The sequence below is a fragment of the Kangiella spongicola genome (genome assembly GCF_003194565.2).
Lineage (GTDB): Bacteria > Pseudomonadota > Gammaproteobacteria > Enterobacterales > Kangiellaceae > Kangiella > Kangiella spongicola.
The window spans coordinates 633,219-675,233 of sequence record NZ_QICH01000002.1 but is presented as its reverse complement, the minus strand read 5'-3'; the positions used below and the strand labels follow the sequence as shown (position 1 = coordinate 675,233).

At 44.6% G+C, this 42,015-nt stretch carries 45 protein-coding genes, 5 tRNA genes and 2 rRNA genes (1 of these 52 cut by a window edge); 50 read left to right on the top strand and 2 right to left on the bottom strand.

Annotation, left to right across the window (positions count from 1 at the left end):
• Both DL796_RS08895 and rrf read left to right on the top strand, forming a co-directional pair.
• Window positions 1–110: ribosomal RNA gene (locus DL796_RS08895) — 23S ribosomal RNA — on the top strand; the annotation flags it as partial.
• Between the two features lie 156 nt (window positions 111–266).
• Window positions 267–382: ribosomal RNA gene (gene rrf, locus DL796_RS08890) — 5S ribosomal RNA — on the top strand.
• A 748-nt stretch (window positions 383–1,130) separates the two neighbouring features.
• Here rrf and DL796_RS08885 read toward each other — a convergent pair.
• A complete protein-coding gene (locus DL796_RS08885; protein WP_110201331.1) occupies window positions 1,131–2,945 on the bottom strand; it encodes a DEAD/DEAH box helicase in 1,815 nt (604 codons plus the stop codon).
• A 252-nt stretch (window positions 2,946–3,197) separates the two neighbouring features.
• Here DL796_RS08885 and DL796_RS08880 point away from each other — a divergent pair, with 252 nt between their 5' ends.
• Window positions 3,198–3,638, top strand: a complete 441-nt coding sequence (locus tag DL796_RS08880) for a hypothetical protein (protein WP_110201330.1) — start codon at window positions 3,198–3,200, stop codon at window positions 3,636–3,638.
• A 96-nt stretch (window positions 3,639–3,734) separates the two neighbouring features.
• On the opposite strand, the gene DL796_RS08875 is transcribed toward DL796_RS08880, so the two are convergent.
• Complete coding sequence (locus DL796_RS08875; RefSeq protein ID WP_110201329.1) at window positions 3,735–5,039, bottom strand: metal-dependent hydrolase family protein; 1,305 nt, start codon at window positions 5,037–5,039, stop codon at window positions 3,735–3,737.
• A gap of 183 nt (window positions 5,040–5,222) precedes the next feature.
• On the opposite strand from DL796_RS08875, the gene murB reads away from it, so the two are divergent.
• From murB to secY, 47 genes are all read left to right on the top strand, one after another.
• Window positions 5,223–6,236 carry a UDP-N-acetylmuramate dehydrogenase gene (gene murB / locus DL796_RS08870; protein ID WP_110201328.1) on the top strand — a complete coding sequence of 338 codons (1,014 nt, stop codon included), beginning with the start codon at window positions 5,223–5,225 and terminating at the stop codon, window positions 6,234–6,236.
• A gap of 23 nt (window positions 6,237–6,259) precedes the next feature.
• The gene (gene birA, locus DL796_RS08865) at window positions 6,260–7,243 is read left to right on the top strand and encodes a bifunctional biotin--[acetyl-CoA-carboxylase] ligase/biotin operon repressor BirA (RefSeq protein WP_110201327.1); all 984 of its coding nucleotides are present in this window, start codon (window positions 6,260–6,262) and stop codon (window positions 7,241–7,243) included.
• 2 nt (window positions 7,244–7,245) lie between these two features.
• Window positions 7,246–8,100 carry a type III pantothenate kinase gene (locus DL796_RS08860; protein WP_110201326.1) on the top strand — a complete coding sequence of 285 codons (855 nt, stop codon included), beginning with the start codon at window positions 7,246–7,248 and terminating at the stop codon, window positions 8,098–8,100.
• A gap of 145 nt (window positions 8,101–8,245) precedes the next feature.
• Window positions 8,246–8,321 (top strand) — tRNA-Thr (locus DL796_RS08855).
• Window positions 8,322–8,469: 148 nt separating this feature from the next.
• Window positions 8,470–8,553: transfer RNA gene (locus DL796_RS08850), tRNA-Tyr, on the top strand.
• A 170-nt stretch (window positions 8,554–8,723) separates the two neighbouring features.
• Window positions 8,724–8,797, top strand: a tRNA-Gly gene (locus DL796_RS08845).
• Between the two features lie 5 nt (window positions 8,798–8,802).
• A tRNA-Thr gene (locus DL796_RS08840) sits at window positions 8,803–8,878 on the top strand.
• A gap of 155 nt (window positions 8,879–9,033) precedes the next feature.
• Window positions 9,034–10,224, top strand: coding sequence for an elongation factor Tu (tuf, locus tag DL796_RS08835; RefSeq protein ID WP_110201314.1), 1,191 nt, complete (start codon window positions 9,034–9,036; stop codon window positions 10,222–10,224).
• Between the two features lie 271 nt (window positions 10,225–10,495).
• Window positions 10,496–10,571, top strand: a tRNA-Trp gene (locus DL796_RS08830).
• Between the two features lie 72 nt (window positions 10,572–10,643).
• Window positions 10,644–11,015: a preprotein translocase subunit SecE gene (gene secE, locus DL796_RS08825; protein WP_110201325.1), complete on the top strand. Its 372-nt coding sequence runs from the start codon at window positions 10,644–10,646 to the stop codon at window positions 11,013–11,015.
• 10 nt (window positions 11,016–11,025) lie between these two features.
• Window positions 11,026–11,559, top strand: coding sequence for a transcription termination/antitermination protein NusG (gene nusG, locus DL796_RS08820; RefSeq protein ID WP_110201324.1), 534 nt, complete (start codon window positions 11,026–11,028; stop codon window positions 11,557–11,559).
• 131 nt (window positions 11,560–11,690) lie between these two features.
• Window positions 11,691–12,119, top strand: a complete 429-nt coding sequence (rplK, locus tag DL796_RS08815) for a 50S ribosomal protein L11 (RefSeq protein ID WP_110201323.1) — start codon at window positions 11,691–11,693, stop codon at window positions 12,117–12,119.
• 4 nt (window positions 12,120–12,123) lie between these two features.
• Window positions 12,124–12,819 (top strand): 50S ribosomal protein L1, encoded by a 696-nt coding sequence (gene rplA, locus DL796_RS08810; protein ID WP_110201322.1) that lies wholly within the window; start codon window positions 12,124–12,126, stop codon window positions 12,817–12,819.
• 393 nt (window positions 12,820–13,212) lie between these two features.
• Entirely contained in the window at window positions 13,213–13,743 is a 531-nt protein-coding gene (gene rplJ, locus DL796_RS08805; RefSeq protein WP_110201321.1) for a 50S ribosomal protein L10, read from the top strand.
• 78 nt (window positions 13,744–13,821) lie between these two features.
• Window positions 13,822–14,196 carry a 50S ribosomal protein L7/L12 gene (gene rplL / locus DL796_RS08800; RefSeq protein ID WP_110201320.1) on the top strand — a complete coding sequence of 125 codons (375 nt, stop codon included), beginning with the start codon at window positions 13,822–13,824 and terminating at the stop codon, window positions 14,194–14,196.
• Between the two features lie 179 nt (window positions 14,197–14,375).
• Window positions 14,376–18,443, top strand: a complete 4,068-nt coding sequence (gene rpoB / locus DL796_RS08795; RefSeq protein ID WP_110201319.1) for a DNA-directed RNA polymerase subunit beta — start codon at window positions 14,376–14,378, stop codon at window positions 18,441–18,443.
• Between the two features lie 95 nt (window positions 18,444–18,538).
• Entirely contained in the window at window positions 18,539–22,765 is a 4,227-nt protein-coding gene (gene rpoC, locus DL796_RS08790) for a DNA-directed RNA polymerase subunit beta' (RefSeq protein ID WP_110201318.1), read from the top strand.
• Window positions 22,766–22,920: 155 nt separating this feature from the next.
• A complete protein-coding gene (gene rpsL / locus DL796_RS08785) occupies window positions 22,921–23,295 on the top strand; it encodes a 30S ribosomal protein S12 (RefSeq protein ID WP_110201317.1) in 375 nt (124 codons plus the stop codon).
• A 237-nt stretch (window positions 23,296–23,532) separates the two neighbouring features.
• On the top strand, window positions 23,533–24,006 hold the full coding sequence (gene rpsG / locus DL796_RS08780; protein ID WP_110201316.1) for a 30S ribosomal protein S7: 474 nt from the start codon (window positions 23,533–23,535) through the stop codon (window positions 24,004–24,006).
• Between the two features lie 16 nt (window positions 24,007–24,022).
• Entirely contained in the window at window positions 24,023–26,122 is a 2,100-nt protein-coding gene (gene fusA, locus DL796_RS08775; protein WP_110201315.1) for an elongation factor G, read from the top strand.
• Window positions 26,123–26,163: 41 nt separating this feature from the next.
• A complete protein-coding gene (gene tuf / locus DL796_RS08770) occupies window positions 26,164–27,354 on the top strand; it encodes an elongation factor Tu (protein WP_110201314.1) in 1,191 nt (396 codons plus the stop codon).
• Window positions 27,355–27,757: 403 nt separating this feature from the next.
• On the top strand, window positions 27,758–29,440 hold the full coding sequence (locus tag DL796_RS08765; RefSeq protein ID WP_170114240.1) for a DUF1800 domain-containing protein: 1,683 nt from the start codon (window positions 27,758–27,760) through the stop codon (window positions 29,438–29,440).
• Window positions 29,441–29,450: 10 nt separating this feature from the next.
• Window positions 29,451–30,788 (top strand): DUF1501 domain-containing protein, encoded by a 1,338-nt coding sequence (locus tag DL796_RS08760; protein ID WP_170114239.1) that lies wholly within the window; start codon window positions 29,451–29,453, stop codon window positions 30,786–30,788.
• A 162-nt stretch (window positions 30,789–30,950) separates the two neighbouring features.
• Window positions 30,951–31,481 (top strand): peptide-methionine (S)-S-oxide reductase MsrA, encoded by a 531-nt coding sequence (msrA, locus tag DL796_RS08755; protein ID WP_110201311.1) that lies wholly within the window; start codon window positions 30,951–30,953, stop codon window positions 31,479–31,481.
• A gap of 117 nt (window positions 31,482–31,598) precedes the next feature.
• On the top strand, window positions 31,599–31,886 hold the full coding sequence (locus DL796_RS08750) for a GNAT family N-acetyltransferase (RefSeq protein WP_110201310.1): 288 nt from the start codon (window positions 31,599–31,601) through the stop codon (window positions 31,884–31,886).
• Window positions 31,887–32,175: 289 nt separating this feature from the next.
• Window positions 32,176–32,487 carry a 30S ribosomal protein S10 gene (gene rpsJ, locus DL796_RS08745; RefSeq protein WP_046561884.1) on the top strand — a complete coding sequence of 104 codons (312 nt, stop codon included), beginning with the start codon at window positions 32,176–32,178 and terminating at the stop codon, window positions 32,485–32,487.
• A 49-nt stretch (window positions 32,488–32,536) separates the two neighbouring features.
• Complete coding sequence (rplC, locus tag DL796_RS08740) at window positions 32,537–33,169, top strand: 50S ribosomal protein L3 (protein ID WP_110201309.1); 633 nt, start codon at window positions 32,537–32,539, stop codon at window positions 33,167–33,169.
• Between the two features lie 17 nt (window positions 33,170–33,186).
• Window positions 33,187–33,789: a 50S ribosomal protein L4 gene (rplD, locus tag DL796_RS08735; protein WP_110201308.1), complete on the top strand. Its 603-nt coding sequence runs from the start codon at window positions 33,187–33,189 to the stop codon at window positions 33,787–33,789.
• A complete protein-coding gene (gene rplW, locus DL796_RS08730) occupies window positions 33,786–34,082 on the top strand; it encodes a 50S ribosomal protein L23 (protein ID WP_110201307.1) in 297 nt (98 codons plus the stop codon). Before rplD ends, rplW begins: the two co-directional genes overlap by 4 nt.
• A 15-nt stretch (window positions 34,083–34,097) precedes the next feature.
• Window positions 34,098–34,925, top strand: a complete 828-nt coding sequence (gene rplB / locus DL796_RS08725) for a 50S ribosomal protein L2 (protein ID WP_110201306.1) — start codon at window positions 34,098–34,100, stop codon at window positions 34,923–34,925.
• An 11-nt stretch (window positions 34,926–34,936) separates the two neighbouring features.
• Window positions 34,937–35,215, top strand: a complete 279-nt coding sequence (rpsS, locus tag DL796_RS08720; RefSeq protein WP_046561879.1) for a 30S ribosomal protein S19 — start codon at window positions 34,937–34,939, stop codon at window positions 35,213–35,215.
• Window positions 35,216–35,230: 15 nt separating this feature from the next.
• Window positions 35,231–35,563 (top strand): 50S ribosomal protein L22, encoded by a 333-nt coding sequence (gene rplV, locus DL796_RS08715; protein WP_110201305.1) that lies wholly within the window; start codon window positions 35,231–35,233, stop codon window positions 35,561–35,563.
• Window positions 35,564–35,572: 9 nt separating this feature from the next.
• Window positions 35,573–36,274: a 30S ribosomal protein S3 gene (gene rpsC / locus DL796_RS08710; protein ID WP_110201304.1), complete on the top strand. Its 702-nt coding sequence runs from the start codon at window positions 35,573–35,575 to the stop codon at window positions 36,272–36,274.
• 11 nt (window positions 36,275–36,285) lie between these two features.
• On the top strand, window positions 36,286–36,693 hold the full coding sequence (gene rplP, locus DL796_RS08705; RefSeq protein ID WP_110201303.1) for a 50S ribosomal protein L16: 408 nt from the start codon (window positions 36,286–36,288) through the stop codon (window positions 36,691–36,693).
• On the top strand, window positions 36,693–36,884 hold the full coding sequence (gene rpmC, locus DL796_RS08700) for a 50S ribosomal protein L29 (protein ID WP_110201302.1): 192 nt from the start codon (window positions 36,693–36,695) through the stop codon (window positions 36,882–36,884). The genes rplP and rpmC overlap by 1 nt, the downstream gene beginning before the upstream one ends.
• Window positions 36,884–37,141: a 30S ribosomal protein S17 gene (gene rpsQ / locus DL796_RS08695; protein WP_110201301.1), complete on the top strand. Its 258-nt coding sequence runs from the start codon at window positions 36,884–36,886 to the stop codon at window positions 37,139–37,141. The genes rpmC and rpsQ overlap by 1 nt, the downstream gene beginning before the upstream one ends.
• Before the next feature lie 110 nt (window positions 37,142–37,251).
• The gene (gene rplN / locus DL796_RS08690; protein ID WP_110201300.1) at window positions 37,252–37,620 is read left to right on the top strand and encodes a 50S ribosomal protein L14; all 369 of its coding nucleotides are present in this window, start codon (window positions 37,252–37,254) and stop codon (window positions 37,618–37,620) included.
• Window positions 37,621–37,634: 14 nt separating this feature from the next.
• The gene (gene rplX / locus DL796_RS08685) at window positions 37,635–37,952 is read left to right on the top strand and encodes a 50S ribosomal protein L24 (RefSeq protein WP_110201299.1); all 318 of its coding nucleotides are present in this window, start codon (window positions 37,635–37,637) and stop codon (window positions 37,950–37,952) included.
• A 24-nt stretch (window positions 37,953–37,976) separates the two neighbouring features.
• On the top strand, window positions 37,977–38,516 hold the full coding sequence (rplE, locus tag DL796_RS08680; protein ID WP_110201298.1) for a 50S ribosomal protein L5: 540 nt from the start codon (window positions 37,977–37,979) through the stop codon (window positions 38,514–38,516).
• 10 nt (window positions 38,517–38,526) lie between these two features.
• On the top strand, window positions 38,527–38,832 hold the full coding sequence (gene rpsN, locus DL796_RS08675; protein ID WP_110201297.1) for a 30S ribosomal protein S14: 306 nt from the start codon (window positions 38,527–38,529) through the stop codon (window positions 38,830–38,832).
• A gap of 18 nt (window positions 38,833–38,850) precedes the next feature.
• Complete coding sequence (gene rpsH / locus DL796_RS08670; RefSeq protein WP_110201296.1) at window positions 38,851–39,243, top strand: 30S ribosomal protein S8; 393 nt, start codon at window positions 38,851–38,853, stop codon at window positions 39,241–39,243.
• Between the two features lie 13 nt (window positions 39,244–39,256).
• The gene (gene rplF, locus DL796_RS08665) at window positions 39,257–39,787 is read left to right on the top strand and encodes a 50S ribosomal protein L6 (protein WP_110201295.1); all 531 of its coding nucleotides are present in this window, start codon (window positions 39,257–39,259) and stop codon (window positions 39,785–39,787) included.
• 12 nt (window positions 39,788–39,799) lie between these two features.
• Complete coding sequence (gene rplR, locus DL796_RS08660; protein ID WP_110201294.1) at window positions 39,800–40,153, top strand: 50S ribosomal protein L18; 354 nt, start codon at window positions 39,800–39,802, stop codon at window positions 40,151–40,153.
• A gap of 10 nt (window positions 40,154–40,163) precedes the next feature.
• Complete coding sequence (rpsE, locus tag DL796_RS08655; protein WP_110201293.1) at window positions 40,164–40,667, top strand: 30S ribosomal protein S5; 504 nt, start codon at window positions 40,164–40,166, stop codon at window positions 40,665–40,667.
• A 4-nt stretch (window positions 40,668–40,671) separates the two neighbouring features.
• A complete protein-coding gene (gene rpmD / locus DL796_RS08650) occupies window positions 40,672–40,854 on the top strand; it encodes a 50S ribosomal protein L30 (protein ID WP_110201292.1) in 183 nt (60 codons plus the stop codon).
• A gap of 4 nt (window positions 40,855–40,858) precedes the next feature.
• Window positions 40,859–41,296 carry a 50S ribosomal protein L15 gene (rplO, locus tag DL796_RS08645; protein ID WP_110201291.1) on the top strand — a complete coding sequence of 146 codons (438 nt, stop codon included), beginning with the start codon at window positions 40,859–40,861 and terminating at the stop codon, window positions 41,294–41,296.
• Window positions 41,296–42,015, top strand: the 5' portion of a protein-coding gene (gene secY / locus DL796_RS08640; protein ID WP_110201290.1) for a preprotein translocase subunit SecY. 612 nt of this gene lie beyond the right edge of the window; 720 of the gene's 1,332 nt are visible here — the first part of the coding sequence; the start codon lies at window positions 41,296–41,298; the stop codon falls past the right edge of the window. The genes rplO and secY overlap by 1 nt, the downstream gene beginning before the upstream one ends.

Genomic DNA, 42,015 nt, shown 5'->3' with positions numbered 1-42,015 from the left:
CTTTAAGTTTCCTGTAGAGCCGTTGTAGACTACGACGTTGATAGGCAAGGTGTGGAAGCGTTGAGAGGCGTTAAGCTAACTTGTACTAATTGCTCGTGAGGCTTGACTATATAACCCCAAGAAATTGTGGTGTCGAAAGACTTAAATATAGAGTCAGCAAACAAACATAGAAAGAAAAGCGTGCTGAATACTGCAAACATCTTACTTACAGATTTATACTTCTTCTGCCAAATTATTAAGACTTAGGTCATATCCAAACGTTTTTGCTTGGCGACCATAGAGAGTTGGAACCACCTGATCCCATGCCGAACTCAGAAGTGAAACGACTCATCGCCGATGGTAGTGTGGGGCTTCCCCATGTGAGAGTAGGTCATCGCCAAGCGCTTATACCAAAAACCCCAGCCGATGGTTGGGGTTTTTTATTACATGTTCGAAAAGTTAATATCATATTACCTGGGCTCTCGCTGAATTTATTCCGACCAATTTATAGCACTTCCTCCTTCCTTGTAGGTCGTGTGACAAAATTGTCGGGAAAGATTTTGAATGCTGAGTAAAGCGACGACAGCCCTTTAGGCTGAGGGCAGGATTGCCCGAATAGTGTAGGTCATACCTTTTGGGCCAGGCCCTCGCCATACCGTAAAGGGCGCGTGAGCATTTATACCAAAAAAACACCCGATGGTTTTTTTATACCTGCGATGTATGAATCAAGTCCTTTGTCTAGGACGGCAGATGACATGCTGAAGCCTTACAAACTGCTAATGCTCTAAAGTTTACTCAACTTAGATGACTGAAGGCCATGTTTACTGGGGCTGAAGAAAAATCTTTAGGTACCATCGCCAAAGGGCCAGAAATTCTACATACCCAAAAGAGCAAGTGAGCTTATACTAAATAGCTGAATCATAAGCAGTTATATTTGACTATTTTGACCAGTCTAAATCTTCTAAATACTATTTCGCTCACAAGAGATATTCGGATGGTGTTTGTTCATGTAACAATGGTGGATACTCTAGTGGAGGCGGTGGTTCAGCACCCGTGTGGTTATTGTTTATGTTGCTATTAACTTTTACAGCTCGACGATATTACTAGTAAAAAAGGCCTCGATTGAGGCCTTTATATTTTGTAGTGAAAGTTTAAGCTTTTGGCTTGCGCTTCTTAGCTTTTGGTTTACCTTTGTCTTTATCTTTAAACTTAGGTTTACCTTTTCCGCCAGCAGAGCTTGATTTGCCATCTTGCTTGCCGATTGGTGCAAGTTGCATTGGTTTCCCTGCAACGCGTGCTTGGGCTAAGATTTTTTGTACTTCTTTTGGCATTCCTGCAGGCAAGTCAACTGTGGTGAATTCGTCAAATAAGTCGATTCGACCGATGTATTCACTGTCGATATCGGCTTCGTTGGCAATCGCACCTACAATGCTACCAACCTTTACGTCGTGGTTTCGGCCTAACTCGATACGGTAACGCTCCATCTCGACGTCAGGATGATCGGCGAGTGGTTGTGCTTCTGCTGAGAAAGTGTTTTCACGGCGCGGACGTTCATTTTTACGGTCACGATTTCTATCACTGCGAGAGTCACGACGATCGCTACCCCAATCATCTCTATCTCGTTCTTTACGGTCTTTGCGTGGCTTTTCTTTAAGTAATAGCTCGTCGCCAGCAGCCATTTTAGCTAGTGCAGCCGCGAGTTGAGGCCAATCTTGGTCATTGTCTTTAACGTACTTTTCAACTAAATCTGTGTAAAACTTAAGATCTTGGCTAGCAAGGGTTTCAGTAATTTTAGTTGCAAAACGTTCAACACGAGTTTCGTTAATCGCATCGATTGTTGGCATGTACATTTCTTCGATAGGCTGATTCGTGGCACGCTCAATCGCTTTCAGCATGCGCTTCTCACGATGGGCTACGAATAAAATAGCGTGACCTTCACGGCCTGCACGGCCAGTACGACCAATACGGTGAACGTATGACTCGGTGTCGTAAGGAATGTCGTAGTTAATAACGTGACTAATGCGTTCGACATCAAGACCACGAGCAGCAACGTCAGTCGCTAATAATACGTCGATTTTGCCGCGCTTTAGCTTTTCAACAATTTTCTCGCGCGAGTTCTGTGCGATATCACCGTTCAAGGCGTCCGCACGGAATCCGCGAGCATTTAATTTTTCAGCCAATTCCATCGTAGCAGTTTTGGTGCGCACGAAAATAATCATGCCATCGAAGTCTTCTGTTTCAAGAATTCGAGTCAAAGCGTCTAGCTTGTGTAAACCACTAACGAACCAATAGCGTTGGCTGATGGTTTTTGCTGTCGACGTTTTGGTTTCAATTTTGATGTGCTCAGGCTCGTTAAGATGCTTTTCAGCAACTTTACGAATCTGATTCGGCATTGTGGCCGAGAATAATGCGATTTGACGCTCTTCTGGAGTGTGGCCTAAGATCCACTCAACGTCATCGATAAAGCCCATACGAAGCATTTCATCAGCTTCGTCTAAAACTAGAGCTTTAAGGTTATCAAGCTTTAAAGTGCCGCGACGGATATGATCCATAACACGACCAGGCGTACCAACAACGACTTGTGCGCCACGCTTTAATTGGCGTAATTGCGTGTCGTAACGCTGACCACCATAAATTGGCAAGATCGTAAACTGATCCATATGCTTAGCATAAGTTTGGCAAGCCTCAGCAACCTGGAGCGCTAGCTCACGAGTTGGTGCTAAAACTAATACCTGAGTTGTACGATCTTTAGTGTTAATTTTTGAAAGTAACGGCAATGCGAATGCAGCCGTTTTACCCGTACCCGTTTGGGCTTGACCAATAATGTCACGGCCGGTCAACAATACAGGAATACTGGCTTGTTGGATTGGAGACGGTTGTTCGTAACCTACTTCTTGAATAGCTTTCAATACAGCAGGGGCAAGTTCCAGCTCTGAAAAGCTGGTAGGGGTGTTTTTAGATGTCATCAGAATACCTTAATTTTGCATGATGAGCGGAATGCTCAACGAAGCGTCGGTCAACTGATATACCCAACTAAAACCACAACACATTGCACAGAATATAAGAAAGGGAGTGCATGCGACCATTGCTTCGAATCGGCGACATTATACGCACAAAAATTAGTCAGTGTTAACATTATTAGTAAAAGTTTTACAAAATATAGTATAAAGTGGCTAAAAACCTATGTAATTCAAGCAATTTACCATAAGGACTGCTGCATGAGATTGGCCATTATTGGTGTGCTGTGTTTATTAATTAGCGCATGTTGGGAGCAAAACGAGGTTATTTCTATAGAAAATAACGGAAACATGAAATGGTTAGTTATCGCTAAACCGGATTGGGAGATGAGTTCAGAAGCTGGTGTTAAGGATGATTTAGAACGATATGTATCGCAAATGCGCAAAGCAGGCTGGTCGGTACAAACGAAAGGTGGGGTTGTAAAAGACCAGGATGTCATCGTTGGTCTTAGTGGCAGCTTACAAAATGTAGATAAAAAGACCGACTTTTATAAAATTCACTCGGTTAATCAAGCTTCAGTTAAAATTGAGTTCCTTTGTCCGGTAATTGATGATTTACGTTTAAGCCGCTTTATTAAGATAAAAGACAGTCGCCGTGCTGCAATTGAGTGTGGTGACGGTGTGCAAAGCTTTCGGTTTTAGTTTTTGAAATGCCCAGCTTTTGAAACTGTAAATAAAAAACGCAGGGCATGATATTCCCTGCGCTTTTTAAGTTGCTCGTTGCTTTGATTTGTAGCGTTATTTTTTATAGATATTACCGTCTTTCATGACGAATGAGACGCTTTGTAGCAATGTAATATCCTCAATAGGATTTCCATCAACTGCAATTATGTCTGCTAATTTGCCTTCTTTAATGACGCCAATTTTATCATTTTTGAGTAACTCCGCAGTCGTCACTGTTGCGCTTTGGATAGCTTCCATCGCAGGCATACCAGCCTCGATCATGTACTGAAACTCTTTCGCGTTATCGCCGTGGGCCGAAACGCCACTATCGGTGCCAAAGGCGATTTTTACGCCGTAATCATAAGCTTGAGAGAAGGTTTTCTGAATTTGTGGGCCAACTGCTCGCGCTTTTGGGCGTACAATTTCTGGGAAGAAACCATCAATTTCCGCTTTTTCTGCGACAAATTTACCGGCAATAATAGTCGGCACATAATAAGTACCATGCTTTTTCATGGCTTTCATCACGTCTTTTGACATATAAGTTCCGTGCTCGATACTGGTAATGCCGGCTTTTACAGCGCGTAACATACCTTCATCACCGTGCGCGTGAGCAGCGACGTGCATGCCGTAATCATTTGCGGTGTCGATGACTGACTTCAGTTCTTCTTCGGTAAACTGAGGATTCTGACCACTCTTTGCTAGGCTTAATACACCGCCTGTGGCTGTGATTTTGATAAAGTCGGCGCCTTCTTTATAGTGCTGACGTACCGCTTTGCGCGCGTCTTCGACACTGTTGATAACGCCTTCTTTTGGCCCTGGGTCGCCCATCAAGTCAGCATTGGTGCCATTCGTTGGATCGGCGTGTCCGCCTGTGGTCGCTAGCGATTTCCCCGCTGAATAAATACGCGGGCCAGCGACGATGCCTTGGTTAATGGCGTTGCGTAAGGAAATGGTGACGTTATAAGAATCGCCAGGGTTTCTAACGGTTGTGAATCCTGCCATCAAAGTTTTCATGCCAAAGTTTTGTGCGCGAAGAGCTAAATCCGCAGGGTTCATCGTAAAACCTTCAATATAAGACTTAGGATTCATTTCACCATCAAGATGCACATGCATATCCATTAAGCCAGGCAGACAGGTTTTACTGCTAAGATCGACAATATCCGTAGCACTTGGACGCGAGCTGGTGACAGAAGTAATGGTATTGCCTGTAATCTCGATGTAGCGCTCGGAGAGTAATTCGCCTTCGGCTGTATCGACGAGGTTTCCGCAATGTAACCAAGTATTTTCTTGAGCCTCACTAGACACAGCAGCATGGCTATTGGAGGCGATGCTTAGTGCTGTGATGGTCGCAACAAGGGTTAATGGCGAGTTTATCTTCATGGGATTCCCCTTTTATATAATTATTTAGTCAGCCTAATCTAACGTTTTGTGCATGGAGTGGCAATCTCTGTGGTGGTCAATTTGTAACAATCTTTGACTGTGGATTGTTCGCTCTAGAGAAATAGTATTTCAGCGTTCTTCTGCTACAATGCAAAACATTCAAAAGCATTTGGACAAGGCTCTATGGCGCAATCACTAACCGCTTATAATACCTTTGGTATTGAAGCTAGCTGTGATCAACTTTTCCGTTTTCAAAGCGAACAAGACATCCAAGATTGGTTGGCAGGCTTAACCATAGCCGCCGACAAATTCTTCGTGCTCGGTGGCGGTAGTAACTTGCTATTGCTGGATCATGTTCCGCTAACCTTCTTGCAGGCAGATATTCAGAAGATTTCTTATCAAGAAAGTGGCGATGAGGTCACCGTTACCGCAGGCGCAGGCGTTAACTGGCATCAGCTAGTTTTGGATTCGCTTGATAAAGGCTATGCGGGGCTTGAGAACTTGTCTCTTATTCCTGGCAACGTAGGGGCAGCACCCATCCAAAATATTGGCGCTTATGGCGTTGAGCTTGAACAAAGATTTATCTCATTAAGCGCTGTCGATCTATATAGCGGAGAGCGACGAGTTTTTACCCACGAGGAGTGTCAGTTTGGTTATCGTGACAGTATTTTCAAAGGGGAGTTGCGCGGACGCTATATCATTACAGAAGTAACCTTGCGCTTGTATAAAAAAACACAGTTGGTGCTTACTTACGGCCCGCTTATGAACTTATCAGAGACTACAGAGAGTCTTACTGCTAAAGATGTTAGCGATGAGGTGATTAAGATCCGTCAGAGCAAACTGCCCGATCCGAGCAAACTGGGTAATGCGGGCTCGTTCTTTAAAAACCCAGTTGTCAGTATTGAGCAATATCAAGAACTAAAGACAAGCTTCCCTGATATCGTTGCTTACCCAGTTAATAATTCACACATGAAGTTAGCGGCGGGCTGGCTTATCGACCAATGTGGCTTGAAAGGCTATCGCCAAGGCGATGCAGGGGTTCATCAGCAACAAGCTCTGGTTATGGTTAACCATGGTAATGCTAGCGGTCACGATATTTTAAAGCTCGCAGGACACGTTCGAGATACGGTTTTGGCTGAGTTTGGAGTTCGTCTTGAACCTGAAGTGTGGATCATAGGGCAACAAGATGTCTTTTAATAATTTCACGGTGAGCACCGATCATGGCAGCTAAAGAGCAGTCGGAACATAAAGAACAGCAGCTGACTGGCATTATGCAGCTCTTGTCAGAAGGTGGCTTTTATTCAGGCCAAGCCATTGCTGATAAACTTGGGGTGAGTCGAGCATACGTCTGGAAATTGATTCAGCAGTTGCAAGACTTAGGGCTTGGTATTGAGTCAGTGACGGGTAAGGGTTACCGCCTTGAGCACCAGGTCGAGCTGTTAAATAAAGCACAAATAGAAGAAGCCTTGCATGGGTTCAGTTTAGATTTACGGCTTATTACCGATTCCACCAATGACAAATTAAAAGGCGATGGCTTTACCCATAATAAATTAGTGGTGGCGGAATATCAGTCTGCTGGGCGCGGGCGACGTGGTAGGAAGTGGGTTTCCCCTTTAGCCAGCAACCTATATTGGTCGCTTGGCTGGAAAACGCAATTACCCGTACAACAGCTCGGCGGTTTGAGTTTGATTGTTGGCCTAGCCATAGTCAAAGCTTTGCAACAGCTTGGAATTACGGGCGTTGAGCTTAAATGGCCAAACGATATTCGCTACCAAGGGCGCAAACTAGGCGGTATTCTGGTCGAGCTTTCTGGCGATATGGTCGGTGGGCTACAAGTTATCATTGGTGTTGGTCTCAATGTGCACATGGCGAGCAATGCCGCCGAGAGCATCGAGCAAGAGTGGATCAATCTCCAAGAGTTAGAGCCGACAATCAGCCGTCAGCAGCTATTAATTACTGTGATACAGTGTCTACAGGACTATCTTGAGCGCTTTTCTGACGGCGGTTTCGAGTCCTTTTTATCTGAATGGCAGCGCTATGATGAGTGCTTAAATAAAAAAGTTGCCATACTGCAGGGTGAAGACGTCATTAACGGTATTGGCGCGGGTGTCGATGCTAATGGTGCTTTTTTATTGCAAACGGGTAAAGGCATCAAGCCAGTTTATGCTGGTGAAGTTAGCTTAAGGTTTCGTGAGGGTACTTAGCCATGTTTCTATTTATTGATCAAGGTAATAGCCGCTGTAAGTATGTACTTACAAAGTCTGTAGAGCTTTTTAAAGAAGAGGCTGCAGGAGCATGGGACAGCAAGGCAAGTAGCGCAGATGAGCTAAAAAAACACTTGGAGCAGTTTGCTGGCTTTGGAGTAAAAGCGGTTATCATCAGTAGTGTAGCGAGCCGTGAAACTAAAGACCTCTTTAAGCAAGCCTGTGAGAGAACCTTAAAGATAACTCCTGTTTTTGCCACCTCGACTAGTAGTTATTCAGCTAAAGATAACTCGGCAATAGGCAATAGCGCACAATTGTCACGTACGCTAGTAAACACTTACGCAAAGCCACAAGCTCTTGGCGTCGACCGCTGGTTAGCTATGATTGCTGTGTTTGAAAGATGTGTTACAGATTTTATAGTGATCGATGCTGGAACGGCGATTACAGCTGATTGGGTCAATGCGCAGGGTGTGCACCAAGGCGGGCATATCGTCGCCGGTAAAAAGTTATTGCAGCAATCATTGCTCGGCGAAACTGGTGGTATTGCCTGGAGTGCCAGTCACGATAACCAAGCCGAAGGCGACCTGTTTGGCCAAAATACGTCTGCTGCGGTGTCGCTCGGAGCCGATGTCATGGTGGAAGGTTATTGTCGTCAGCTAGTGAGGCAAATAATTTCCGCCTACAAGGATGCTGATAACAGTAATAATTTAGAAATATGGATTACTGGAGGTGATGGAGCAGAGGTTTTGCAATGGATTGAGCAAGAATTGAAACTTTTGAATAAGCCAATTAAAGTAACCTTAGAGCCAAGGTTGGTTTTTTTAGGCTTAAACCATTGGTTTTCGGTGAATAAATAAACAATTTATCGAAAGAAATGAAAAAAATTGGCTGATTGCCAAAAAAAGTTGAAAAAAGCATTGCCAAAGCTAAATCAGATCGCTAAAATTCCGCCCACTTAACGACATCGGCCAAAAAGACACATCAGGCCTGTCAAGAAGTTAAGCCGACTTAGCTCAGTAGGTAGAGCAACTGACTTGTAATCAGTAGGTCGCCAGTTCGATTCCGGCAGTCGGCACCATTATTTTTGAGGGTTGCATATGCAGCCCTTTTTAAATGTGAGTTAGCATACTCTTGTAGCACTAGACTAAAGAGATTTATACTTGCATTTTCTCCAGCAAATTGGCATTATGCGCGCTCGCTTTGAGCAACGATGATGTTCAAATCTTGGAGGGGTTCCCGAGCGGCCAAAGGGATCAGACTGTAAATCTGACGCGAAAGCTTCGGAGGTTCGAATCCTCCCCCCTCCACCAAATTATTTCATCCTGCCTCATATGCTCTAAGTCGCTGAAAAGCGAAGAAGGGTGGCTGGGTGAAGGCTTAAGTTGCACTAGCGCAATTTGAGTCACTATCGTTCTTGGTGCGGCGTAAACTTACTGTAGTTTATTGTTTTGCATTTAAAAGACACGGTAAACAGTTGAGCGCGGGTATAGTTCAACGGTAGAACCTCAGCCTTCCAAGCTGATGATGCGGGTTCGATTCCCGCTACCCGCTCCAATTTTGCCGATATAGCTCAGTAGGTAGAGCACTCCCTTGGTAAGGGAGAGGTCAGCAGTTCAAATCTGCTTATCGGCACCAGGCTTTGTCAGTCTTGCTATCTTCTCATTCAGAATCTATCAAGTTGGCAAAATTTAGGGTGCGAGGGTGCTAGTACGTGGTATCTTTGACGTACAACCCGGTGACACCCGTTTTAATATTGGAACTTAAAACGCGGAAATTCCGGGAGACTTAAAATGGCTAAAGAGAAATTTGAACGTAATAAGCCACACGTAAACGTTGGTACGATTGGTCACGTTGACCATGGTAAAACGACGTTAACTGCGGCGATCTGTACAGTATTAGCAAAAGTATACGGCGGCTCAGCTCAGGCTTTCGCTGATATCGATAATGCTCCAGAAGAGCGTGAGCGTGGTATTACAATCGCGACTTCACACGTTGAGTACGAAACTCCAGCACGTCACTACGCACACGTAGACTGCCCAGGCCACGCTGACTATGTTAAAAACATGATCACTGGTGCTGCACAGATGGACGGCGCTATCTTAGTATGTTCAGCTGCAGACGGCCCAATGCCACAAACGCGTGAGCACATCTTGTTATCACGTCAGGTAGGTGTACCTAAGATCATCGTATTCTTGAACAAATGCGACATGGTCGACGACGAAGAGTTACTAGAGTTAGTAGAGATGGAAGTTCGTGAACTTCTAGACCAATACGAATTCCCAGGTGACGACACGCCAATCATCCGTGGTTCAGCGTTGAAAGCGTTGGAAGGCGACGAAGGCCCATTAGGTCAAGAAGCGATTGTTGCTTTAGGCGAAGCTCTAGATACATACATCCCAGAGCCACAGCGTGCAGTAGACAAGCCATTCTTGTTACCGATTGAAGACGTATTCTCGATTTCAGGTCGTGGTACGGTTGTAACCGGTCGTGTAGAGAGCGGTGTTGTAAAAGTTGGTGAAGAAATCGAAATCGTAGGTATCAAAGACACGGTTAAGACGACAGTAACTGGCGTAGAGATGTTCCGTAAGCTTCTAGACCAAGGTGAAGCTGGCGATAACGTAGGTGTACTACTGCGTGGTACTAAGCGTGACGAAGTAGAGCGTGGTCAAGTATTGGCGCACGTTGGTACTATCAACCCGCACACACGTTTCGAAGCAGAAGTTTATGTATTGTCTAAAGATGAAGGTGGTCGTCACACGCCATTCTTCAAAGGCTACCGCCCACAGTTCTACTTCCGTACAACTGACGTAACTGGTGCTTGTGAGCTACCAGAAGGCGTAGAGATGGTAATGCCAGGCGATAACATCAAAATGGACGTTACATTGATTGCACCGATTGCGATGGACGAAGGTTTACGCTTCGCGATTCGTGAAGGTGGCCGTACTGTAGGTGCGGGTGTTGTATCTAAAATCCACGAGTAAGATTTTAGAACCGCAACAAATCTAAAGGGCACTTCGGTGCCCTTTATTATGAAAGGGTAAGAAACGGGCATAAGGCCGCTTTTGGACCCACTAGCAAGGCAAACTCTGCATCTGGATTTGCCAAGCTGTAATAAAGAGAAGTGATCGTAAAGTACCGTTTTTTATACGATTTCGTGAGATGACATATTCTTTGGATTAATTTCTAAGAAAGAATTGCAATTCAAGCGAGACGTTGTATAATTCACGGCCTTATTTTAGACAATCAGTTTAAAGGCCAGTAGTTCAATTGGTAGAGCGTCGGTCTCCAAAACCGAAAGTTGGGGGTTCGAGTCCCTCCTGGCCTGCCACTTCTAATCGATAAGACTTCATACTAACGAAGTCGAAAATAAAGTAAGTGGCTGTTGATAAAGGTTTTATTCATGAGTGCACAAGCAAACACGGAACCATCAAAATTAGACTCTGTGAAGTGGATCGTAGCGTTTGCCATCCTATTCGGTGGTATTTATGCTTTTAACGTTCTAGTTGAGCAATCGATCTTAATTCGTGCTGGTATCGTAATTGCGGCAGTTGTAATTGCCATTGCAGTTGCTATGCTAACTGCTAAAGGTAAAGCGCTTTGGCAGTTTGTTAAAGGTGCTCGTACTGAATTACGCAAAGTTATTTGGCCAAAAACCAATGAAACAACTCGTATGACAATCGTGGTCATTATCATGATTATAATCCTTGGTGCTTTCTTGTGGTTGTTAGATTGGCTAATTAATAGCTTTTTAATACAGCCAATCTTAGGTTAGGAGACGTCGCATGGCATTACGCTGGTACGTAGTTCAAGCCTTTTCAGGTTATGAAAACAAAGTTAAAAACTTGCTTCAGGAGCGTATTGAGCTTGCTGGTTTGCAAGACAGCTTTGGTGAAGTGCTAGTTCCAACTGAAGAAGTTGTAGAAATGCGCGCGGGTCAAAAGCGTAAAAGCGAACGCAAATTCTTCCCAGGTTATGTTCTTGTCGAGATGGAAATGAACGAAGAAACTTGGCAGGTGGTGCGTAATACACCACGTGTAATGGGTTTTATTGGTGGTACATCAGACCGTCCAGCTCCAATCTCGAAAAAAGAAGCAGATGCTATCCTTAACCGTCTAGAAGACGGCACGGACAAGCCAAGACCTAAAGTATTGTTTGAAGCAGGCGAAATGGTGCGAGTTACCGATGGTCCATTTGCCGACTTTAACGGTGTGGTTGAATCAGTCAACTACGAAAAAAGCCGTTTACAGGTGTCAGTCACTATCTTTGGACGCTCAACTCCTGTAGAATTGGAATTTAGTCAAGTCGAGAAAGGCTAGACAACAAATTTAAACATAAAGCGATCTCTGTTTGGTTTACCCGCTAGGTAAGCTAATTCTGGGGAGCGCTTTTTTGTCTTTGTAAAAACGGGGAGCTAGTAATAGCGATTGTACCCATAACGAGGTGAAACATGGCTAAGAAAGTCGAAGCTTATATTAAGCTGCAAGTTGGTGCCGGAATGGCAAACCCAAGTCCACCAGTTGGTCCTGCATTAGGTCAACACGGTGTTAACATCATGGAATTCTGTAAAGCATTCAACGCTGAAACAGAAAAGCTAGAAAAAGGTCTTCCAACTCCTGTAGTTATCACAGTTTATAACGACCGTAGTTTTACGTTTGTTACTAAAACTCCTCCTGCGGCAGTACTAATCTTAAAAGCGATTGGTGTTAAGTCTGGTAGTGGTACGCCAAACACTAAGAAAGTGGGCAAGATCACTCGCGAGCAATTAGAAGAAATTGCAAAAATGAAAGAACCAGATCTAACAGCGGCTGATATGGACGCTGCAGTTCGCACTATTGCTGGTACAGCGCGCTCTATGGGCGTTGACGCGGAGGTATAAGACCATGGCTAAGCTAAGTAAACGTATTCGCGCAATCAACGAGAAAGTTGGTGAGCGCACAGTATTTTCTGCGGTAGAAGCTATCGAGTTATTGAAAGATGTTTCTAGCGTAAAATTTGATGAAAGCTTAGAAGTTGCTGTGAACCTTGGTATTGATCCTCGTAAATCAGATCAGGTTGTTCGTGGCGCAACAGTTCTTCCAAACGGTACTGGTAAAGACGTTCGCGTTGCAGTATTCACAACTAACGCTGACGCTGCTAAAGAAGCAGGCGCTGACGTAGTTGGTATGGAAGATCTTGCTGAAGAAGTTAAGAAAGGCAACATGGACTTTGACGTAGTTATCGCTAGCCCAGACGCAATGCGTGTGGTTGGTCAACTAGGTCAAATTTTAGGTCCTAAAGGTTTAATGCCTAACCCGAAAGTAGGTACAGTAACTCCAGACGTAGCTACGGCGGTTAAGAACGCTAAAGCAGGTCAGGTTCAGTACCGCGCAGACAAAAACGGTATCGTTCACGCTGCAATCGGTAAAGTAAGCTTCAGTGCTGAGCAATTAGAAGAGAACTTATCGTCTCTATTAATCGCACTTAAAAAAGCAAAGCCAGCTTCATCAAAAGGTACTTACCTGAAGAAGATTTCTTTATCTTCAACTATGGGTCCTGGCTTAACTTTAGATAAGTCTTCTATTTCTTTAAAAGACTAATCTAGGAAGAGTTTGGCTCAGTAATTTGGCTGAGCCAGTTAAAAATTCGGTTTAGATGCTATATTGCTATTTAAACCAACTTTTAAGTTGGTCAAAGTTTTCGATTAACTTAAATTAAAGGCTTTGGGTTTCCTGGGTTTTAAAAGTAATTCAGGGAACCGTCAAAGACCGTAGGCACTGACGAATCGATAGCTCTGTGTTTTATTTTGAGTAACGACGAGTTGGTTTAATTCTCTAAGGTGCTTTGTACCTTGAGCCTACGCAGACGGTGAAACCTTGATGAAACTTTTATAGTGGAATCGTTCACCGTGACTCAAAGGATAAGGCTCGCCTTATCAAAACTGTAACTCAATCCTAACTTCGGTCAGGTTTGAAACAATCGGAGGTGAACTAGTGGCACTTGGACTAGAAGGCAAGAAGGCTATTGTTACTGAGGTAAACGAAGTAGCAAAGACAGCCCTTTCAGCCGTTATTGCTGAGTACCGCGGTTTAACAGTAGAGCAGATGACTGCGCTTCGCGTGAAAGCACGTGAAAGCAACGTATATGTACGTGTTGTTCGTAACACGTTAGCTCGTCGCGCTGTTGAAGATACAGAGTTCGCTTGTATGCAAGATGCACTAACTGGTCCTCTAGTTTATGCATTCTCAATTGACGCACCTGGTGCGGCTGCGCGTCTTTTCAAAGACTTCGCAAAAGAGAATGACTTACTACAGGTAACTGGTTTGTCAATTGCTGGTGAAATGCACGGTCCTGAGCGTCTAGACGCTATCGCTGCACTACCAACAAGAGACGAAGCGCTTGCGTCGCTAATGAGCGTGATGATTGCGCCTATCACGAAACTTGCTCGTACTTTCAACGAAGTACCAAGCAAAGTTACTCGTGCGGTTGCAGCCGTTCGCGATCAGAAGCAAGAAGCAGCTTAATATTTTCACTACGAATACTGTTAGATCGTAGTTTAAATTTTTATTTATTTTTGAAATTAAATACCCAGGAGACTGAAAATGGCTCTATCTAAAGATGATATCTTAAACGCTATTGCTGAAATGAGCGTAATGGACGTTGTTGAACTTGTTGAAGCAATGGAAGAAAAATTCGGTGTATCAGCGGCAGCAGCAGTTGCAGTAGCTGGTCCAGCAGCAGGCGGTGCGGAAGCAGCGGCTGAGCAAACTGAATTTGACGTAGTAATGAAAAGCTTCGGCGGTAACAAAGTAGCTGTAATTAAAGCTATCCGCGGCATCACTGGTCTTGGCTTGAAAGAAGCTAAAGACATGGTTGAAGGCGCTCCTGTTGCTGTTAAAGAAGGCGTTGAGAAAGAAGAAGCTGAAGACGTTAAGAAGCAATTGGAAGAAGCTGGCGCGGAAGTTGAAGTTAAGTAATAACCAGTTATTACTTGATGTCAATTAACGACAGCGAATGATCCAAAATGGCTGGTGACAATGTCACCGGCCTTTTTGCCGTTAAAAAACGGTACGTGACGTAAGTCACATTTGTCGCAAGAGATTCACTCTTTGCAGACAAACTAAACGAGTTAAAGTTAGCGAGCCGAGGAACCCAAATGGCATATTCTTACACTGAGAAAAAACGAATCCGCAAGGATTTTGGTCGACGTTCAAATATTCTCGATGTGCCTTATCTGTTGGCAATTCAATTGGATTCATACCGTGAATTCCTTGAGCCAAAAGGCGATAACGATTCAGGTTTGGACTCAGCGTTCAAATCAATCTTCCCTATTGAAAGCTATTCAGGTAATGCAGCTCTTGAGTACGTAAGCTACTCAATGGGTGAGCCAGTATTCAATGTTAAGGAATGTCAGATCCGTGGCATTACTTATTCTGCGCCATTGCGCGTAAAAATCCGATTAGTAATCTACGATAAAGATTCTAAAACGAAAAAAGTTAAAGACATCCGTGAGCAAGAAGTGTTCATGGGTGAGTTACCGTTAATGACTGAAAATGGTACTTTCGTCATCAATGGTACAGAACGTGTTATTGTTTCTCAGTTACACCGTAGTCCAGGTGTTTTCTTCGACTCAGATCGAGGCAAAACACACAGCTCCGGTAAACTACTTTACCAAGCTCGTGTAATTCCTTACCGTGGTTCTTGGTTGGACTTCGAGTTCGATCCAAAAGATATGCTATACGTGCGAATCGACCGTCGCCGTAAATTACCAGCGTCAATTATTTTGCGTGCTCTTGAGTATTCAACGCAAGATATGCTGGACATGTTCTTCGAGCGTAATAACTTCTACATCACTAAAGAGGGTGGCATTCAGTTAGAATTAGTGCCAACTCGTTTACGTGGTGAAACTGCTACTTTTGACATTAAAGCTAAAGGCAAAGTCATTGTTGAAGAAGGTCGTCGCATTACGCCACGTCATATCTCTCAACTTGAAAAAGCTGGCGTGAAAAAATTAGACGTACCTACTGAGTACATCTATGGTCGCGCTTTAGCCACAGATATCATCGATAAAGATTCTGGTGAAGTCATCGCTGAAGCTAACTCTGAAATTACTGAAGAGTTACTAGAAGCATTAATCGATGCAAACGTTACAGACGTACCTACACTGTATACCAATGATCTTGATCATGGTCCATACATGTCGGATACGTTGCGTATCGACTCAACCAAATCAGCACTTGAAGCGAAAGTTGAAATCTATCGCATGATGCGTCCTGGTGAACCACCAACGCAAGAAGCTGCTGAAGGTCTATTTGAAAACCTATTCTTCAACCAAGAGCGTTATGACTTATCTCGCGTAGGTCGTATGAAGTTCAACCGCCGTGTTGGCCGCGAAGAGATTGAAGGTGAAGGTACGTTATCTAACCAAGACATCATAGATGTGATGAAAACCCTAATCGATATTCGTAACGGTAACGGTACTGTTGATGATATCGACCACTTGGGTAACCGTCGTATCCGTTGTGTTGGTGAAATGGCTGAAAACCAATTCCGCGTTGGTTTGGTCCGTGTTGAGCGCGCTGTTAAAGAGCGTTTGTCACAAGCAGAAAGCGAAAACTTGATGCCACAAGATTTAATTAACGCTAAGCCTGTTTCGGCTGCTGTTAAGGAATTCTTCGGCTCGAGCCAGCTGTCGCAATTTATGGATCAAAACAACCCATTGTCAGAGATTACGCACAAGCGTCGTGTTTCTGCATTAGGTCCTGGTGGTTTGACTCGTGAGCGTGCGGGCTTTGAGGTTCGAGACGTACACCCAACTCACTATGGTCGTGTTTGTCCGATTGAAACTCCAGAGGGTCCAAACATTGGTTTGATCAACTCTCTAGCATGTTATGCACGTACCAACGATTACGGTTTCCTGGAAACCCCATATCGCCGTGTTAAAGACGGTAAGCCAACGGATATCGTTGATTACTTGTCGGCGATTGACGAAGGTAAGTACATCATTGCACAGGCTAACGCCAACTTGGATAAAGACGGTAAATTCAGCGATGAATTAGTACCATCTCGTAACCAAGGCGAGTTCATGTTAGCGACTCCTGATCAAGTTGAATATATGGACGTTTCGCCACAGCAGATTGTATCGGTTGCGGCAAGTATGATTCCATTCCTTGAGCACGATGATGCGAACCGTGCATTGATGGGCTCAAACATGCAACGTCAAGCAGTTCCAACTTTACGTGCTGAAAAGCCGTTAGTAGGTACTGGTATGGAGCGTGCTGTAGCGGTGGATTCTGGTGTTGTTGTGGCAGCTAAGCGTGGTGGTATCGTTGATCAGGTCGACGCCAGCCGTGTGGTTATTCGTGCGCACGAAGATGAAGTCGGCGATAACGACTCTGGTGTTGATATCTACAACTTTACTAAGTACACGCGTTCTAACCAGAACACTTGTATTAACCAGCGTCCAATCGTTAAGCAAGGCGATATCGTCGAGCGCGGTGACGTTCTAGCAGATGGCCCATCGACTGACTTAGGTGAGTTAGCGCTTGGTCAAAACATGCGTGTCGCATTCATGCCTTGGAATGGTTACAACTTTGAGGATTCGATCCTAATTTCTGAAAACGTTGTTCAGGAAGATCGTTTCACCAGCATCCATATTCAGGAATTAACCTGTATCTCTCGTGATACTAAGTTAGGCCCTGAGGAAATCACTTCAGATATCCCTAACGTTGGTGAGAGCGCACTAAGCAAGCTTGATGAGTCAGGTATTGTTTATATCGGTGCCGAGGTTAAGCCTGGTGACATCTTAGTGGGTAAAGTAACTCCTAAAGGTGAAACTCAATTAACTCCAGAAGAAAAACTTCTGAGAGCAATTTTTGGTGAGAAAGCTTCAGACGTTAAAGATACTTCTTTACGCGTTGGTACTTCTACACACGGTACAGTAATCGACGTTCAAGTCTTTACTCGCGACGGTGTTGAGAAAGATGCTCGTGCTAAAGAAATTGAAAATAGCGAAGTTGCTGCGGCCAAGAAAGACATCAACGATGAGTTCCGTATTTTGGCGGAAAGCATCTATCAGCGTGCACGTAACCTAGTTATGGGGTGTGTTGCTGAAAAAGGTCCTAACCGTCTTAAGAAAGGTAGCAAAATTACTGCTGATTACTTGGACGAATTAGAGCCAAAACAGTACTTAGACATTCAATTACGCGTAGAAGAAAAGCAGCAAGCGCTTGAAAACCTTGCTAACTATCTTGCAGAGCAGCGTAAAGAATACGACAAACAGTTCGAGATTCAGAAAATCAAAATCACCCAAGGTGATGATTTGCAACCTGGCGTTCAAAAAATCGTTAAGGTGTATCTTGCTGTTAAACGTCGCATTCAGCCTGGTGATAAGATGGCTGGTCGTCACGGTAACAAGGGTGTTATCTCAAACATCGTTCCGGTTGAAGACATGCCATACGATGACAAGGGTGTGCCAGTTGATATCGTGTTGAACCCACTGGGTGTACCATCGCGAATGAACATCGGTCAGGTTCTTGAGACTCACCTTGGTTGGGCAGCGAAAGGCGTTGGTGAAAAAATCGGTGAGCTTTTAGACACTGGTAAAGCACCAAAAACTGTTAAGTCGTTCTTAAACAAGGTTTATAACCACCGTGACGACAAGAAAGTTGACCTGTCAGAATTCACTGATGAAGAAGTGATGAGCATGGCCAACAACTTACGTGCCGGTGTACCAATGGCGACTCCTGTATTCGATGGTGCTGGTGAGAAAGACATTCATGCAATGTTTGAATTAGCTGAGCTACCGAAGTCGGGTCAAACTTGGTTATACGACGGCCGTACTGGTGATAAATTTGAGCGTCCAGTGACTGTCGGTTACATGTACATGCTGAAACTTAACCACTTAGTTGATGACAAAATGCACGCCCGTTCTACCGGTTCGTACAGTCTTGTTACGCAGCAACCATTGGGCGGTAAAGCTCAGTTCGGTGGTCAGCGTTTTGGTGAGATGGAAGTATGGGCACTTGAAGCTTACGGCGCAGCTTACACGCTTCAAGAAATGCTTACGGTTAAGTCTGATGACGTTAACGGTCGTACACGTATGTACAAAAATATCGTTGATGGTAATCATCATATGGAGCCAGGCATGCCAGAATCGTTCAACGTATTGACCAAAGAGATTAAGTCTCTTGCTATCAATATTGAACTCGAGCATGACGAGTAAGGCATAGGCCTAAAGATATACTCCATCGCCTCGGAGTGATATTAAAACTCCGAGGTATTTAGGACAAAGGTTTTAACTCCAGCAGGAGAACGATTGTGAAAGACTTATTAAATTTAGTTAAGCAGCAGAGTCAATCCGAAGAGTTTGATGCTATCCGTATTGGGTTAGCGTCACCGGATCAAATCCGCTCGTGGTCTTACGGTGAAGTGAAAAAGCCAGAGACCATTAACTATCGTACCTTTAAACCGGAACGTGACGGTTTGTTCTGTGCCAAGATCTTTGGCCCAGTAAAAGACTACGAATGTTTATGTGGTAAATATAAGCGTCTAAAGCACCGCGGTATTATCTGTGAGAAGTGTGGTGTTGAAGTAACATTAACTAAAGTTCGTCGTGAGCGTATGGGTCACATCGACCTAGCGTGTCCAGTGGCACATATTTGGTTCTTGAAATCACTACCAAGCCGTATTGGTATGTTGATGGATATGACGCTTCGTGATATTGAGCGCGTACTGTACTTTGAAGCGTTCGTTGTTACTGACCCAGGCATGACAACCCTTGAGACTGGCCAGCTATTAAGCGAAGAAGGCTATCTTGACGCGTTAGAAGAGTTTGGTGATGACTTCGAGGCTAAGATGGGTGCGGAAGCGGTCAGTGATCTTCTTGATCATATCGATCTTAAAGAAGAAGCGCAGCGTATTCGTGAAGAAGAAATTCCTTCAACCAATTCAGAGACTAAGCTTAAGAAATTAAGCAAGCGCTTGAAATTGTTAGAAGCATTCATTGAGTCGGGTAACGATCCTCAGTGGATGATCATGAAAGTATTACCGGTTCTACCACCAGATTTGCGTCCATTGGTACCACTAGATGGTGGCCGTTTCGCAACATCTGATTTGAACGACTTATACCGTCGAGTGATCAACCGTAACAACCGTTTGAAGCGTCTATTAGACTTAAACGCTCCTGATATCATCGTACGCAACGAAAAGCGTATGTTGCAGGAGTCTGTCGATGCGCTACTTGATAACGGTCGTCGTGGTCGAGCTATTACTGGTTCGAACAAACGTCCATTGAAATCTTTGGCAGACATGATCAAAGGTAAGCAAGGTCGTTTCCGTCAGAACCTACTAGGTAAGCGTGTTGACTACTCTGGTCGTTCGGTGATCGTAGTAGGTCCAACCTTGAAATTACACCAGTGTGGTCTTCCGAAGAAGATGGCATTGGAGCTGTTCAAACCATTTATCTACAGCAAGCTTGAACTACGCGGTCTAGCGACAACGATTAAAGCTGCTAAGAAAATGGTTGAGCGTGAAGAGCCTATCGTTTGGGACATTTTAGAAGAAGTGATTCGCGAACACCCAGTTCTTCTAAACCGTGCACCAACACTTCACCGTCTTGGTATTCAGGCATTTGAACCTGTACTGATTGAAGGTAAAGCGATTCAGCTTCACCCGTTAGTTTGTACAGCATACAACGCCGACTTTGATGGTGACCAAATGGCGGTTCACGTTCCATTAACGCTCGAAGCTCAATTAGAGTCGCGCGCGCTAATGATGTCGACAAATAACATTCTTTCGCCAGCAAACGGTGAACCAATTATCGTTCCGACACAGGACGTTGTACTTGGTTTGTACTACTTAACACGTGATCGTGTTAATGCTAAAGGTGAAGGCATGGTCTTCGTTGATGCAGACGAAGTACAGCGTGCATACGCTAACGGTGCTGTAGATCTACACGCTAAAGTTAAAGTACGCCTACCAATGGTTGACTTCGATGAGAACGAAAAGCGTACTGAATCATTGGACCTAGTTGAAACAACTGTTGGTCGCTCTCTGTTGTGGGGTATCGTGCCAGAAGGTATTAGTTTTGACCTTGTGAACCAACCTATGACGAAGAAAGCCATTTCTCGTTTGGTTAACACCTGTTACCGCGAACGCGGTCTAAAAGCGACTGTTATTTTCGCTGACCAATTGATGTACACAGGCTTCTCTTATGCGACTCGCTCAGGTACTTCTGTAGGTATCGAAGATATGGCGATTCCAGATGTGAAAGCCGGCATCATTGAAGCAGCAGAAGCAGAAGTTGCAGAGATTCAAGACCAGTTTAACTCAGGTCTTGTAACTCAGGGTGAGCGTTATAACAAAGTTGTTGATATTTGGTCGCACACTAACGAAAAAGTCGCGAAAGCGATGATGGACCACATCGGTAATGATGAAGTTGAAACTAAAGACGGCGAGAAAGTGATTCAGCCATCGTTCAACTCAATCTTTATGATGGCGGACTCAGGCGCACGTGGTAGTGCTGCCCAGATTCGTCAGCTAGCTGGTATGCGTGGCCTGATGGCGAAACCAGATGGCTCGATTATTGAGATGCCGATTACGGCTAACTTCCGTGAAGGTCTAGATGTAACTCAGTACTTTATTTCGACGCACGGTGCACGTAAAGGTTTGGCCGATACAGCATTGAAAACAGCGAACTCGGGTTACTTAACTCGACGTTTAGTTGACGTTGCACAAGACATGGTTATTACAACTGATGACTGTGGCACTGAAAATGGTCTGTTCATGACGCCGTTAATTGAAGGTGGTGACGTTGTAGAACCATTACGTGAACGTGTATTAGGACGTGTAGTTGCTGATCACGTTTATGTACCAGGCTCGGATGAAGTTTTAGCTGAAGCTGGAACTTTATTGGACGAGAAGTGGGTAGAAATTCTAGAGCAAAACTCGGTTGACGAAGTTAAAGTACGCTCTGTAATTACCTGTGAAACTCGTACTGGTGTTTGTGCCGCTTGTTATGGTCGTGACTTGGCTCGTGGTCACATCATTAACCACGGTGAGTCTGTTGGTGTAATTGCTGCTCAATCGATTGGTGAGCCAGGTACACAGCTTACGATGCGTACCTTCCACATTGGTGGTGCTGCTTCGAGAGCGTCTGCGGACAACAACGTACAGATTAAAAACGACGGTACATTACGTCTTAAGAATGCTAAAACTGTTGAGCGTAAAGATGGCAAGCAAGTTATCGTATCTCGTTCATCAGAGCTTAACGTTGTCGACGAGTTTGGTCGTGAACGTGAGCGCTATAAACTTCCATACGGTACTGTTTTAGCGAAGCAAGAAGGTGAAGAGGCTAAAGGTGGCGACATTGTTGCTAACTGGGATCCACACACTCACCCGATTATCACCGAGCTAGACGGTCAGATTCAGTTTGTTGACATGGTTGAAGGTGTCAACATTGAGCGTCAAACGGATGAGTTAACAGGCTTAAGCTCGATTGTAATTACTGAGAATAAGCAACGTACTGGTAGCAAATCTACTGACGTTAAGCCTGCAATTAAGTTGTTGGATAAGAAAGGTAAAGAGTTGTGTATCCCAGGTACGGATATGCCAGCGGTTTACTTCCTACCGACTAACGCGATTGTCAGTCTTGAAGATGGTGCAGAAGTAAGTATTGGTGATGCGATTGCACGTATTCCTCAAGAAAGTTCGAAGACAAAAGATATTACGGGTGGTCTACCTCGAGTAGCCGACCTGTTCGAAGCTCGTAAACCCAAAGAATCGGCAATTCTTGCTGAAATCTCAGGTACTGTGAGCTTTGGTAAAGAAACAAAAGGTAAGCGTCGTTTAGTGATTACTCCTCACGATAGCGATGAAACTTATGAAGAATTAATTCCAAAATGGCGTCAGCTGAACATCTTCGAAGGTGAGAAAGTTGAAAAGGGTGAGGTTGTATCTGACGGTGCAGATAACCCACACGATATTTTACGCCTTAAAGGAATTACAGAGCTTGCGCGTTACATCGTGAATGAAGTTCAAGAAGTTTATCGACTACAAGGTGTAGGCATTAACGATAAGCACATTGAAGTTGTTATTCGCCAAATGTTGCGTAAGTGTATTATTACGGATCCAGGTGACTCTCGCTTCCTAAAAGGTGATCAAATGGAAGTCATCAGAGTGCTTGAAGCAAACGACAAACTGCGTGAAGAAGGTAAAGAAACTATCAAATTCGAAAGAGTCTTGATGGGTATTACTAAAGCTTCTCTTGCAACTGAGTCGTTTATCTCGGCGGCATCATTCCAGGAAACGACTCGTGTTCTTACCGAAGCGGCTGTTAGCGGTAAGATGGACGAATTGAATGGATTGAAAGAAAACGTAATCGTGGGACGTCTAATTCCAGCCGGTACTGGTCTGACTTACCATGAAAATCGTCGCCGCAAACGTGCTGCAGACCTACAAATTGAAGATGTTGTAGGCCCTTCAGCAGATGACGTTGAGCAAGCTCTATCGGACGAACTTAGCTCAATGGAAGATAGCGAGGCTTAAAGTGCTTGTGTCTGCTTGATGGTTAAACATTGAGCAGGCTTGACAACCCATTAGGACCTCTTTAGAATAGCGCGCCCATAGGTACTTCGTCCGTAAGGACGCCCGTATAAAGGCGCGCTGTATAAAGCGTGAACCAGATATAGAGAATTGAATTAATGGCTACTATTAATCAGCTTGTAAGAAAACCTCGCGTAAAGCAGGTTACTAAGACAAACGTTCCAGCTTTGGAAGCTTGTCCTCAAAAACGTGGTGTATGTACTCGTGTTTACACAACAACACCTAAAAAGCCGAACTCAGCACTTCGTAAAGTTGCTCGTGTTCGTTTAACCAACGGTTATGAAGTTTCTTCATATATCGGTGGTGAAGGTCACAACCTTCAGGAGCACAGTGTTGTTCTAATCCGTGGCGGTCGTGTAAAGGATTTGCCAGGTGTACGTTATCACTGTGTTCGCGGTAGCTTAGATTTAGCCGGCGTTAAAGACCGTAAGCAAGGTCGTTCTAAGTACGGTGCTAAGAAACCTAAAGGTTAATTTCTTTTGTTGAGCTAGTTAAACCTTGTTTAGCGGCTTGGCATTAGTAAATTAAAAGTCAGTTAGCCCTGACTATAGGCTTTAACATTAATGACATGTTTAAGCCATACAATTAGAGAGTAGTCTAGTAGCTGATCATTCGATCAGCTATTTCACTATGTGAGTAAGGCCAGATAAGTACCGTAACAGCTTATTCTGGATTGTCCTGAAGTTACACATGCATGAGGAAAATTTAACATGCCAAGAAGACGTGTTGTCGCGAAACGCGAAGTCCTTCCTGATCCTAAGTTCGGTAGTGAATTGTTAGCGAAGTTCATCAACGTTTTAATGCTTGACGGTAAAAAGTCAGTAGCAGAAAAAATCGTTTATGGTGCGCTAGATATCATTTCTGAAAAGAAATCAGGCGAAGAGCCGCTAGAAATGTTTGAAAAAGGCTTAGAAAATATCCGCCCAATGGTGGAAGTTAAGTCTCGCCGTGTTGGTGGTTCTACCTACCAAGTACCAGTTGAAGTTCGTCCTGCTCGTCAAACTGCGCTAGCTATGCGTTGGTTGACAGATGCTGCTCGTAACCGTAGTGAAAAATCTATGCGTGAGCGCTTAGCTGGTGAAGTTCTAGATGCAATTGAAAGCCGTGGTTCAGCAGTTAGAAAGCGTGAAGATGTTCACCGTATGGCTGAAGCTAACAAAGCTTTCTCGCATTTCCGTTGGTAATCCAAGGAGTTAATTTATGGCTCGAAAAACGCCCCTAAATCGATACCGTAATATTGGTATCTGTGCGCACGTTGATGCCGGTAAAACGACTACAACCGAGCGAATCTTATTCTATACCGGTGTTAACCATAAAATGGGTGAGACTCATGATGGTGCATCGACTACAGACTGGATGGAACAAGAGCAGGAACGTGGTATTACCATTACTTCTGCTGCTGTAACGACTTTCTGGAAAGGTATGGACCACCAGTTTGAAGATCACCGCATCAACATTATTGATACTCCTGGACACGTTGACTTCACAATTGAAGTTGAGCGTTCTTTGCGTGTACTTGATGGTGCTGTAGTTGTTCTTTGTGGTTCGTCAGGTGTACAGCCACAAACTGAAACAGTATGGCGTCAAGCTGATAAGTACGAAGTTCCTCGTATGGTTTTCGTAAACAAAATGGACCGTACTGGTGCTGACTACATGAACGTAGTTAAGCAATTACGTGAGCGTTTGAACGCTACTGCTGTTCCAATGCAAATGACTATTGGTTCAGAAGACGAATTCAAAGGTGTTGTTGACTTAGTTAAGATGAAAGCAATCATCTGGAACGAAGAAGACATGGGTACATCATTCACTTATGAAGATATCCCAGCTGATCTAGTTGAAACTTGCCAAGAAATGCGCGAGTTCATGGTAGAGACTGCTGCTGAAGCTTCAGAAGAAATGATGGAAAAATACCTTGAAGGTGGCGAGCTTACTGAAGAAGAAATCAAGCAAGGTATTCGTACGCGTACATTAGCAAACGAAATCATCCCTGTATTTGGTGGTTCTGCATTTAAGAACAAAGGTGTTCAAGCCGTTCTTGATGCGACTATCGACTACATGCCTTCGCCAACTGAAGTAAAAGCTATCCAAGGTACTGTTGATCTTGATAGTGAAGAAATCGAAACTCGTGAAGCTGACGATAACGCACCATTTGCTGCATTAGCGTTCAAAATCGCGACTGACCCATTTGTGGGTACATTGACATTCTTCCGTGTTTACTCAGGTGTTATTAACTCTGGTGACAGCGTTTATAACTCGGTTAAAGACAAAAAAGAGCGTATTGGCCGTATCGTACAGATGCACGCTAATAGCCGTGAAGAGATTAAAGAAGTTCGCGCAGGCGATATCGCAGCTGGTGTTGGTCTTAAAGACGTAACAACAGGTGATACTTTATGTGCCCTAGATAGCAAAATTATCCTAGAGCGTATGGAGTTCCCTGAGCCAGTAATCTCGGTTGCTGTTGAGCCAAAAACTAAAGCTGACCAAGAAAAAATGGGTATTGCTTTAGGTAAGTTGGCACAAGAAGATCCATCATTCCGTGTACAAACTGACGAAGAGTCAGGCCAAACCATTATTTCTGGTATGGGTGAGCTACACTTGGACATTCTTGTCGACCGTATGAAGCGTGAGTTCAAAGTTGAAGCAAACATTGGTGCGCCTCAGGTAGCTTACCGTGAGTCTATCCGTAACACTGTTGAAGTCGAAGGTAAATTCGTACGTCAATCAGGTGGTCGCGGTCAGTATGGTCACGTTTGGGTCAAACTTGAGCCACAAGAGCCAGGTACTGGTTTTGTGTTCGTAAACGAGATCGTTGGTGGTGTGGTACCGAAAGAGTACATCGGTGCTGTACAGAAGGGTATCGAAGAGCAGCTTGAAAACGGTATTATCGCTGGTTTCCCAGTGTTAGACGTTAAAGCTACGCTTTATGATGGTTCTTACCACGATGTTGACTCGAACGAGATGGCGTTTAAGATCGCAGGTAGTATGGCGGTTAAAAATGCAGCTGCTACAGCTAACCCTGCGTTACTTGAGCCAATGATGAAAGTAGAAGTTGTTACTCCTGAAGAGTACATGGGTGACGTTATGGGTGACCTTAACCGTCGTCGTGGACTTGTAAAAGGTATGGGTGAAAACTCTACTGGTAAGGTAATTGACGCTGAAGTACCGTTATCAGAAATGTTTGGTTATGCGACAGACGTACGTAGTTTGTCACAAGGCCGCGCAAGCTTTACGATGGAGTTCGCGCATTACGCAGAAGCTCCAATGAACATTGCTGAAGAAGTAATTAGCAAGAATTCTTAACTTTTAAATTTATAGTTCCAGAGAATTAGAGGAATTGAAAAATGGCTAAAGAGAAATTTGAACGTAATAAGCCACACGTAAACGTTGGTACGATTGGTCACGTTGACCATGGTAAAACGACGTTAACTGCGGCGATCTGTACAGTATTAGCAAAAGTATACGGCGGCTCAGCTCAGGCTTTCGCTGATATCGATAATGCTCCAGAAGAGCGTGAGCGTGGTATTACAATCGCGACTTCACACGTTGAGTACGAAACTCCAGCACGTCACTACGCACACGTAGACTGCCCAGGCCACGCTGACTATGTTAAAAACATGATCACTGGTGCTGCACAGATGGACGGCGCTATCTTAGTATGTTCAGCTGCAGACGGCCCAATGCCACAAACGCGTGAGCACATCTTGTTATCACGTCAGGTAGGTGTACCTAAGATCATCGTATTCTTGAACAAATGCGACATGGTCGACGACGAAGAGTTACTAGAGTTAGTAGAGATGGAAGTTCGTGAACTTCTAGACCAATACGAATTCCCAGGTGACGACACGCCAATCATCCGTGGTTCAGCGTTGAAAGCGTTGGAAGGCGACGAAGGCCCATTAGGTCAAGAAGCGATTGTTGCTTTAGGCGAAGCTCTAGATACATACATCCCAGAGCCACAGCGTGCAGTAGACAAGCCATTCTTGTTACCGATTGAAGACGTATTCTCGATTTCAGGTCGTGGTACGGTTGTAACCGGTCGTGTAGAGAGCGGTGTTGTAAAAGTTGGTGAAGAAATCGAAATCGTAGGTATCAAAGACACGGTTAAGACGACAGTAACTGGCGTAGAGATGTTCCGTAAGCTTCTAGACCAAGGTGAAGCTGGCGATAACGTAGGTGTACTACTGCGTGGTACTAAGCGTGACGAAGTAGAGCGTGGTCAAGTATTGGCGCACGTTGGTACTATCAACCCGCACACACGTTTCGAAGCAGAAGTTTATGTATTGTCTAAAGATGAAGGTGGTCGTCACACGCCATTCTTCAAAGGCTACCGCCCACAGTTCTACTTCCGTACAACTGACGTAACTGGTGCTTGTGAGCTACCAGAAGGCGTAGAGATGGTAATGCCAGGCGATAACATCAAAATGGACGTTACATTGATTGCACCGATTGCGATGGACGAAGGTTTACGCTTCGCGATTCGTGAAGGTGGCCGTACAGTAGGTGCGGGTGTTGTATCTAAAATCCACGAGTAATCGTAGACTTTAGTACGACATAAGCAATAAGCTTAGCAGAAAATTGCATCCGTGCATTTTCTGCTTTCTCGCTACTGACCACCATGGATTGGTGGAAATGTCAGAAATTTGTAGGAACACATCTGACCGTGGCGATCAAGGGCACTTCGGTGCCCTTTTTCTTTCTAATCGGTAAAGTTGTAAATGATGCTGGCTATTCAATTTAAGAAGTATTTAATTTGTAATTAGGCACCTACTATTAGAAAAAGAATTAGGCTATTAGACCTAAAATATCGCTTCATTGGAGGCTTTTTTATTATGTGGATTTTGAGACATAAGTCATAACTCTGTGTGATAGTGTCGAAAGATTTTACACCTTGTTATTTGTAGGATAATGCTTTACATCTTGAGCGTGTTCTCTTTTATGCAGATAACAAAACTAATATACCGTGGCTTGTTATACACCTTCTTACTTTTACTTGTAGCGGCCTGTAGTGGTGGCTCGGAGGAGGAAGATGATCCCGCATCGCCAGACACTGGTGAAGATCCACCGGCACATGTAGATCCACCAACTTCTGGGAAAGCTTCGAGATTCTTGCAGCAAACCACCTTTGGTGCGACTACCGAATCGATTAATGATGTAGTAGAGCGCGGCTTTGAGGGCTGGATAGATTGGCAAATGACACTGCCAATCACCAAGCATACCGATTACTACAATCAGTTTACTTACGATCCTGAGAGCACTTGGAGTCTGTATGTGGATGCTTGGTGGCATCGCTCTTTGCAGGCTGATGATCAGTTGCGGCAACGCGTTGCTTTTGCACTGAGTGAAATTTGGGTGGTTAGCCAGTATGGCGTTAGTTCTGGCGGCATCGAGGGCAATCAGTCGCTATCTAACTATTATGATATTCTTTTGCAGCACAGCTTCGGCAATTACCGCGACTTGATGCAGGATGTGACGCTCAACCCTGTGATGGGGGAGTATTTGAGTATGTTGCGAAACCGAAAGCCTGATCTGGAGCGCAATATACGACCTGACGAAAATTATGCGCGTGAGTTGATGCAGCTGTTTACAGTCGGTTTGGTTGAGTTGAATTTAGACGGTTCACCAAAGCTTGATGCACAAGGAAATACTATCCCGACTTATGACCAGGCCGATATCGAAGGCTTGGCCCATGTTTTCACTGGCTGGACTTGGCAAAATGCAGAGCGTTTTTGGTGGTGGGGTGAAAACCGTGATCTCATCAGTCCGATGAAGGTTTTTCCAGAATTTCATGCCGAGGGCGAAAAGCGTATTATTAATGGGGGGATTATTCCTGCCGGACAAACCCCTGAGCAAGATCTAGCGCAAGCGCTCGATCATATTTTTAATCACCCAAGCGTCGGCCCATTCGTAGCCAAGCAGCTGATTCAAAAGCTCGTAACCAGTAATCCTTCACCAGAATACGTCGAACGTGTGGCAACTCGCTTTAATGACAATGGTAGTGGTGTTCGTGGTGATATGAAGGCTGTAATCAAAGCGATCCTGTTAGACGAAGAAGCGATATCGGGAGTAGTTAGTCATGGCAAGCCATTCGGTAAGCTGAAGGAACCTATCTTAAGGCTAAGTGCTTTTTGGCGTGCGTTTGATGCGACATCTGGCAATGGAACCTATGAGTTTCGTTGGGTAGATAATGACTTTGCGCAAGGGCCACTTAAGTCACCTAGCGTGTTCAACTTTTTTTCGCCATCATATCAACCCGCAGGCGCTTTAAAGGACGCCGATATTGTGGCGCCAGAGTTTGAGATTCATACCGAAGGCACTATGGCGAAAATGACAAACCATCTGCATTGGCGCTCGGTAAGTATGAACAGTTTCGAACGTCCTTCGCCGGAAGCCAAGGATATTATTGTCGATTACAGTGTCGAGCGCGACTTGGTGAGCGCCAGCGACGATGAGCTCATCGAGCATCTCAATATTTTATTACTGGCAGGAACCATGAGTGATCATATGAAAACGGTTTTGAGGGATTATTTGACGACAATCGATGCGGACAATCCTGAAAGAAAAGCGACAGAAGCTATTTCTCTGGTCATTACATCACCTGAATTCGCGGTTCAGCGCTAGGAGCCTAAACATGAAAAGACGAGATTTTATAAAACTTGGCTCGGCCGCAGTGGCAACTTCAGGCTTGATGAGCTTTGGACAAACGGCTAAGGCGTTGAGCATCCCAACGGGTGACTATAAAGCCTTGGTATGCATCTTTTTGTTGGGTGGAAACGATGGCTTCAACATGATCGTGCCCACCAGCAACTTTGATTATGACGAGTATACTGCCTCGCGCCAAAACATGGCAATTGCAAAAGCGGATTTATTGCCCGTGTCGCCACTGTCGTATGGCAACAGTAGCTTTGGTTTTCATCCCCAGTTAGCTGAACTACAAAGCTTGTTCAATAGTGGCAAACTCGGAGTTATGGCTAATGTTGGTAATTTGGTCGAGCCAATCACACGGCAGCAATATTTAGAGCGCAGTAAGTCTTTGCCAGATCAGCTCTTTTCGCACAATGATCAACAAGATCAATGGCGCTATGTGGATCCACAAGCACAAAAGACAGGGCTTGGTGGGCGAGTAATGGACTTGGCGGTGCCGAATAATCAAGATCCACTACTAACCGGCATTTCTATCGATGGTCGAACTAACTGGTTAAGCAGCCAACTTAACCTAGACCTAGCGATAGGTCGAAATGGCTTTGATCAATACAGTTACGTGGCGCCAGATAAAAACTGGACTCAAGATCGTAGAGCGGCTTTTAAAGCGCTATTGGACAATAACTACCAAGATCCTTTTATCGACGAATTCAAGGGGCTACAGTCTCGGACCATGGAATTAGTGGAAAGAGTGGGCTCACAGATTGATACAGTTCCAGATTTTACTACGCTGAAACCTGAAGGAAGCCTAGCCACCAAGCTGGAAATGGTGGCGAAGATGATTGCCATTCGGGCAGAGCTCGGTATGGAGCGTCAAGTCTTTTACGTCGGTATGGGAGGCTATGACACCCATGATAATCACATTAGCCGCCAGCAAGCATTATTCACCGAGTTGAGCCAAAGCATGAAGTACTTCTACGACGTTACCGCTGAGCTTGGCGTAGAGCAGAGCGTGACCAGTTTTACTAGCTCAGAGTTTGGCCGTACTTTAACCAGTAATGGCGATGGTACCGATCATGCTTGGGGCAACCATCAGCTGGTTATGGGGGGCGCTGTTCGTGGTGGCGATATTTATGGACAGATACCGAGTCTTGAGATTGCAGGGCCAGACGACGCTAATGACGATGGACGTATTATTCCAACGACTTCCGTTGAGCAGTACATGGTGAGCCCGTTGCGTTGGTTCGGTTTAACTGACAATGAACTAAATGGTGTTATGCCGAACTTAGCGGCCTTTGACCCTAATGCTGTGGATTTCATGCTATAGATAGCACTTCTTTCGACTAGAATGGTTTAAAGACCCACTAGGGGCTTTTTTATTCCAGTAAACTTGTGGCATAGCGCATCGCTAACATTGCTTTTTAGACAACAAAGTTGGTACTGTAACAAGTATAGGCGCGTGTAGAGAATTACCGTGATAAGGAGCGAAATGGAAACGAAAGCGACGTTTGGTGGTGGCTGTTTTTGGTGTGTAGAGGCGGTCATGCAACAACTAAAAGGTGTCGAGTCCGTGGTTTCAGGTTATGCCGGTGGCGACACTGAAGCGCCGACCTACCGCCAAGTGTGCTCGGGTACGACCGGGCATGCTGAAGTAGTGCAGGTAACCTTTGATCCACAAAAGATTAGCTATCGTGACTTAGTAGAGGTATTTCTGACGTCGCATGATCCGACTCAGGAGGATGGTCAAGGAGCTGACATTGGTACTCAGTATCGCTCGGTCATTATGCTGCACAGTGAGGAGCAACGCCAAGTAGCCGAAGAGGTGATCAAAGAGATGAGCCCTTTGTTTAACAAACCCATTGTGACGCAACTATTAACTGAGCAGAGGTTTTACCCAGCGGAGACTGAGCACCAAGATTTTTATGCCAATAACAGTATGCAACCCTATTGTATGGCAGTGATTAACCCTAAGCTAAGTAAACTACGCCAGCAACATGCCGATAAGCTTAAATCTGCCTAGAGGCGAAGTTAATCGTAGTTTTATGATATAACTATCAATAGGATAGTGCTCTGTGGTAGCTAGGGTAAAGGCCAGCGGCGCAGAGCAAGTAAGCTGGAGTCACACAAGGGGGCAGTAATGACATATCAGGCAATCCATCACCCAATGGAAAAGAAGTTCACTGTGGTGTTAGATGGTGGTTATAACGGCGAGGTCCGCTATAAACAAGAAGGAACCACGTTACATTTAGAGCATGCAGAGGTGCCAGAAGCGCTTCGCGGTAAAGGCCTCGGTGCTAGTATGGTTGAAGCCGTATTAAGAGCTATTGAGCAAGAGCGCTTTAAAGTGGTTCCAGTGTGCCCATACATCAAACACTTTATGGATACCCACAGAGATTGGGCGCACCTTAAAGCCGAGCAAAGCTAACTAGGCCAAAGCACTAAGAACAACGCTTGAAAGCCTTAAATTAATTGGCGTTGTTCCTTGCAATCCAATTCCTGATCCCATATAATTCGCGTCCCTTTGTAGGCGTAACTGCCACTATTAGGGTTGTTCTTGCGAAGCAATTTCAGACTTTATTGTAAAGTAAGTGATTGATTTTGCTAACAACAGGCTCGATTTGAGTCTGAAACAAGTTTGGTAACCGCACCCCTCGCAGTAGTAGGGTGGAGCGGTTTTTTATGTTCTTTTAATTAATATAGTGGAGTTCTTTGCAATGGCAAAGCAACGTATTCGAATCAGATTGAAAGCGTTTGATCACAAGTTGATAGATATTTCAACTTCAGAGATCGTAAACACCGCTAAGCGTACTGGTGCTCAGGTAAAAGGTCCTATCCCTTTACCGACGCGTAAAGAACGCTTCACCATCTTGACTTCACCACACGTGAATAAAGATGCGCGTGATCAGTATGAAATTCGTACGCACAAGCGTTTAGTGGACATCATCGAGCCAACAGAAAAAACAGTTGATGCTTTGATGAAGTTGGATTTGGCAGCTGGTGTTGATGTTCAAATTAGTCTTACATAAGACAGACATCAGCGGCAAGGTTATAACCATTTCGGTTGAGGTTTAAAACATGGCTATCGGAATAGTAGGTATAAAACGAGGAATGACTCGTGTCTTCACTGAAGACGGCGTGTCTATCCCGGTTACCGTAGTAGAAGCCGACCCAAATCGCATCACTCAGCTTAAGACAGCTGATGTTGACGGTTATGAAGCGGTTCAAGTGACTACAGGAAGCCGTAAGGCAAACCGTATCAGTAAAGCAGAAGCTGGACATTTTAAGAAGGCTAACGTAGAAGCTGGTCGTGGTTTGTGGGAGTTCCGTGTGGACTCTTTAGAAGGTTTCGAAGTTGGCGGTGAAGTCAAAGTTGAAGTTTTCGAAGAAGGTCAAAAAGTTGACGTAACTGGTACTTCTAAAGGTAAAGGTTACGCTGGCGTAATTAAGCGTTGGAACTTCCGTGGTCAAGATACGACTCACGGTAACTCACTAGCGCACCGTGCTCCTGGTTCTATTGGTCAAAACCAAACTCCAGGTCGCGTATTTAAGGGCAAGAAAATGTCTGGCCACATGGGTGCTGAGCGTGTAACTGTGCAAACTCTAGAAGTTGTACGTGTTGATGCTGAGCGCAATTTATTGTTAATCAAAGGTGCCGTCCCAGGCGCTACCGGCGGCGATGTAATTATTCATCCTGCTGAGAAAGCCTAGGCCAAGAGGAGTTGACTATGGAACTTAGTTTGACATCTGGCGGCGCAATAAAGGTTTCTGAGGTAGCTTTTGGCCGTGAATTTAACGAGTCATTAGTTCACCAAGTAGTAGTTGCATATATGGCTGCTGCTCGTGCCGGTACTCGCGCACAAAAGAACCGTAGCGCTGTTAGCGGTGGTGGTAAGAAACCTTGGCGTCAAAAAGGTACAGGTCGTGCCCGTGCTGGTACTATCCGTAGCCCATTATGGCGTAAAGGTGGTGTAACTTTCGCTGCGCAACCACAAGACTACACTCAAAAAGTAAACCGCAAAATGTACCGCGGTGCGATCCAAAGCATTCTTAGTGAATTGGTTCGTCAAGATCGTTTGATTGTAGTAGAAGAATTTGCTGTTTCAGCTCCGAAAACTAAAGAGCTAGTAAGCAAGTTAAAAGACCTCGATGCTAAAGAAGCGTTGATCGTGACTGAAGAAGTTGACGAGAACTTATTCTTAGCCTCTCGTAACCTACACAAAGTTGACGTTCGTGACGTTCAAGCAATCGACCCTGTTAGCCTAATCGGCTTCGACAAGGTTGTAATGACTGTCGCGGCTGTTAAGAAAGTAGAGGAGATGTTGGGATGAACCAAGAGCGTATCTTAAAAGTTCTTCTAGCGCCTCACGTTTCTGAGAAAGCGACGATTTTAGCTGAAAACGACAACCAGTTCGTTTTCAAAGTAGCTAAAGACGCGAATAAGCGTGAAATCAAAAAAGCTGTAGAAACTTTGTTTGAAGTCGAAGTTCAAAACGTTCGTACTTTGAACATGAAAGGTAAACGTAAGCGTTTTGGTCTACAAGAAGGCCGTCGTCCAAACTGGAAAAAAGCTTACGTCTCATTGAAGCCAGGTCAAGACCTTGACTTCGTTGGCGGCGAGTAACGAAGGAGATTAGTAATGGCAATTGTAAAAGCTAAACCAACTTCTCCAGGACGCCGCTTTGTAGTTAAAGTGGTCAATCCTGACTTGCATAAGGGTAAACCTCATGCACCTTTATTAGAGAAGAAATCTAGAAATGGTGGTCGTAACAACGATGGTCGTATCACGACTCGTCACGTTGGTGGTGGTCATAAACAACACTATCGTCTAATCGACTTCAAACGTAACAAAGATAATATTACTGGCACAGTAGAGCGTCTTGAGTACGATCCAAACCGTAGCGCACACATCGCGCTAATCTGCTACGCAGACGGTGAGCGTCGTTACATCATTGCTCCACGTAACCTAAATGCTGGTGATACTATCGTTTCTGGCGAGCGCGCTCCGATTCGTGTCGGTAACGCTTTGCCAATGCGTAACATCCCAGTAGGTAGTACAGTTCACAACATCGAACTGAAGCCTGGTAAGGGTGCGCAAATAGCTCGTAGTGCGGGTGCTTATGCTCAGATCGTTGCACGTGAAGGCAAATACGTGACCTTGCGTTTACGTTCAGGCGAAACACGTAAAGTGTTGTCTGAAGGTCGCGCAACTATCGGTCAGGTAGGCAATTCAGAGCACATGCTACGTAGTTTGGGTAAAGCTGGTGCTCAGCGCTGGCGTGGTGTTCGCCCGACAGTTCGTGGTGTCGCTATGAACCCAGTTGATCACCCACACGGTGGTGGTGAAGGACGTACTTCTGGTGGTCGTCATCCTGTGTCTCCATGGGGTACGCCTACTAAAGGTAAGAAAACTCGTAGCAACAAGCGCACAGACAGTTTAATTGTCCGTCGCCGTAATAAACGATAGAGGATAGCACAGTGGCACGTTCGTTAAAGAAAGGCCCTTTCATTGACCTTCACTTATTGAAGAAGGTTGAAGAAGCTGCGGCCTCTGGTTCTAAGAAACCAATTAAAACATGGTCTCGTCGTTCAACTGTTTTCCCGGAAATGGTTGGTCTGACGATTGCCGTTCACAATGGTCGTCAACACGTACCAGTCTTCGTTTCTGAAGACATGGTTGGCCACAAGTTAGGTGAGTTTGTATTAACTCGTACCTACCATGGTCATGATGTTGATAAGAAAGCCAAGAAGCGATAAGGCGAGGAGTGGAAGATGGAAGTAGCAGCTAAATTGCGTAATGCCGCCATCTCGGCACAGAAAATGCGTCTTGTTGCCGATCAAGTTCGTGGCTTACCAGTAGAAAAAGCGTTGAACATTCTTGAATTCAGCCCGAAGAAAGCGGCTCGTCTAATCAAGAAAGTTCTTGAGTCTGCGATTGCTAACGCTGAGCATAATGAAGGCGCTGACATCGACGAGTTGAAAGTTTCGACTATCTTCGTTGACGAAGCGGCAACAGCTAAGCGTATGCGTCCGCGCGCGAAAGGTCGTGGCGACCGCATCTTAAAGCGTACTAGCCACGTCACCGTTAAAGTATCGGATAACTAGGAGAAGGTAATGGGTCAAAAAGTTCATCCTACCGGTATCCGCTTAGGTATCGTAAAAAAGCATACTGCAACTTGGTATGCTGAGCGCGGCGATTTTGCGGATAACTTGGAAAGTGATATCAACATCCGTAACTGGTTGTTAAAAGAATTGAAGCATGCTTCAGTATCTCGCATCGAGATCGAGCGTCCAGCGAAAGCGATTCGTGTGACTATTCACACTGCGCGTCCTGGTATCGTTATCGGTAAGAAAGGTGAAGATATTGAGAAGTTGCGTGGCAAGATTGCTCAGATGGCTGGTGTTTCTGCACAAGTATCTGTTGAGCAAGTTCGCAAACCTGAGCTTGATGCTCAGCTAGTTGGCGACAATGTTGCACAACAATTAGAGCGTCGTGTGATGTTCCGTCGTGCGATGAAGCGTGCCGTTCAAAATGCTATGCGTCTTGGTGCTCAAGGTATCAAGATCGAAGTAAGTGGTCGTTTAGGTGGTGCTGAGATTGCTCGTACTGAGTGGTACCGTGAAGGTCGTGTACCTTTGCATACGCTTCGTGCAAACATCGATTATGCAACGTCTGAAGCGAATACTACTTACGGTATCATCGGCATTAAAGTATGGATTTTCAAAGGTGAAGTTCTTCCTGGCCAAGAAATTGAAGAGCCGAAAGAAGATAAAAAACCTCGCCGTAGAAAACCTGCTCCTAAAGCTAAGAAGTAGGGGTAAGTATTATGTTATTGCCAAAAAGAACGAAATATCGTAAGCAGCATAAACTGCGTAACCGTGGCTCTCAAGCTCATAACGTAAGCTTTGGTGAGTTCGGTTTAAAAGCTACGGGTCGTGGCCGTATGACAGCTCGCCAAATTGAGGCGGCTCGTCGTGCGATGACTCGTCACATGAAGCGTGCTGGTAAAGTTTACATTCGTGTATTCCCAGACAAGCCAATCACTAAAAAGCCTTTAGAAGTTCGTATGGGTAAAGGTAAAGGTAGTGTGGAATATTGGGTTGCACAGATTCAGCCAGGCCGCATGTTATATGAAGTAGAAGGTATCTCTGAAGAGTTAGCGCGTGAAGCATTTGCTTTAGCAGCAGCTAAACTTCCTTTCAAAACTACCTTTGTTAAGCGGACGGTGATCTAATGAAAGCGACAGAATTGAAAGATAAGAGCGTTGAAGAGCTCAACGTAACCTTAACTGAATTGCTTCAAGATCAATTCAAGTTACGTATGGAAAAGGCTACGGGCCAAGTGACAGAAACACACAAGTTGCGTGAAGTACGTCGTGATATCGCTCGTGTTAAAACCATTATCAACCAAAAGGCAGGTTCATAATGAGCACTGATACTATTCAACGCACATTACAGGGCAAAGTCATAAGTGACAAAATGGACAAGTCCATTACTGTTTTAGTAGAGCGTCAAGTGAAGCACCCGTTATACGGTAAGTTCATCAAGCGTTCATCTAAGATTCACGCTCATGACGAAGCTAATGAGTGCAAATTGGGTGATGTGGTTAAAATTGCTGAGTGTCGTCCTCTATCAAAAACTAAGTCTTTTAAGCTAGTTGAGATAGTAGAGCAAGCTCGCTAATTGAACCATATTTAACCCTGATGTGATTAATTTCGCCTCGGGGTTAGGATTTTTACTAATTTAATGGTATACTCCTGCGCCTTTTAGCGCGGGATTAAGCGGAGAAAACCATGATCCAGATGCAATCAGTACTAGACGTAGCGGATAACTCAGGCGCACGTCGTGTAATGTGTATTAAGGTACTGGGTGGTTCGCATCGTCGTTACGCCAATATTGGTGATGTCATCAAAGTAAGCGTAAAAGAAGCGATCCCACGCGGTAAAGTAAAGAAAGGTGACGTTCTAAACGCAGTTGTTGTTCGTACTCGTAAAGGTGTTCGTCGTCCAGACGGCTCTTTAATTAAGTTCGATGGCAATGCTGCAGTTATCTTGAACAGTAACCAACAGCCGATTGGTACTCGTATCTTTGGACCTGTAACACGTGAATTACGTGGCGACAAGTTCATGAAGATCGTGTCTTTGGCACCTGAAGTACTTTAAGAGAGACGAGAATCATGCAAAAGATTAAGAGCGGCGACGAAGTCATCGTAATCGCGGGAAAAGACAAAGGTAAACGTGGTAATGTTGACCGCGTTCTTCCTAATGGTCGCGTGATTGTGAGTGGCGTAAACATTATTAAGAAGCACACTAAGCCTAGCCAAAATCCTGACGGTTCTATCAATGAAGGTGGAATTATCGAGAAAGAAGCAGCGTTAGACGCTTCAAATGTAGCAATTTACAACCCTTCAACTGGCAAAGCTGACCGTGTTGGCATCAAAGTTGAAGACGGAAAGAAAACGCGCTTCTTCAAGAAAACTGGCGAAGCGATTTAATAGTTAACATTTAGGTAATAAATGATGGCGAAACTGCACAACTTTTACAAAGATACTGTTGTACAAGAACTTAAAGATAAGTTCGAGTACAAATCAGTTATGCAAGTCCCACGCATTACCAAGATCACATTAAATATGGGTCTGGGTGAAGCTCTTGCGGACAAGAAGATCCTTGAGCACGCAGTAAATGATATGACTGCTATCTCAGGCCAAAAGCCTATCATCACTAAAGCACGCAAATCTGTTGCTGGCTTTAAAATTCGTGATGGCTACCCAATTGGCTGTAAAGTGACTCTTCGTGGCGAGCGTATGTGGGAATTCTTAGAAAGATTTATCTCAATCGCGGTGCCACGTATTCGTGACTTCCGTGGTTTGAACCCTAAATCTTTCGACGGCCATGGTAACTACTCTGTAGGTATCAAAGAGCAAATCATTTTCCCAGAAATTGATTATGACAAGGTCGATAAGGTTCGTGGTATGGATATTACTATTACGACTACGGCAAACACCAATGAAGAAGGGCGCGCATTGCTAAGTGCGTTTAACTTCCCATTGAAATCATAAGAGGCACGCTATGGCTAAAAAATCTATGATAGAGCGTGAGTTGAAGCGTGCGAAAACTGTAGAGAAGTACGCTGCAAAACGCGCAGAGCTTAAAGCAATCATCAACAACCCAGAGTCTTCAGAAGAAGAAGTTTGGGAAGCTCAGGTGAAGCTGCAAAAGCTACCACGCAACGCAAACCCTGTGCGTCAACGTAATCGTTGTCGTGTCACTGGTCGTCCACACGGATACCTTCGCAAATTCGGTATGTGCCGCAATAAATTGCGTGAGCATGCGATGAAGGGTGACGTTCCTGGTCTGGTTAAATCTAGCTGGTAAGCTGTTGGAGAATCACTAATGAGTATGCAAGATCCTATAGCAGATATGTTGACTCGAATTCGCAACGGCCAATCTGCTGCGAAGAAAACTGTCAAAATCCCTGCTTCTAATATTAAGAAAGCCATCGCTGATGTTTTGGTTAATGAAGGTTTTATCCAAGGTTACAGCGTTGAAGAAGGCAAAAAACCTGTGATGACTGTTGAGTTGAAATACTACCAAGGTCGCCCAGTAATTGACGAATTGAAACGTGTAAGCCGTCCAGGTTTGCGTATCTATAAAAAAGTTGATGAGCTTCCTAAAGTTATCGGCGGTTTAGGTATCGCAGTCGTTTCTACATCTAAAGGTGTGATGACTGACCGTGCAGCGCGTAAAGCGGGCTTCGGCGGTGAGATCATCTGCACTGTAGCGTAAGGGGAGAGTAAAGATGTCACGTGTAGCAAAAGCCGCTGTATCTATCCCTTCAGGTGTTGAAATCAACATCAAAGACGGCGTGATCAGTGTTAAAGGTGCAAAAGGCCAGCTTGAGCAAAACCTTCACAATGATGTAGAAATCAAAGTTGAAGACGGCGAAGTTACTTTTGCTCCTAAAGCTGAAGTTAAAAGTTGGGCAATGGCGGGAACATACCGCGCATTGGTTAATAATATGGTAACTGGTGTTTCTGACGGCTTTGAGAAGAAATTGAAGCTAGTTGGTGTTGGTTACCGTGCGCAAGTTCAAGGCAAGAAATTGAACTTATCCCTAGGTTTCTCACACCCTGTAGAGTTTGAAATCCCAGAAGGCGTAACAATTGAAGCTCCTTCACAAACGGATCTCGTTGTTAAGGGTGCGAACAAGCAAGTAGTTGGTCAAGTTGCGGCAAACATCCGCGCTTACCGTCCGCCAGAGCCTTACAAAGGTAAAGGTGTACGTTATGTTGACGAATACATTGTTCGTAAAGAAGCCAAGAAGAAATAGTAGGGCAGGGTCATGAAAAAGAAAATTCAACGTTTGCGTCGTGCGGCCAGTAGTCGCGCTAAAATGCATGAGCTAGGTGTAACGCGCCTAGTTGTGAATAGAACCCCTCGCCACATTTACGCTCAAGTAATCAACGGTGAGAACGGTAATGTAATCGCGAGTGCTTCGACTGTGGAAAAGGCCGTTCGTGGCGATGTGAAGTACACAGGTAACCTAGATGCTGCTAAGCAGGTAGGTACTTTGGTTGCTGAGCGCGCTATCGAGGCGGGTGTAAAGCAAGTTGCTTTCGACCGCAGTGGATTCAAATATCACGGACGCGTAGCAGCTCTTGCTGATGCCGCTCGTGAAAAAGGCTTACAGTTCTAAGGTGTGAAGCATGGCAAAAGATATGAATAACCAAGAAGGTTTAGTTGAAAAATTAGTCAACGTAAACCGCGTTGCTAAAGTAGTTAAAGGTGGTCGTATTTTCGGTTTCACTGCTTTAACTGTTGTAGGCGACGGTAAGGGTAAAGTGGGTTTTGGTCGTGGTAAATCGAAAGAAGTACCAGTCGCAATCCAGAAGGCTATGGAGCAAGCTCGTCGTAACATGATTCAAGTTGAGCTTAAAGATGGTCACACTTTACAACACGCATTAAATGCTCGTCATGGCGCATCAAAAGTTTACATGCAGCCAGCATCTAAAGGTACTGGTATTATTGCCGGTGGTGCGATGCGTGCTGTTTTTGAGGTGCTAGGTATCCAAAACGTATTGGCAAAAAGCGTTGGTTCTACAAACCCAATTAACATCGTTCGTGCAACGATTAACGGTTTGACCCAAATGACTTCGCCAGAAGAGATGGCTGCCAAGCGTGGTAAATCAGTAGAAGAGATTTTGGACTAAGACGATGGCAAAGAAAATGATGAAAGTAACGCAGACGCGTTCTAGCATTAGCCGCTTAGAAGCTCACAAGGCTTGTTTGCGTGGTCTAGGTTTGCGTCGCATTGGTCATACTGTAGAAGTTGAAGATACTCCTTCAACTCGCGGTATGGTAAATAAAGTTTACTACATGGTAACTGTTGAGGAGTAATATCATGCGTTTAAATACATTGATGCCAGCTCCTGGTAGTAAGAAAGATCGTAAACGTGTAGGTCGTGGTATCGGTTCTACCGATGGTAAAACTGCAGGCCGTGGTCACAAAGGTCAGAAATCACGTTCAGGCGGTTTTAGTAAGATTGGCTTCGAAGGCGGTCAGATGCCTTTAAAACAGCGTTTGCCTAAGTTTGGTTTTAAATCACGCAAAGCTTTGACAACTGCCGAAGTACGTTTGAGTGAATTAGCTAAAGTTGAAGGTGAAGTTGTTGATATGTTGACTTTGAAAAAAGCACGCATCATTAACGAAAGCATCTTAAGCGCTAAAATTATCTTGTCTGGTGAAATCGATCGTGCTGTAACTGTTTCTGGTGGCATTCGTGTGACGAAAGGTGCACAGAAAGCAATCGAAGCAGCTGGCGGTAAGGTTGAAGCATAATGGCATTATCACCACAGCAATTAGCTAAAAGCGGTGGTTTGAGTGAGCTCAAGCAGCGTTTGCTGTTTGTGCTCATTGCTATTGTAGTTTTCCGTCTTGGCTCTTTCATCCCTGTTCCAGGGGTGAACGCTGATGCACTAAAACAGATATTAAATTCAGATACGATTTTCTCTTTATTTAATGTCTTTTCTGGCGGTGCGATGGAGCGTGCTTCAGTTCTAGCGTTGGGTATCATGCCTTATATTTCGGCATCGATTATCATGCAGATCTTAAGTTATGTTGATCCGCGCTTAAAAGAGATTAAGAAGGAAGGCGAAAGTGGTCGCCGCAAAATCAACCAATATACGCGTTATCTAACGGTTGCTCTGGCAACAGTTCAAGCGTTTGGTATGGCTACACAGTTACCGAATATGGTTCCTGGCTTGGTTGAGAATCCTGACTTTTCGTTCTATTTTGTTGCTATCGCTACATTGGTTACAGGTACTATGTTCCTAATGTGGTTAGGTGAACAAATTACGGAAAGGGGTATCGGTAACGGTATCTCGATCATTATCTTGGTGGGCATTGTTGCCGGCTTCCCGCAGGCAATTCAGCAAGTATTTTCACAAGCATACGACGGACAACGTGACGTACTAGGTATCCTAGTATTTGGTGTTTTCGCGTTAGCTGTGATTTATTTCATTGTATGGTTTGAAACGGCTCAACGTCGTATCACGATT

Excerpts from the sequence above, each read along its gene's own strand:
- DL796_RS08860 (WP_110201326.1), top strand. The coding sequence starts at position 7,246 with ATGTTTCTATTTATTGATCAAGGTAATAGCCGCTGTAAGTATGTACTT.
- DL796_RS08760 (WP_170114239.1), top strand. The coding sequence starts at position 29,451 with ATGAAAAGACGAGATTTTATAAAACTTGGCTCGGCCGCAGTGGCAACT.
- nusG (WP_110201324.1), top strand. The coding sequence starts at position 11,026 with ATGGCATTACGCTGGTACGTAGTTCAAGCCTTTTCAGGTTATGAAAAC.
- secE (WP_110201325.1), top strand. The coding sequence starts at position 10,644 with ATGAGTGCACAAGCAAACACGGAACCATCAAAATTAGACTCTGTGAAG.
- fusA (WP_110201315.1), top strand. The coding sequence starts at position 24,023 with ATGGCTCGAAAAACGCCCCTAAATCGATACCGTAATATTGGTATCTGT.
- rpsC (WP_110201304.1), top strand. The coding sequence starts at position 35,573 with ATGGGTCAAAAAGTTCATCCTACCGGTATCCGCTTAGGTATCGTAAAA.
- rplK (WP_110201323.1), top strand. The coding sequence starts at position 11,691 with ATGGCTAAGAAAGTCGAAGCTTATATTAAGCTGCAAGTTGGTGCCGGA.
- DL796_RS08765 (WP_170114240.1), top strand. The coding sequence starts at position 27,758 with ATGCAGATAACAAAACTAATATACCGTGGCTTGTTATACACCTTCTTA.
- DL796_RS08875 (WP_110201329.1), bottom strand. The coding sequence starts at position 5,039 with ATGAAGATAAACTCGCCATTAACCCTTGTTGCGACCATCACAGCACTA.
- rplL (WP_110201320.1), top strand. The coding sequence starts at position 13,822 with ATGGCTCTATCTAAAGATGATATCTTAAACGCTATTGCTGAAATGAGC.
- rplV (WP_110201305.1), top strand. The coding sequence starts at position 35,231 with ATGGAAGTAGCAGCTAAATTGCGTAATGCCGCCATCTCGGCACAGAAA.
- rpmD (WP_110201292.1), top strand. The coding sequence starts at position 40,672 with ATGGCAAAGAAAATGATGAAAGTAACGCAGACGCGTTCTAGCATTAGC.
- rplD (WP_110201308.1), top strand. The coding sequence starts at position 33,187 with ATGGAACTTAGTTTGACATCTGGCGGCGCAATAAAGGTTTCTGAGGTA.
- rplP (WP_110201303.1), top strand. The coding sequence starts at position 36,286 with ATGTTATTGCCAAAAAGAACGAAATATCGTAAGCAGCATAAACTGCGT.
- rplE (WP_110201298.1), top strand. The coding sequence starts at position 37,977 with ATGGCGAAACTGCACAACTTTTACAAAGATACTGTTGTACAAGAACTT.
- rpsN (WP_110201297.1), top strand. The coding sequence starts at position 38,527 with ATGGCTAAAAAATCTATGATAGAGCGTGAGTTGAAGCGTGCGAAAACT.
- rplC (WP_110201309.1), top strand. The coding sequence starts at position 32,537 with ATGGCTATCGGAATAGTAGGTATAAAACGAGGAATGACTCGTGTCTTC.
- rpoB (WP_110201319.1), top strand. The coding sequence starts at position 14,376 with ATGGCATATTCTTACACTGAGAAAAAACGAATCCGCAAGGATTTTGGT.
- rplR (WP_110201294.1), top strand. The coding sequence starts at position 39,800 with ATGAAAAAGAAAATTCAACGTTTGCGTCGTGCGGCCAGTAGTCGCGCT.
- rpsG (WP_110201316.1), top strand. The coding sequence starts at position 23,533 with ATGCCAAGAAGACGTGTTGTCGCGAAACGCGAAGTCCTTCCTGATCCT.
- DL796_RS08750 (WP_110201310.1), top strand. The coding sequence starts at position 31,599 with ATGACATATCAGGCAATCCATCACCCAATGGAAAAGAAGTTCACTGTG.
- rpsE (WP_110201293.1), top strand. The coding sequence starts at position 40,164 with ATGGCAAAAGATATGAATAACCAAGAAGGTTTAGTTGAAAAATTAGTC.
- DL796_RS08885 (WP_110201331.1), bottom strand. The coding sequence starts at position 2,945 with ATGACATCTAAAAACACCCCTACCAGCTTTTCAGAGCTGGAACTTGCC.
- rpsL (WP_110201317.1), top strand. The coding sequence starts at position 22,921 with ATGGCTACTATTAATCAGCTTGTAAGAAAACCTCGCGTAAAGCAGGTT.
- rplA (WP_110201322.1), top strand. The coding sequence starts at position 12,124 with ATGGCTAAGCTAAGTAAACGTATTCGCGCAATCAACGAGAAAGTTGGT.
- murB (WP_110201328.1), top strand. The coding sequence starts at position 5,223 with ATGGCGCAATCACTAACCGCTTATAATACCTTTGGTATTGAAGCTAGC.
- rpsJ (WP_046561884.1), top strand. The coding sequence starts at position 32,176 with ATGGCAAAGCAACGTATTCGAATCAGATTGAAAGCGTTTGATCACAAG.
- tuf (WP_110201314.1), top strand. The coding sequence starts at position 9,034 with ATGGCTAAAGAGAAATTTGAACGTAATAAGCCACACGTAAACGTTGGT.
- rpsH (WP_110201296.1), top strand. The coding sequence starts at position 38,851 with ATGAGTATGCAAGATCCTATAGCAGATATGTTGACTCGAATTCGCAAC.
- msrA (WP_110201311.1), top strand. The coding sequence starts at position 30,951 with ATGGAAACGAAAGCGACGTTTGGTGGTGGCTGTTTTTGGTGTGTAGAG.
- rplF (WP_110201295.1), top strand. The coding sequence starts at position 39,257 with ATGTCACGTGTAGCAAAAGCCGCTGTATCTATCCCTTCAGGTGTTGAA.
- tuf (WP_110201314.1), top strand. The coding sequence starts at position 26,164 with ATGGCTAAAGAGAAATTTGAACGTAATAAGCCACACGTAAACGTTGGT.
- rplN (WP_110201300.1), top strand. The coding sequence starts at position 37,252 with ATGATCCAGATGCAATCAGTACTAGACGTAGCGGATAACTCAGGCGCA.
- DL796_RS08880 (WP_110201330.1), top strand. The coding sequence starts at position 3,198 with ATGAGATTGGCCATTATTGGTGTGCTGTGTTTATTAATTAGCGCATGT.
- rpsQ (WP_110201301.1), top strand. The coding sequence starts at position 36,884 with ATGAGCACTGATACTATTCAACGCACATTACAGGGCAAAGTCATAAGT.
- rpmC (WP_110201302.1), top strand. The coding sequence starts at position 36,693 with ATGAAAGCGACAGAATTGAAAGATAAGAGCGTTGAAGAGCTCAACGTA.
- rplO (WP_110201291.1), top strand. The coding sequence starts at position 40,859 with ATGCGTTTAAATACATTGATGCCAGCTCCTGGTAGTAAGAAAGATCGT.
- rplX (WP_110201299.1), top strand. The coding sequence starts at position 37,635 with ATGCAAAAGATTAAGAGCGGCGACGAAGTCATCGTAATCGCGGGAAAA.
- birA (WP_110201327.1), top strand. The coding sequence starts at position 6,260 with ATGGCAGCTAAAGAGCAGTCGGAACATAAAGAACAGCAGCTGACTGGC.
- rplB (WP_110201306.1), top strand. The coding sequence starts at position 34,098 with ATGGCAATTGTAAAAGCTAAACCAACTTCTCCAGGACGCCGCTTTGTA.
- rplW (WP_110201307.1), top strand. The coding sequence starts at position 33,786 with ATGAACCAAGAGCGTATCTTAAAAGTTCTTCTAGCGCCTCACGTTTCT.